This window comes from Pseudoblastomonas aquimaris, from assembly GCF_035481675.1.
Lineage (GTDB): Bacteria > Pseudomonadota > Alphaproteobacteria > Sphingomonadales > Sphingomonadaceae > Alteriqipengyuania_B.
The window spans coordinates 1680997-1738667 of the sequence record NZ_JAYJJW010000001.1; the positions used below are offsets into that span (position 1 = coordinate 1680997).

Sequence of the window (57671 nt, forward strand, 5' to 3'; positions counted from 1 at the left end):
ATCGTGCGCGCCCGGTCGCGCCGCGCATCCTCGTTGGCGAGCACGATCTCGCAGATCGGCCGGTCGTGGCTGTCGCACAGGGCGAGGAGGTCGGCGGCGGAGGTGAATTCGTACGGGGTGGGTTCGCTTTCCACCCGGTCGTCGGTCGGCTTGGTGCGCAGCTGCTTCTCGCTCGCCACGAAACCGCCGCCGGTGGAATAATAGGTCCGTTCCAGCAATACCGCGCCGCCCGCGCCATGCGCGGCCAGCTTCATGCCGTTGGGGTGGAGATCGGGGATGATGTGCCCGGCAAGGTCGATGTCGCGGCGCGGGTCGAAGCGAAGCGCACATTCGCCGCCCAGGACCAGCTCGCCGCCGGCCGCGAGGGCTTCCAGCGCCGCCTCCCCCTCGTCCGGGTCGAGCCGATCTGGCCGGTGGCCCATCAGGCCCAGCATAGCCGCCTTGAGCGTGCCGTGCCCTTCCCCCGTCAGCGCCAGCGAGCCCTGCAATTCAACCGTGACCCGGGCAATGTCCGCGCATCTCTTCGAACGCAGCGCGGCCGCGGCAAACATGCGCGCGATGCGCATCGGGCCGACCGTATGGCTGCTGGAAGGGCCGATCCCGATGCGGAAGATGTCGAGCACGGAAAGCATGGCCGCAGCGATGCGCGCAGGCCCCCATGCGGTCAAGTGGTTTCAAATGTAACCGATGGCCGCGCCGGCCCCTTCAAGCTGTGGGCAAAAGGCGCAGTTTGCTTTGGTAATCCGCCCCGCAGCGCCTATATAATCGGCATGGACGAGAACAGCGAAAAGACGGGCGAAAACGCCCGCAATTCCAACAGCTACGGCGCCGATTCCATCAAGGTCCTGAAGGGCCTCGATGCCGTGCGCAAGCGGCCCGGCATGTATATCGGCGATACGGACGACGGATCAGGCCTGCACCACATGGTCTTCGAAGTCTCCGACAACGCCATCGACGAGGCGCTGGCCGGGCACTGCGACCTGGTGCTGATCGAACTCAACGCCGACGGCAGCGTCAGCGTGGAGGACAACGGCCGCGGCATCCCGGTGGATATGCACAAGGAAGAAGGCGTCTCCGCGGCGGAGGTCATCATGACCCAGCTGCACGCCGGCGGAAAGTTCGAGAATACGAGCGACGACAACGCCTACAAGGTGTCCGGCGGCCTCCACGGGGTCGGCGTGTCGGTGGTAAACGCGCTGTCCGAATGGCTGGAGCTGGTCATCTGGCGTGACGGCAAGGTCCACGAAATGCGTTTCGAGCATGGCGAGGCGGTGAAATCGCTCGAAGTCACGGGCGATGCACCCCCGGTGGCGAGCAACGGCGACGATAACGGCCTGAAGAAGGGCACCCGCGTCACCTTCATGCCCAGCACGGAGACGTTCAAGAACGTCACCACTTTCGATTTCGACAAGCTGGAGCATCGCTACCGCGAGCTTGCCTTCCTCAATTCCGGCGTGCGCATCCTGCTGCGCGACAATCGCGGCGAGGACGTGGCCGAGCACGACCTGTTCTACGAAGGCGGCATCGCGGCGTTCGTGTCCTATCTCGATCGCAACAAGCAGCCCTTGGTGCCCGATCCCATTTCGGTGAGCGCGGAGAAGGACGGCATCGGCATCGACGTCGCGCTGGAATGGAACGACAGCTACTACGAAAACGTCCTGTGCTTCACCAACAACATCCCGCAGCGTGACGGCGGCACCCACCTGGCCGCATTCCGCGCCGCGCTGACCCGCACGCTGAACAACTACGCCAGCGCCAGCGGGTTGATGAAGAAGGAAAAGGTCAGCCTGTCGGGCGAGGATATGCGCGAAGGGCTGACCGCCATCGTCTCCGTCAAGCTGCCCGATCCCAAGTTCGGCAGCCAGACGAAGGACAAGCTGGTCTCCTCCGAAGTGCGCCAGCCGCTGGAAAGCCTGATGGGCGAGAAGATGACCGAGTGGCTGGAGGAAAACCCCGCCCACGCCAAGGCCATCATCCAGAAGATCATCGATGCCGCCGCCGCGCGCGAGGCTGCGCGCCGTGCGCGCGAGATGAGCCGCAAGGGCGCGATGAGCATCGCCAGCCTGCCCGGCAAGCTGGCCGATTGCCAGAACCGCGATCCGGCGCAGTGCGAACTGTTCCTGGTGGAGGGCGATTCCGCCGGCGGCAGCGCCAAGCAGGGCCGCGACCGCAAGATTCAGGCGATCCTGCCGCTGAAGGGCAAGATCCTGAACGTGGAACGCGCAAGGTTCGACCGGATCATCGGATCGAAGGAAGTCGGCACGCTGATCCAGGCGATGGGCACGGGGCTGCGCGACGAATTTGATCTCAACAAGCTGCGCTATCACAAGATCGTGATCATGACCGACGCCGACGTCGACGGTGCGCATATCCGCACGCTGCTGCTCACCTTCTTCCATCGCCAGATGCCGGAAATCGTGAAGAACGGGCACCTGTTCATCGCCCAGCCGCCGCTGTTCAAGGTCAGCAAGGGCCGCAGCGAGGTTTACCTGAAGGACCAGGCCGCGCTGGACCGCTACCTGGTCGATGGCGGCTTGCAGGACCGCATCCTGCTGTCCGACAGCGACGAGTACAACGAGGCCGAGCTGCGCCCGATGGTCGAGCAGGCGCTGCGGATCCGCAACCTGATCGCCTTCGTACCGCGCAAGTACGATCCGGCGATCATCGAGGCGATGGCGCTGGCCGGGGCGTTCGATCCCGCAGCTTCGCGCGATGCGCGCGAGGCCGCGATGACCCGCGCCGCCGAGCGGATGCAGATGAGCGACCCCGAAGCGACATGGAGCGGGACGCTGACCGATAATGGCGCGCGGCTCGACCGGGTGTGGCGCGGCGTGACCGACGTGCATCTCATCGAAGGCAAGTTCCTCGAAAGCGCGGAGGCCCGCCGCCTCCACGGCCTCGTCGCCGGGCTGGGCGATATTTACGCCAATCCCGCAAGGCTGGTGAAGCGCGGCAGCGCCGAAGCCGAAGCGCAAGCGGCGGCCGATGCGGCCGAGGACGAGACCGACGCGGAAGCGCCCGCCTTCAAGCTCGACGGCACCATCACCCGCCCGACCGAACTGCTCGACGCGGTCCTTGCCGCCGGGCGCAAGGGCATGTCGGTGCAGCGTTATAAGGGACTGGGCGAAATGAACGCGGAACAGCTGTGGGAGACCACGCTCGATCCCGACAACCGCGCCCTGCTGCAAGTGAAGGTCGAGGATGCCGACGTGACGGACGAGATCTTCACCCGCCTGATGGGCGACGTGGTCGAACCGCGCCGCGAATTCATCCAGGATAACGCGCTGAACGTCGCCAACCTCGACGTCTGAGCGACGTACACGAACGGCGCGGCATCGCTGCCGCGCCGTTTGCAATTGACGCTGCTATTTAGCCCAGAAGCGACTTGGTCGTGTGGGGACGCTCGCTGGCAGGCGCTGCCTCCACGCGGTCGTCTACCCCGTCGCCGTCACGATCGACGCGGCGCGTCTCGGCGCGGTCATCGATACCGTCGCCGTCTCGGTCGATCTTTCCGCCGCTCACCATTTCGGCGAACAGCTTCTCGTAGTGGTTGAGCGCCTGGCGCAGGTCCTCGGTCGAGGCGTCGTGCTGGCGATCGGCAATCTCGTGGCCGGCGCGGTAATGGCGCGCCACATCGCCGTAATCGACGGTCAGGTCTTCGTATCGACGGTCGAAATCGGTCATCGGAAAGCCGCGGGTCTGCATGACATTGGTCAGCAGGCGGTCTGCGCGCAGCACCGCTTCGTTCGGGGCATCCACGAAAAGCGCCTTCGTTTCGGTCCACTCGCCGGTGAAACGCTCGCGCTCCTCCGCATCGAGCGGGCGGATGTCGAACTGGTGGACCCGCTTTTCCCGTTCGATCAGGTCGCGTTCGGCCTTGTCCGTGCTTCCGCGGTCTTCGACGGTGCGGTCGTATTCGTCGCCATACTGGTCGCGCAGGGCGTCCGTACGCTTCTTGCGCATCGCCATCCACAGGATCAGCAGCAGAACGACAACCGCCACGGCGGCGATCACGATGATTGTAGTATTGTCCATGGGTTCATCTCCCTGGTGAACCCTCCCGATTGCCTTCTAAACCCCTGACGACGCGCCCTGTTCCGCGTCCTGCACTGCATCGGACCGGTTTCGCGCGCGCCCGACTACGCAAAAGTCCGGATGGTGCGGTTTGCCATGGGCCAAAGCCCCCTCGCCTAACGCTGGTTGCGTCAGGAAACGGAGAGAAGAAACGTGGGCGAATTCATCCTGCGGTGGGACGGTGTGGTGTTGGCAGTGGCGCTGTGCGGCATGCTGGTGGCGTGGCTGCAGGGCAGCGTGCGCTTCGAGCGGCTGACGGCGGAGCAGCGCAAGGAAATGGACCGTATCGCCGCACGCGAGCGGTCGGCCAGCCTTACTCTGGCGGAGCGCAACCGCCTGCTCGAACTGACGGAGGAGATCGCCGAAATCGGCCACTGGCGGCTGGACCTGGAAAGCAACGAACTGTTCTGGTCCGACGGGATCGCCCGCATCCATGGGCTGGAGCCCGGCAAGACGCCTCCGCTGGCCGAAGCGATCGATTTCTACCACCCGGAAGACCGAGAGACCGTGGCAGCCCATGTCGAGGAAGGCCGCGCGAACGGCACGCCGTGGATTTTCCGCGCCCGCCTGATCGCCGCCGACGGCACGCACAAATATGTCGAGGCACGCGGCCAGCCGGAACTCGATCCGCAAGGCAACCCGGTCGCCCTGTTCGGCATGCTGGCCGACCGCAGCGGCGAATACCGGATGCGAAGCGAAGTGGAGGCCGAGCGCGACCGCGCCAATGAGATGAGCCGCGCCAAGGCCGCCTTCCTCTCGCGCCTCAGCCACCAGTTGCGCGAACCCGCGGCCACGGTGGTAGGCTACAGCGACATGCTGTCGCGCGAAGTGGAGGAGCCGAATCTGCTGCGCTCGCTCGCACAGGTTTCGCATAGCGCGGGCCGGATTACCGAAATCCTCGACGACGTGCTCGATCTTGCCAAGGTGGAGGCCGGCGCGATGTCGGTCGATGTCGCGCCGACCGATCTCGCTGCGCTGCTGAAGGACATCGTGGACCGGGGCTGCCAGCGCGCCCGCGAAAAGCACTTGTCGCTGTCCCTCAGGCTCGACGAGAGCGTGCCTGCCGCCATCCTGACCGACGAGCGCCGCCTGCGGCAGATCGTCGAAAACCTCATCGCCAACGCCATCACCTATACCGACAGCGGCTTCATCGTGGTGGCGGCCAAGGCCGTGGACGGGATGCTGAAGATCACCGTGCGCGATACGGGCATCGGGATCGACCCGGCCGCGCACAAGGTCATTTTCGAGGAATTCCGCCAGCTTCCGGTCAATATCGCGCGGCCAGAGGGCGGCATAGGACTGGGGCTGCCGATCGGGCGCCAGCTCGCCCGGATGCTCGGCGGGCAGCTGATGGTCGATAGCACGCCAGGCAACGGCAGCACGTTCACCCTGTCGATCCCCTGCCGGCGGAGCGAGGCCGCGCCGCGGCGGCACCGGGTGGAGCCCCCGCAAGCGCCCGCCCATCCCCCGGCCCGTTCCGCCGCCCGCCAGCCGGCGCCCTCGCCGCGGCCGGCAAGCCGGAAGGGAGCGCAGCCCGGCCGCGTCCTGCTTGCCGAGGATCACGAAATCAACCAGCTGCTGATCGGCAAGATGGGGTACGCGCTGGGCCTGGCGGTGGATGTTGCGGAAAACGGGCAAGTGGCTGTCGACATGGTGCGCGCGGCCGATGCGGCCGGCACGCCCTACGCCCTCGTCCTGATGGACTTGCAGATGCCGGTGATGACCGGTCTGGAAGCGTGCCTCGCCCTGCGCGAGGCGGGGTGGGATACCGAACGCCTGCCGATCCTGGCGATCAGCGCCAATGCCTTTCCCGACGACGTGAAGGCCTGCGCTGATGCCGGGATGCAGGGCCACATCGCCAAGCCCGTCACGCTGGAGCGGCTGGCCGCCAAGGTCAGGCCCTATGTCGAGGTTACGCCGGCTGCCGGAAAGGCGGCCTGACCTCGCGCGCAGGCGAAGTCAGCCGGCCCCGTCGATCAGCGCCTGGGCCTGCGCTTCCAGTACCTTGTAGCGATCGTAATCGGGGCGGGCATCGCGCAGGAAGCGGGCGATCTTCATCAGGTCCGCGCCGTAATCGCCGCTCGGCTCGATCGGCTCGCCGAAGCCCAGCACATGCTCCTGCGGGTTCACCCAGGTCGGCACGATCGGCACCCCGGCGGCAACCGCGATGTTGTAGAAGCCGGACCGCCATTCGCCGTTCGAATTGCGCGTCCCTTCCGGCGCGATCACCAGCGCAAGGTCGCTGCGCCGGTTGTATTCCTCGACCACCTGCTCGACCACGTTGGCGCGGCGGCTGCGGTCGATCGGCACGCCGCCCATGTCGAACATGAAATTGCGCATGATGCCCTTGAACAGCGTGTGCTTGCCCATGAAGGCGGGCTTCACCCCTTCCGCCGCTGTGGCGCCGACGAAGAACACGAAATCCCAGTTCGACGAATGCGGCGCACCGGCGATGACATATTTGTCGAGATGCGCGGGCAGGTTGCCTACGATCCGCCAGCCCTTCGCCTTGAAGATGCGCACGATGATCCAGCGCACGATGCGCGACAGCCACGACGGGCTGCGGACAGGCTTTTCGGACACGCTTCTCTCCCTACGAGGGGTGCCTAGCAGTGGAGAGCGAAGTTGCGAAGCGTCGAGGCGCGGCAATCCGCCAAGACGCTACATTGCGATCCATTGCGCGAAGAGACGATTGAACATGAAGGTGAAAAAGCCCGCCACCAGCAAGGCGCCGATAACGATGCCTCGCACGTGTCCGCGGTGGGCCAGGTGGTTGCCCGCCCGTGCGCTTGCGACAATCCGCCAGCACACGAACAACGTCAGGATGCTGAGCAAATGGATCAGGCTGAACCCGCCGTCGTTGAGGTCCCGGATGAAGAACGTGTCGATCGCAGTGGTCACCATGGCGGCGATCCAGACATAGCCCATGATCCTGTGGGCCCTGTCTCCCTTGGCGCGCAGCAACAGGACCGGCGTCAGCGCAAGGGCAATCGCCAATGTGCCGAAATGCACCGGGTAGGTGACAGGTACCAGCGCCAGCTCCGCGCGGCCCCGCCAAAGGGCGAGCGACATCGCGCCGAGCATGGCGACACAGCCAGCCGCAAGGATGTAATCCATTGCCTGCGGCACGTAGCCCCATAATTTCACGGATTTTTCGTCGGTCGCCCGCTGCGCTTTCGTCGCCATGCCGTCCCCCTCTCGATCCCGGAGAATGGCGTCACAGAACCGCGGCGTGTCGGCAAGGCCGCCACTACATCCGGAACACGCCGAATTGCGGCCGTTCGGGGATCGGCGCTTCGAGCGTGGCGGCGAAGGCGAGGCCGAGGACGTCGCGCGTCTGGACCGGATCGATCACGCCGTCGTCCCACAGGCGCGCGGTGGCGTAGTAGGGGTTGCCCTCGTCCTCGTATTTCTGGCGGATGGGCGCCTTGAATTCCTCGGCCTGTTCGTCGGTCCAGCTGTCGGCGTCGCGGTGGACGGTGGCGAGCACGCTGGCAGCCTGCTCCCCGCCCATCACCGAAATGCGCGCATTGGGCCAGGTGAACAGGAAGCGCGGGGAATAGGCGCGGCCGCACATGCCGTAATTGCCCGCCCCGAAGCTGCCGCCGATGACCACGGTGACCTTCGGTACCGTGGCGGTGGCGACCGCAGTCACCAGCTTGGCGCCATGCTTGGCGATGCCTTCCGCTTCGTATTTCCCGCCGACCATGAAGCCGGAAATGTTCTGGAGGAACAGCAGCGGGATGCGGCGCTGGCAGGCAAGCTCGATGAAATGCGCACCCTTCTGCGCGCTTTCGGAGAACAGCACGCCGTTGTTGGCGAGGATCGCCACCGGCATGCCCCAGATATGCGCGAAACCGCAGACTAGCGTGCTGCCGTAATTGGCCTTGAATTCGTGGAATTCGCTGCCGTCGACCAACCGCGCGATCACCTCGTGCACGTCGTAAGGCGCGCGGACATCGTCGGGGATCAGGGCGTAGAGATCGTCCGCGTCGAATTTGGGCGGGCGCGGATCGCGCAGGCCCACGTCCCTGGCCGCCGCATGGTTGTCGCCAAGGTGGCTGACGATATCGCGCACGATGGTGAGCGCGTGCTCGTCGTTCTCCGCCAGATGGTCGACCACGCCGGACTTTTTGGCGTGGAGGTCGCCGCCGCCGAGGTCCTCGGCGCTGATTTCCTCGCCCGTCGCTGCCTTCACAAGTGGCGGTCCGGCGAGGAAGATCGTGCCCTGGTTGCGCACGATCACCGTCTCGTCGGACATGGCAGGCACGTATGCGCCGCCCGCAGTGCAGCTGCCCATGACGCAGGCGATCTGCGGGATGCCCAGCGCGCTCATGTTCGCCTGATTGAAGAAGATGCGCCCGAAATGGTCGCGGTCCGGGAAGACCTCTGCCTGGTAGGGCAGGTTCGCCCCGCCGCTGTCGACGAGGTAGATGCACGGCAAGCGGTTGTCCTGCGCGATCTCCTGCGCGCGCAGGTGCTTCTTGACCGTCATCGGGTAATAGCTGCCGCCCTTCACCGTGGGGTCGTTGCAGGCGATCATCACCTGCCGCCCGCTGACCCGCCCGATGCCTGCAATCATGCTCGCGCCCGACACGTCGCCTTCGTACATGCCGTTCGCGGCCAGCTGCCCGATTTCGAGAAAGGGCGAGCCGGGATCGAGCAGCCGCTCCACCCGCTCGCGCGGCAGCAGCTTGCCGCGGCTGACATGGCGCTCGCGATGCTTCTCGCTGCCGCCCAGCGCAGCCTCGGCGACACGCTCGCGCAGCTCTGCGGCCAGCGCCTTGTTGTGCGCGAACCGCGCCTTGGCGTCAGGCGCTTCGCGGTCGAGGGTGGAGGTGAGGACCGGCGCGGTCATCCCGCCGCCCCGATCAATTCGCGGCCGATCAGCATGCGGCGGATCTCGTTCGTGCCCGCGCCGATGTCGAGCAGCTTCGCATCGCGCATGTACCGCTCCACCGGCCAGTCGAGCGTGTAGCCTGCGCCGCCCAGCGCCTGCACGCTTTCGGCGGCCACGCGGAACGCGTTCTCGCTCGCCAGCAAAATCGCGCCCGCCGCGTCGAAGCGGGTGGTCTTGTTCGCATCGCAGCTCTTGGACACGGCATAGGTGTAGGCGCGGGCAGATTGCAGGGCGACATACATGTCCGCCACCTTGGCCTGCATCAGCTGGAAACTGCCGAGCGGCTTGCCGAACTGGGTGCGTTCGCGAAGGTAGGGGATGACGGTGTCGAGGCATGCCTGCATCACGCCCAGTTGCAGGCCTGCAAGCACCACGCGTTCGTAATCCAGCCCGCTCATCAGCACGCCGACGCCGCCGTTTTCGGGGCCCATCACATTCTCGTCCGGCACGAAGCAATCGTCGAACACCAGCTCTGCCGTGGGGCTGCCGCGCATGCCGACCTTTTCGATCTTCTGGCCGATCGAGAAGCCTTCGAAGTCCTTTTCGATCAGGAATGTGGTGATCCCGCGGCTGCCCGCCTCCGGCGCGGTCTTGGCATAGACCACCAGCGTGTCGGCATAGGGCGCGTTGGTGATCCAGAACTTGGTGCCGTTGAGGACATAGCCGCCTTCGACCTTGTCCGCCTTCGCCTTCATCGACACGACGTCGCTGCCAGCGCTCGCTTCGCTCATGGCGAGCGAGCCGACGTGTTCGCCGCTGATGAGTTTCGGCAGGTATTTCGCCTTCTGCTCCTCGTTGCCCCAGCGCGCGATCTGGTTGACGCAGAGGTTGGAATGCGCGCCATAGGAAAGGCCGACGCTGGCACTCGCCCGGCTGACTTCTTCCACCGCGATGACGTGTTCGAGGTAGCCGAGGCCGAGGCCGCCGTCCTCCTCGCTCACGGTGATGCCGTGGAGGCCGAGCTCGCCCATCGCCGGCCACAGTTCCGCCTTGGGAAACCAGTCTTCCCGGTCGACCTTTTCCGCCAGCGGGGCGATCTGTTCGTCGGCGAAGCGGCCCACGCTGTCGCGAATCGTCTCGGCCGCTTCGCCGAGCTGGAAGTCGAAATCGGGGGTTGCGCGCATGGCTCTTTGTCTCCTCGCCAGCGCGCATAGCAACGCGCGCCCGCAACGCAAACCACGGTAAAGCGAGACTTCTTGCGCAGACACGCAAAGCTTTTGGAATTCAGGAAGAAATTCGCCTATACGGCTGCGCCGAAGGACATGAAGAAGCCTGATTTCATACCCTGGCCCATCGGTGCCGCACCGGACGCTGCCATGTGCGGCGAGGATAGCCGTGCCCAGGTGCTAGCCCAGTACGGCCTCGACCAGCTGCAGGACGATGGCGAGCTGGAGCGGGTCGCCCGCTTCGCCGCCAAGTTGTGCGATGCGCCCATCGCGCTGGTCACCGTGGTGGAAAAGGAACGCCAGCGCTTCCTCGCGACCGAGGGCATCGACGAGCGCGAGACCCCGCGGCCGACCAGCTTTTGCGCGCATGCCATGCTCGGCGCCGAACCGCTCGAAATCCCCGACGCGGCGGAGGATGAGCGCTTCAGCGACAATCCGCTCGTCACCGGCCAGCCAGGCATCCGCTTCTACGCCGGCCATCCGCTGGTTTCGACCGAGGGCGCACCCATCGGAGCGCTGTGCATCATCGACACGAAACCCCGCCCCGGCGGGCTGACGGATTTCCAGCGCGAAGGGCTGGCGGTGCTGGGCGGTTCGGTCATGCGCCGCCTGCTCGCCAACCGGCTGGAGCGATTGTCGCAGGCATCCTACCAACGCCGTGAAAAGCGGCTGCGGCAAATCCTCGATTCGGTGCCCGGTATCGCCTGGTCGGCCGATGCCGACCTCGATTTCGATTACTTCAACGCGCGCTACAGCGAATTCGTGGGGCGGGAGAGCCCGCGCGGTATCGACGACTGGGCGGAGGTCATCCACAAGGATGACTGGCCGGCCGCGCGCCAGAATTTCCTCGATGCGATCGAACGCGGGGAACAGAACGACGACCAGTTCCGCCTGCGGATGGCCGACGGCAGCTGGCGCTGGATGGTTTCCCGCGCGGTTCCGCTGCCGATCGAGGATGGCAGCGTCCGCTGGGTCGGCACGATTTTCGACATCGACGATGCGCACAAGGTGCACGAAGCGCGCGAGTTGCTGGCGAACGAGCTTTCGCACCGCATCAAGAACATCTTCGCCGTCATCTCCGGCCTGATCGCCCTGTCGGCGCGCAAGCTGCCGGACCATTCGGAATTCGCCAGCGAACTGACGGGCAAGATCCGCGCGCTGGGCAAGGCGCACGACATCGTGCGGCCCGAAGGCATCGTGAACGGGGCCAGCCTGAAGAGCCTGCTGGAAGGCATCTTCGCCCCCTACACCGACGACGGGCAGCCGCGGGTGGTCATATCGGGCGACGATGTGCCCGTGGGTTCGCGCGCGGCGACGCCGCTGGCGCTGGTCTTTCACGAACTGGCGACGAACAGCGCGAAATACGGTGTCCTGTCGCGCCAGCAAGGAGACGTGTCGCTCTCCATCGCCGAGCAGGACGGGGCGCTGCTCCTCCGCTGGCGGGAAAGCGATGTGCCCCAGCCGGAGGACGCGGAAGCCGGCTTCGGGTCGCGCCTGCTGACCATGAGCGTGGAAGGGCAATTGCGCGGGTTGATCGAACGGCGCTGGGCCGATGGCGGCATGACTGTGGAACTGACGGTTCCGGTGGACGCCATCACGGGCTAGCATGGCCCCATGGCGGGCCGGGCAATCCTGAAATTCGACTCAGTTTCGAAGTCGTATGGCGACATCGCGGCGCTCGGCGGCATCGACCTGTCGGTCGAGCGCGGCAGTTTCACCGCGCTGGTGGGCGCGTCGGGTTCGGGCAAGTCGACCTTGCTGAAGACCGTCAACCGGCTGGTCGAACCGACTGCCGGGACAGTGCGTTTCGCCGGTGAGGATGTCGCCGCGGTCCCCCTGGCCGCGCTGCGCCGCCGGATCGGCTACGTGTTCCAGAAGATCGGCCTGTTCCCGCACATGAGCGTGGCGGAGAACATCGGCATCGGTCCCCGGCTGGCGGGCGAACCTGCCGATGCGGGCCGCATCGCCGAACTGCTGGAGCTGGTCGACCTCGACTCCGCGATGGCGGATCGCCTGCCGTCCGAATTGTCCGGCGGGCAGCAGCAGCGCGTCGGCGTGGCACGCGCGCTGGCGGGCGGGCCGGAGCTGCTGCTGATGGACGAACCCTTCGGCGCGCTCGATCCCGTCACGCGCGACGCGCTGGGAGACCGGGTGCGCGCCCTGCACGAACGGCTGGGCCTCACCACCGTGATGGTCACTCACGACATGGCCGAAGCGCTGCTGCTGGCGGACCGCGTGCTGGTGATGGACGCTGGGGAAATCGTGGCCGACGAAACGCCGCGGTCGCTGCTGGCAGGGGGCGGCGGAGCAGTGGCGCAAGGCCTGGTCGCAGTGCCGCGACACCAGGCAGAGCGGCTGGCGGAGCTGGAGCGGTGAGCGGCCTCGGCCCCGCCCTTTTCGGGCTCGGCGACAAGCTGGCTGCCCATGTCGTGCTGTCGGCGGCTGCCATCGCGCTCGGCATCGCGGTGGCCCTGCCGCTGGCGGTATGGGCCAGCCGTTCGGAAACGGTCAGCCGCCTTGCGCTGGGTTTCGCCAGCCTCGTCCAGACAATACCCGCGCTGGCCCTGCTGGCGCTGTTCTTTCCGATCCTGCTGTCGCTGCGCGCCGTGTTCGGCGAAGGGCTGCCGACCTTGGGCTTCCTGCCCGCGCTGCTCGCCCTTTCGCTCTATGCGTTGCTGCCGATCCTGCGCAACGCGGTGACAGCGCAGGCCAATCTCGACCCCGGCGTGCTGCAGGCGGCGGACGGCGTCGGAATGACCCGCTGGCAGCGGCTGCGGCTGGTCGAAGCGCCGCTCGCCGCGCCGTTCGTAATGGCAGGCATCCGCACGGCGGCGGTGTGGACCATCGGCGCGGCGACGCTGGCCACCACCATCGGGCAGCCGAGCTTGGGCGACCCCATCTTCGCCGGGTTGCAGACGCAGAACTGGGTGCTGGTGCTGGCGGGCTGCATCGCCAGCGCGGCGCTGGCGCTGGTGGCCGACGCGCTGCTCGGCCTCGTCGAGCGGGGCTTCGCTGCCCGCAACCGCACGCTGTGGCTGGGCGGGATGATCGCCGTGCTGCTGGGCGTTGCCGCCGCCTTCGCCAGCCAGGTCGACTGGGCGGGCGAGGACGAGGACACGATCGTGATCGGCGCCAAGCAGTTCAGCGAGCAATATATCCTCGCCCGGCTGATCGGCGCGCAGCTGGAAGAGGCGGGATACGCCGTGGAATACCGCGACGGGCTCGGTTCCGCTGTGGTCCACAACGCGCTCACCAGCGGGCAGATCGACATCGCCATCGATTACACCGGCACGCTGTGGACCAACCAGCTGGGGCGCGAGGACAATCCGGGCCGCGATGCGATGTACGAGGCGATCACCGAGTGGGAGCGCGAGACGAGCGGCACGCTGGTACTGGGCCGGCTGGGGTTCGAAAACGCCTATGCGTTCGCGATGCGCGCCGACCGTGCGGCGGCGCTGGACATCGCCACGCTGGACGATCTCGCCCGGGCATCGCCGCAGCTTGTCGTCGGCGGCGATCCCGAATTCTTCGAGCGGCCCGAATGGATCGCGGTGCGCGATGCCTATGGCTTCGATTTCGCCGGGCTGCGCAATTTCTCGCCCACCTTCATGTACAACGCGCTGCGCTCGGGAGAGGCGGACGCGATCAGCGCATACACATCCGACGGGCGGATCGCGGCGGACCGGCTGGTCGTGTTGGAGGACCCGCGCGAGGCGCTGCCCAATTACGATGCGCTGCTGATGGTCGCCCCAACCCGTGCACAGGATGCGCGCCTGCTCAACGCATTGCGCCCGCTCATCGGCGCAATCGACGTCGAAGCGATGCGCGAGGCCAATTTCGCGGTCGACCGGGAGGAGGACAAGCGCACCCCGGCCGAAGCGGCGGCGATGCTGGCGCAGCAGATCGGGCTCCAGGACCCGCCTAGAACCCGGCACCGTCCGGCCAGGCCGGATCGGTCAGCGCCATCACCTTGAACAGGTCGCCCATCTGGTCGGGCCCGACCAGCCGCTCCTTCGCCGCTTGCAGCGCCTCGGCATGTTGCGGCGCATAGTCGCCGAGCGCCTTGGCCCGCGCGTCTATCCCGAGCGCAGAAAGGAAGCGGCCCTGCGTCGTCGTGCCAAGCCACTTCGCATCGCGGCTTTGGGCGATCTGGGCGAGCTGGTGGAAATCGACATGTGCGGTCAGGTCCGCCTCCCCCGGCATGGCGAAGGGATCGACCTTTTCGTGCGCGCGGATCGCCTGCAGGGTGGAGCCGGTGCGTGGCTCGCTGTGGCCGTAATCGATGAACAGCGCCGCGCCGCCCTGCTCGGTCAGGCGGCCGGCGGTTTCGAATACCGTCGCCGCCGCACCGGGGCTGGTTTCCAGCACCGTGCCTTCCTCCGCCTGCCGCCGCGCTTCGGGCACCGCGCCTTCCATCGGCTGCTCGCCCGCGACGAGGGAGAAGGTTTCGCCGTCGCTCGCCACCATGACCTCGCGCCAGCCGTGTGCGGTTTTCACCAGCTGGCGGACGGGCAGCGCATCGAGGAATTCGTTGGCGACCAGCAGGAGCGGCCCGTCGAACGGCACGCTCGACAGGTCGTTGTGCCAGCGCGCCCGCGGCACATTGGCCTGCTGGATGTCCCGCAATTCCTGCGACCCTTCGACGAGGTGGACGGCAGGCTCCAGCCCGTAGCGCGCCATGGCTTTCAGCGCATCTTTCGCCAGCGTGCCGCGTCCGGGGCCAAGTTCCACATAGTGGACCGGCTCGGTCCGCCCGGCGCGGATCCAGATGTCGGCCAGCCACAGGCCGATGAGTTCGCCGAACATCTGGCTGATTTCGGGCGCGGTGATGAAATCGCCCGCGCTGCCGAAGGGATCGCGGCTGTCGTAATAGCGGGCGTTCGATTCGCCCATGAAATGCGCGATCGAGATCGGGCCGCTGTGGGCGATGATGCGGTGGAACCGCTCCGCCGTGGTCAGCCCGTCGTCGAACGACACCGCCTCAGGCCTTTTCCGCTTTCGCTTTCATCGCCTCCCCGCTGGCAAGCTCCGGTCTGCGGATGGCGTAGAGCACCAGCGCGAGACCGGCGATCATCAGCGGGATGGTGAGCCACTGGCCCATCGACAGGCCGGTGCGCATGGCGAATTCGGTCAATTGTTCGTCCGGCTGGCGGAAGAATTCGACCGTGAAGCGCCCTGCCGCGATGCCGAGGGTGAACAGGCCGACGAGCAGGCCGGGCTTGAACCGTGCGCGGGTGCGCCAGAACAAATAGATCAGCACGATGGCGAGGATCAGGCCTTCCAGCAAGGCCTCGTAAAGCTGGCTGGGATGGCGCGGCATCGGGCCCGCGCCGGGGAAAACCATGGCCCACGGCACGTCGGTGGTGCGGCCCCACAGCTCGCCGTTGATGAAGTTCGCCATCCGGCCGAGGAACATGCCGACCGGCACCGACACGGCGATGTAATCGCACACGCGGATGAAGTTGAGGCCGGCGCGCCAGCACACCCAGCCGATCGCCAGCAGAACGCCCATCAGCCCGCCGTGGAAGCTCATCCCCCCATCCCACAATCGCAGCAGGCGATATTTGATCAAGCCCTCTTCTTCGAATGTCGTGAACAGGCTCTGGTCGTAGAACATCGCGTAGCCGAGCCGACCGCCGAAGATCACGCCCAGCGTGCAATAGAAGAACAGGTCGTCGACATGGGTCTGCCCCATCGGCGCGCCAGGCGCCTTGATCTGCTTCGACACGTGCCAGTAGGCGAACAGAATACCGAGCAGGTAGGCCAGCGAGTAATAGCGCAGGACGAATGGTCCGAACTGGTATTCGCCAAGCATGAATGACCCGAGATTTATCCCGGGCTTGAGGCCAAGCTCCGACCAATAGATCGGTTCGTTGGCTGCGGCGGCCATCAATTCCAGCACCAGGGCAATCCTCCCGCGCGCACGGAATGGCCCGCCGCGCCTGTATTTCGCGGCCTTTGCCATAGGGAGGGGATTGGTAAAACCCCGCGCGCCGCCCTAGATGGTAAAAAACGAATCAAACTGGAGAGAATGCGGATGAAGACCGAGCTCGATGTCGCCCTCAATACCGTCATGGACCACCTGCTCGACCAGGGGGGTCCTTTCGAAGTCGGCACCATCGAACGGTTCGGGCGCGAATTGCCGATCTTCGTGAACGCTCCGCCCAGCCTGCCGCATTACTTCGGCTATTTCTGCATGGGCGAACACAAGGACAAGACGTTCCTTGTCGATGGCGACATCCGCCTGACCTTCGGTGAAACCTACATGGCCGCCCGCGCGGTCGCCGCCGGCCTGATCGCGACGCACGGGGTGAAGAAGGGCGACCGCATCGGCATCGCCGCGCGCAATTCCGCCAACTGGATCGTCGCCTACATGGCATCGCTGATGGCGGGCGGCTGCGCCACTCTGCTCAACGGCTGGTGGTCGGGCGAGGAACTGCGCGACGGTATCGCGCTGGCCGATTGCTCGCTGTTGCTGGCAGACGAGCAGCGGGCGAAACGGCTCGAAGGGTTCGACCACGGCGCGAAGATCGTGCTGATGGACCACGACTGCAGCTGGCAGGACGGATTGTCGAACCTGGTGACCAATGCGGGCGAGCCCGAAGCACTGCCCGAAATGGGGCCGGACGACCTCGCCACCATCCTCTACACCTCGGGTTCCACCGGCCAGTCCAAGGGCGCATATTCCGACCACCGCGGCGTGGTGCAGGGCACGATGAGCTATGTCGCGCAAAGCGCCATGGCATTGGGCTACCTCACTGCCAAGGGCGAGGCGCCGACGCGCCAGCCCTGCGCGCTGGTGGCCGTGCCGCTGTTCCACGTCACCGGCGAAGTGCCGCTGTTCCTGCAGAGCTTCGCCCTGGGCCGCAAGCTGGTGCTGATCCCGAAGTGGGATCCCGTCGCCGCGATGAAGGCGATGGAGGACGAAGAGGTGACTTATTTCGTCGGCGTCCCGCTGATGAGCTATGAAATCGCCACCCATCCCGACCGCGCGAATTACGACCTGTCCGCCTGCCAGAGCTTCGCCGCCGGCGGCGCGCCGCGCCCGGTCGAACATGTCACCCGCATCAAGGAAGCATTCCCGGAAGGCTTCCCGCTGCTCGGCTACGGCCTCACCGAAACCAACGGCGTTGGCTGCGGCAATTTCAACGAGAACTACCTCGCCAAGCCTGGCTCCACCGGCACGCCCAGCCGCCCGCTGGTCGACATCGGCATCCTGGACGACGATGGCCAGTGCCTGCCGCAGGGCGAAATCGGAGAAGTGTCGATCCGCACCATCGCCAACTTCCTCGGCTACTGGGACAACGACGAGGCGACGAAGGCCGCGATCATGGAAGACGGGTACTTCCGCACCGGCGACCTCGGCTATCTGGACGAAGAGAACTATCTCTACATCGTCGACCGCAAGAAGGACATCATCATCCGCGGCGGCGAGAACATCTCCTGCCTCGAAGTCGAACAGGCGATCTACGCGCACGAGGAAATTTCCGAATGCTCCGTCTTCGGCGTGCCGGACGAACGGCTGGGGGAAGTGCCCGCCGCGGTATGGCTGCCGGTCGAAGGCAGCAGCCTGACAGAGGACGAATTGCGCGCCTTCGTGGCCGAGCATATCGCCCGCTTCAAGGTGCCCGAATTGCTGTGGAAGGCCGACGGCCCGCTGCCGCGCCTCGGCACCGCGAAGATCGACCGCAAGCTGCTACGCGAGCAATACACCGCCGAACTCGCGGCCGGGTGACGGCTTGACGGCGATCCGAATTCCCGACCAGCGGGCGATCATCGATCGCCGCCAGCTTGCCAGCCGGATCGCCGCCCTCGCCGCCGAGGGAGCGCCGCGGCAGGAGGTGGTGAAGCTTGCCCGCTCGGCGCTCGACGAGGGGCGCGAGGAACTCGCGCGCCGCCTTGCCGACAGCCCCAACGCGGGGCACGAGATCGCGGCAGGCCAGACCTTCCTGGTCGACCAGATCATCCGCGTTCTGCACGATCACATCGTCACCGACGTCTATCCCAACGCCAACCGTTCCAGCGGGGAGCGGATCGCCCTGATCGCCGTCGGAGGCTACGGGCGCGAGGAGATGGCGCCGCAATCCGATGTCGACATCGCCTTCGTCACCCCCGGCAAGCAGACCGCGTGGTGCGAACAGGTGATCGAGGCGCTGCTTTATTTCCTGTGGGACCTTGGCCTGAAGGTCGGCCATTCCAGCCGCTCGCTCGATGATGTCATCCGCATGGCGAAGGAAGACCTCACCATCCGTACCGCGCTGCTCGAAGGGCGCTACCTGTGGGGCGACCGCGACCTCTACGATGCGGCCTCTGCCCGGTTCTGGGCGGAAGTGGTCTCCGGCAGCGAGAAGCAGTTCGTCGCGGAGAAACTGGAAGAGCGCAACGCCCGGCACAAGCGCATGGGCGACAGCCGCTACGTCGTCGAACCCAATGTGAAGGAAGGCAAAGGCGGGCTTCGCGACCTGCAGGCCCTCTACTGGATCGGCAAATATATCCACCGCGTGGAAAACGCCGCCGAGCTGGTCGAGAAGGGGCTTTTTACCCAGACCGAATACCGCGCCTTCCGCCGGGCGGAACGGTTCCTGCTGGCGGTGCGCGCGCATCTCCACACCATCACCGGCCGCGCCGAAGACCGCCTGACCTTCGACCTCCAGCGCGAGGTGGCGAAGCGGATGCGCTATGCCGACCGGCCGGGCAAGAGCGCGGTCGAACGCTTCATGCAGTTCTATTTCCTGCAGGCGAAGCGGGTCGGCAGCCTGACGGGCGTGTTCCTCAGCCAGTTGGACGAACAGTTCGCGAAGAAAACCGCGCGGCGGGGCCTGCTCGCCACGTTCCGCCCGCGCCCGCGCGAGCTCAAGGGCTACGAGGTGTTCGGCGGCAAGATTTCCGCGCCCACCGACGGCTGGTTCAGGGACGATCCGGTGCGGCTGGTCGAGATCTTCCAGCTGGCCGAGGAGCACGCGCTGGAAGTCCATCCCGACACGATGCGGCAGGCCCGGCGTGACATGAAGCTGATCACCCGCGACGTACGCGAAGATGCACGAGCGAACGCGCTGTTCCTCAAGCTGTTGGCCGGCCGCAACGATCCCGAAGCGGTGCTGCGCTGGATGAACGAGGCGGGCGTGTTCGGCCGTTTCGTGCCCGATTTCGGCAAGGTCGAGGCGCAGATGCAATTCGACATGTACCACCACTACACGGTGGACGAGCACACGATCCGCGCCATCGGCCTGCTCAGCCGGATCGAGCGCGGCGAGCTGGTGGAGGACCACCCGCGCTCCACCGCCCTGATGCCGCAGCTCGCCCATCGCCGCGTGCTCTATGTCGCGGTGCTGCTGCACGATATCGCCAAGGGCCGAGGCGGGGACCACTCGGTGCTCGGCGGCGAGGTGGCAGAGGAATTGTGCCCCCGCTTCGGCCTAGACGAGGGCGAGACGGAGCTGGTCGCATGGCTGGTGCGCGAGCATTTGCTGATGAGCCGCACGGCGCAGAAGCGCGACTTGTCAGATTCCAAGACCGTCAGCGATTTCGTGGCCGAAGTGCGCACCCTGGAACGCCTGCGGCTGCTGATGATCCTGACCGTGGTGGACATCCGCGCCGTCGGCCCCGGCACGTGGAACGACTGGAAGCGCCAGCTGATCGGCCAGCTGTACGAACTGGCCGAGGAACAGCTGCGGCTGGGCCACAAGAGCCGCGGGCGCGCGGAAACCGTGGCGATGAAGCGCCGTACCGTGCGCGAACTCATTGCCGATGACGCGGTCGATTACGATGCCATCGCCGACCTCTTCACCGACAGCTACTGGATCGCCGAGCCCGAGGACATCGCCGCGCGCAACCTGGTGCAATACCGCGCGGCGGAAGAAATGGACCACATGCTGTCGGTCCACACCGAGTTCGTGGAAGATCGCGGCGCGACGCTGGTCACCATCATCGCCGACGACCACCCCGGCCTGTTCTTTCGGATCGCGGGCGGCATCCACCTCGCCGGTGGCAACATCATCGACGCACGCATCCACACCACTACGAACGGCAAGGCGGTCGACAACTTCCTGGTGCAGGACCCGGTCGGACGGCCGTTTGCGGAAGCCGCGCAGCCGGAACGGCTGGAGCAATCGATCCGCGATGCCATCGCCAATCGCGGCGAGCTGGTACAGGGCCTCGCCAAGCGCCCGCTACCCCGCACCCGCGCCGGCCATTTCGACGTGCGCCCCGCGGTCGCCTTTGACAACCGCGCATCGAGCCGCTTCACCGTGATCGAGGTATCCGCCCGCGACCGGCCCGCCCTGCTAAACCGGCTGGCCCGCTCGCTGTTCGAAAGCCAGCTGGTGGTCCATTCCGCCCACATCACCCACTACGGCGAACGCGCGGTCGACATCTTTTACGTCACCGACCTGACGGGCGGAAAGGTGGTCGCGCCCGACCGGATGAAAGCCGTCGAGGCGCGCCTGCTGGAAGCCGCCAGCGACGAATTGCAGCGCGAGATCGAAGCGGCTTGAGGCTGGGTTTCGGGGCGGGAGGTTTTGCTCCGGACTCACTTCCTCCGCTCAGCCTGAGCAAGCTAATCGGGCATCGGCTTGGTTGAGGTAAAATCGTCACCGTACCACCGGGGCAAGAGTTCGAGCCTCACTCCGTTCGCCGTTATCCAGCCCTCCAGGCATTCCTTGGCTGCATCCGACGGCGTCGAGGCGAAAAACACTCGCGCTTCGCCAATCGCGTGGGAGCCATGTAATTCCAAGCGAAGCGCTCGAATACCGCAGGCACTGGCGGCGTCGATAACCGCATGAATACTTTCCAGCGGGCCAGCAGCGACGGGAGCCTGAGGCACCTGCACCATGAATGCGATTGCAGTGGCAATCATGGTTTTCACCCCCGCTCCCCGAACAACGCGCTGCCGACGCGGACGTGGGTAGCGCCAAGCATTACGGCGGTTTCGTAGTCGCCGCTCATGCCCATGCTGAGGCCTTCCACGCCATTGTCTTTCGCCAGCTTGTGCAGCAGCGCGAAAAAGGGGGCGGGTTCGATGTCGGCTGGGGGCAGACACATGAGGCCGGCGACCGGCACGTCCATCTCGCGCGCCTTGGCGAGGAAGCCTGGGAGCGCCTGCACCGCGCAGCCGCCCTTCTGCGGCTCTTGGCCCACGTCGACCTGCACGAAACACGGCACTTGGCGGGCGGCCTTGTCCATCGCCTTGGCCAGTGCTTTCAGCAGGCTTGGCCGGTCGAGCGAATGGATCACATCGAAAGTCGCCACCGCGTCCTCCGCCTTGTTGGACTGCAGCTGGCCGACCATGTGCAGCACCGCATCGGGATAGGCCTCGCGCAACGCGGGCCATTTGCCTTGCGCCTCCTGTACGCGGTTCTCGCCGAAATGGCGCTGGCCCTGCTGGAGGAGCGGCTCGATCGCGCCTGCCGGATGGGTCTTGCTGATCGCGACGAGCGTAACGTCTTCGGGCGCGCGCCGGGCGATCCGGCACTTGGCGGCGATGTTCGCGCGAACGGTTTCGAGCGGGGAATTCTCTCGTGTGTCGGCCATGGCAAAGGCGCTATAGCGTCCGCGTGACGATGCGGAACCCCTCCCCTGCACCAGCGCCTGCACCGGAACCCCTGCCGCTGCTCTGGCTGCTCTCGGACGAGCGCAACGATGCCGGGATCGAACAAGCCTTCGCAAACCTGCCCGAAGCGTCCGGATTCGTCTTCCGCCACTATCACCTCGATGGTGAAAAACGGCGAGATCGCTTTACCCATTTGGCTAGTTTGGCGCGGTCGCATCGCCATCGCGTCGTCCTGTCCGGAGACGTCGAGACAGCGCGCGAGTGGGGCGCGGACGGCGTTTACGGCTCCGCAGCGCTCCAGCCTGCCGCCGGCCACCTGCGCCTCGCCGCCGCGCATGACGGCGCCGAATTGCAGGCAGCCAACGCTGCCGGGGTCGACGGCGTCTTCCTCTCCCCCGTCTTTCCCACCCGCTCCCACCCCGGCGCCGGTGCGCTTGGCCCGATGGGGTTCGCGGTGCTGGCGCAGCAGTCGCTCGTCCCGGTCATCGCGCTTGGCGGCATGACGGCGGAGCGCGCGCAAGTGCTCGGCTGGCCGCGCTGGGGCGCGATCGACGGGCTGGCAGACGGCCTGCGAGCCCAACGGCGCACTTGACGGCGAGTCCCGCAAGGACTCAAATGGCGCCCGCTTAGGACGAGGACGAAATTATCATGGCGACCCGCGTAATGACCCGCAGTGCCCAGGCGGACTGGCGCGCCGCATTCCGCGCGTCGCTGCGCCGCGCCGGGCAGATGGCAGGGGCCGGCGCCTTGGTGCTGGCGATGCTGTTCCTCGGCCTCGCGCTCGCCAGCTATACGCAGACGGATCCCAGCGGATCGACCGCGGCATCGGGCGACGATGTACGCAACTGGATGGGCATCGCAGGCGCGTGGGCATCCGAGCGCGCCCTCTTGCTGTTCGGCGTGCCGGCCGTCCTGCTGCTGCCGCTGCTTTATGCCTTTGCCCGCAAGCTGTGGCTCGATTCCGGTAACGAGGACACCGGCCCGGTCGCGGGCAAGTGGTGGCGCACGGTGGGCAAGCTGGTGGGCGGCATGGCGCTGCTCTCCACCGCGCTTTCCCTGATGTTTACCGGCCCCGGCGGCACGCTGCCGGCCTCGATGGGCGGGCTGACCGGCCTGCTCGGCGCGGGCGCGGTGCGCGGGCTGGCAGGGCTTGCGGGGGATACCGCTTCGGGCTGGATCATCGGCCTTGCCGCATTGCTGACGCTGGCCGGCGGAGCGTTCGTTGCGGGCCGCGTTTTCGCGCTCGACTGGGCAAAGCTCCTCACGCTGCCGCTGCTGCTGCGCCGCCCGCGCGCGATCCCCGGCGCCGCGCGCGACATCATCCCCGCCACCCGCGCCAAATTCGCCGAGCCCGGGCCGAGCGAGGACCCGCCTGTGGTCGCCGACGCGCCGCCGCGCCGACCGCCCGAGATCACCGATCCCACCGCCCCGCCCCAACGCGCCAAGGTACGGAAAACACAGCAGAAAGACCTGTTCGCCGACGTCCAGCTGCCGAGCCTGGACCTGCTCGCCGACGCGGCCGAGGATTCCGCGCCGAAGATCGACAAGCTGGCGCTGGAACGCAACGCCCGCCTGCTCGAAAACGTGCTCGACGATTTCAACGTGAAAGGCGAAATCACCGCCGTGCGCACCGGCCCGGTGGTGACGATGTACGAGCTGGAGCCCGCCCCCGGCATCAAGGCCAGCCGCGTGATCGGCCTGGCCGAAGACATCGCCCGCAACATGAGCGCGGTGTCAGCTCGCGTCTCACCCATTCCCGGCAAGACGGTGATGGGTATCGAACTGCCCAATGCGAAGCGCCAGATGGTCAGCTTCAAGGAACTGATCGCGTCGGAAGCCTTCGCCGGGCACAAGGGCGGCCTGCCGATCATCCTGGGCAAGGATATCGCCGGCGAGCCGATCGTCGCCGACCTTGCCGCCATGCCCCACCTGCTGGTGGCCGGTACCACCGGTTCGGGCAAGTCGGTCGGCCTCAACGCCATCCTGCTGAGCCTGCTGTACCGCTTCACCCCCGCCGAATTGCGCCTGATCCTGATCGATCCCAAGGTGCTGGAACTGAAGAGTTACGACGATATCCCCCACCTCCTCAGTCAGGTGGTGACGGAGCCGCAGAAGTCGGTCCGCGCGCTCAAATGGGCGGTCGAGGAAATGGAGCGGCGCTATCGCATGATGTCGAGCATCGGCGCGCGCAATCTCAACGGTTTCAACGAGCGGGTGAAGGCCGCGATCGCCAAGGGCAAACCGCTCGGCCGGCGGGTCCAGACCGGCTTCGATCCGGAGACCGGTGAGGAGATTTTCGAGGAGGAACAGCTCGATTACGAAGTCCTGCCGCAGATCGTGCTGATCGTGGACGAACTGGCCGATTTGATGGTCACCGTCGGCAAGGATATCGAGGTTCTGATTCAACGGCTTAGCCAGAAATCGCGCGCCGCCGGCATCCACCTGATCATGGCCACGCAGCGCCCCTCGGTGGACGTCATCACCGGCGTCATCAAGGCCAACCTGCCGACCCGGATCAGCTTCCACGTCACCAGCCGCATCGACAGCCGCACGATCCTGGGCGAACAGGGCGCCGAACAGCTGCTCGGCAAGGGCGACATGCTGTTCAAGCCGAACACCGATCCGATCAAGCGCGTGCACGGCCCGTTCGTGTCCGACGAGGAGGTCGAGGACGTTGCCAACCACTGGCGCGGCCAGGGCAGCCCCGAATACATCGACAGCGTGACCGAGGAGCCGGAAGACGGCGGATTCGGTTTCGAGGACGATTTGACCGCAAGCGACGACCCGGCGGAAAGAAAATATCGCGCCGCCTGCCAGATCGTTTTCGAGAGCCAGAAAGCGTCCGCCAGCTGGATCCAGCGGCAGATGAAAGTGGGATACAACACCGCCGCGAAATGGGTCGAGCGGATGGAGGAGGAGGGGCTGGTCGGCCCCGCCAACCACGTCGGCAAGCGCGAAGTCTATCGCGACCGTGACGGTAATGTCTTGTAATATAGACTAAGTTTTCCCGGCAGCTCCCCGCGCGCGACGCGCCCCCGCGTAGGTGCGCCTCACGCGCGACGCGGGCGCACGGGCCCCGGCCAACCGTTAACGATTCCCCCTAACGCGACCACTGAGCCCGGACTTGCCTTGGTCCCCTAACCGCTTGGTCCAGCTGGAAAGCGCTGGTTAGCGCTCGTGGTTGCCGGGCGTGGTTAGCAAATTCTTTACGCGGCGCTCCGTAGAATTCCCTGCATGGAACGCAGAATACACACCCGCGCCCGCGTGAAAGGGATTTTCGCGCTTTGTTCCCTCATTTTCGGCCTGGTGCTTCCACCGTCAGCCGCGGCCCAGGATGACGCGCGATGGCGCTTCGATCCCTACGGCCGGGTCGAACTCGGCTTCGTCAGCGCCGAGAGCGGCGACCGCGAGGAGCAGATCGTGGTCGATGGCGATGCGGTGACGCTGCGCCTGCAGGCAGGCGCCGAGCTCGCCAGCGACACCACCACCTTCCAGCTCGAGGCCGACCGGATCTACGTCGACCGGCTGGGCGAGGGTCGCAGCAGCTACCAGCGCGACCGCTTCACCGCCACGCTGGACCAGGAACTGGACAGCGACTGGGAAATCCGGCTGCAGGCCCGCCGCTACGACGATTTCATCACCGCCGAAGCGAACGACACGGACGAAACGTCCGGCCTCGTGCGGTTCACCTACGAACCCGAACGCGCCCACCGCTTCCGCCTGTCGGCAAGCTGGCGCGAGCGGGAATACGATCCTTCCCCGGAAGACGGACCTGACGCTTTCGCCACCACCGGCCGTGGCCCCCGTGTCGATGCGGAATACCGCCACCGGCTGGGTCGTTATCACTACTTCGCGGCAGACCTGCGCGCAGAGAGCATCGCGTCGGACGATGCGTTCCGCCGCTATTCGCGCCAGTCCGGCGCGGTCAGCTACACTCGCCCGCTCAACCACGACCTGCGGGTGCGGCCGGGGGTGGAAGCGATCCACACCCGCTTCGGCGGCCGTACGGGCGACGATGGCGAGGTGCGCAGCGATTTCCGCATCGCCCCAGAAGTCGAGCTGCTGTGGTGGCCCGGCCAGTGGCGCATCGAGGCCGAGGCCAAGGCCATCTTCATCGATTCCAACGACGAACGCCGTGACCGCGCAGGCTACCGCCTGACCATTGCCGCGGGATATGTTTTCTAAGAAAGCCCAACTCCTTAAGCGCATTATTGCGCGGGCGACGCCCCAAGTCCGCCGGCCGTTCTACATCGGCTGTGCGGTCGGCGGGGCGTTGCTCGCGCTCGTCGTACTCGGTTTCTGGAATACCTCGCGCTGGACGGACATGCCGTCCGCGCTCGGCGGGATCGCCGTTTCGCAGGCCGTCTGGGGCCTGAAGCCTTCCAACCTGCTGATGGTCCTGCCGGTCGGCGCCTTCCTGGTGGTGCTGGCCCGCAGCTTCGTGGGCGTGAAGGCGTTCGGCCTGTTCACGCCGATGCTGATTGCCCTCGCCTTCCTGCAGATCGGCCCCGTGTTCGGCCCCGTGGTGCTCGGCACCTCGGTGCTTGCCGGGATGCTGATGGCCCCCGCCCTGCTCAAATTGCGGATGACCCGCGTCGGTTTCCTCGGCGTGCTGATCTCGCTCGTGGTTCTCATTCTCGTCGCGCTGCAGACCATCCTCGACCGGAACCTGCAGGTCGACGCATTCCCCGTCGTCGTGTGCGCGCTGGTGGTCGAACGCTGGCGCAAGACGTGGGAGAAGGACGGCTGGTGGCCTTCCGTCTGGCACGCCGGCAGCACGTTCCTCGTCTCGCTGATCATCACCTATGTGATGGTTTCGCCCGTGGCCCTCGCGGTCATCAATTTCTCACCGCTGCTCATGCCCGCCTTCATGGCGGTCGCGATCGCAGTCCTCGGCCGATACCGCGGCCTGAGGCTGTCCGAACTCATCCGCTTCGCACCTATCTGGCTGGAAGGAAGACGCAATGCCAATGCCAACGCCAATCCGCTCGCTTCGGGACAGGATCCTGGGACGGAAAACACCGGGCTCGACCCGGGCGGAGGAGAGCCGCCCGGCAACATCGCAGACCTCCTCGTCAATAACGGCGTCGGCGCTCCTGAAGCGGCCGGCGCCGAAAGTGCGTCAACCGGACCAGATTCTGGGGATCAACTTGCGGAACGCGATAATCGCGAAATACAACGGCCGCCAAGCGATCGAGCGGGCCCGCGACAAGGTCGCCGCGAAAGTGGCCCTGGTCGAACGCGGCATCGCCACCACCGGTACGATAGCCGTTATCTCCAGCTATGGGGAACTCGGTAATTTCGACCCCGAAAAGGTCCTGCCGCCGGCGTGGGCGATCAAGCCCGCACGTGGATCGCAGGGCGACGGTATCCTGCTGGCCGTGGGCAAGAAAGGGCGCAACTGGCTGAAGGGATCGGGCAAGGAAATGACCCCGGCGGACGTCTACAACCACGTCCAGAAAGTGGTCGACGGGCAGTTTTCCGGCGACAGCGAGCCGCAGGATGCGGCGCTGATCGAGCCGCTGATCATCGCCGACCCGACCATCGCCGCACTGGTCGACGACGGGCTGCCGGACATGCGCGTGATCTGCCTGAAGGACGAACCGATCATGGCGATGATGCGGTTTCCCACCAACGAGTCAGACGGCAAGGCCAACCTGCACCAGGGCGGGATCGGCGCGGGCGTGGCGCTGGACACGGGCATCCTCTTTCGCGCCAAGCAAGGGACGAAAGTGCTGACCCACCATCCCGATACCGGCGCCAATCTGATCGGTTTCCAGGTGCCGCACTGGGACAAGGTGCTCGACATCGCCGGCCGTTCCGGCCCCGCCATCGGGCTGGGGTACTGCGGTGTCGACATCGTCCACGACAAGAACCACGGGCCGATGGTTATCGAGGTAAACGCCCACCCCGGCATCGAAATCCAGAACACCACGCTGCAGGGCCTGCGCGGGGCGATGGCGCTGCTGGGCGAATTCGATTGAGGTTGCGGGCAACTGGTTTCAACCGTAACGGCCTCTCCAATCGAAATCGCCGTTGGAGAGCGCCATGCGGATCGGCTGCCCGAAAGAAATCAAGAACCACGAATACCGCGTCGGCCTGACGCCGGAAAGCGCGCGCGAGCTCGCCAGCCGCGGCAACGAGGTGTGGATCGAAAGCGGCGCGGGCCTCGGCATCGGGGCGACCGACGCGGAATATCGCGATGCGGGTGCCTCCATCGTCGACGGGCCGGATCCGATCTTCGCCGAATGCGAAATGGTGGTGAAGGTCAAGGAACCGCAGGCGGTCGAACGGGCCAAGCTGCGCGAAGGGCAGATCCTCTACACCTACCTCCACCTCGCTCCCGATCCGGAGCAGACGAAGGACCTGGTCGAAAGCGGCGTGACCGCGATCGCCTATGAAACCGTGACCGGCCCGCGTGGGCGGCTGCCGCTGCTCACCCCGATGAGCCAGGTGGCCGGCCGCATGAGCATCCAGGCGGGCGCGAGCGCGCTCGAAAAGGCGCATGGCGGGCGCGGCGTGTTGATCGGCGGCGTGCCGGGCGTGCTGCCGGCCAAGGTCGTCGTGATCGGCGGCGGCGTCGTCGGCTTCAACGCGGCGCAGATGGCCGTGGGCCTCGGCGGCGATGTCGAAATCCTCGACCGCGACCCAGAAGTTCTGGAAAAGGTCGGCACTTTCTTCGAAGCGCGCGCGTCCACCCGCTTCAGCAACAAGACCAACCTCGAAGACGCGATCCGGCAGGCCGACCTCGTCATCGGTGCGGTGCTGATCCCCGGCGCGGCGGCACCCAAGCTAGTCACGCGCGAAATGCTCGGCCTGATGAAGCCGGGCGCCGTGCTGGTCGACGTTGCGATCGACCAGGGCGGCTGTTTCGAGACTTCCAAGCCGACGACCCATGCCGACCCGACCTACGTCGTGGACGACATCGTGCATTATTGCGTCGCCAACATGCCGGGCGCGGTGGCGCGCACCAGCACCTATGCGCTCAACAACGTGACCCTGCCGCACGCCATGCGCATCGCGCGCGACGGCTGGAAGGCAGCGCTGCTGGCGGACCCGCACCTCGCTGCGGGCCTCAATGTCCACAAGGGCGAAGTGACCTACGAAGCCGTGGCGAGCGAGCTCGGCTACGACTATCGCCCGGTCGAGGATATCCTAGCCTAGTCTTCGGGCCCAGCTGTCGGGCCTGGTCTTCGGGCCTTGTCTTCTGGGAAGAACGGCGCGGCGACTTCGGGCCTGATCCGGACCAGCCGCCCGCTTTCCTTTTCGATCATCGCCCAGGTACTGCGCACGTCGACCAGCACCTTGCCCGCCGCATCGCGAAAGGTCACGGCGCGGTCGAACCGTGCGCCGCGCGGCGGGTCGGGGATCCAGGTCGTCGCCTCCACCGTCTCGCCCAGGCCCACATTGCCGCGATAGTCGATTTCGTGCCGCGTCACGAACCAGACGTAATCGTCGCGGAATTCGGGCGCGGCTGCGGCGAACCAGTGTTCGGTCGCGATGTCCTGCACCCATTGCAGCCAGACCGCGTTGTTGACGTGGCCGTTGACGTCGATGTGCCCTGCCTGCGCGGTGAAGCTGCGCGTGTGGCTGTTGCTCACGGAACGTCGATGCCGGACAGCTTCCAGCCCAGACCTTCGCGGTGGAAGATCAGCGTTGCGAGCGCCGCGCCCTCCCCGTTAATGCGCGAGACGGTGAAGGTGTTGAAGCCCCGGTCGATATCGAAATTCTCGACGTTTTGCTGCTGCGTGGCCACCGCGCCCAGCGCGCCGGCGATGTTGCGCAACAGCGGGTCGCGCGGCTCGTCCGCCATGGCGGCGGCGATCCCGTCGGCCGTGATCAGCTGGTCAACCGCCCGGTCCACCGCGACGCGCCCGGCGACGCCCGCGATCGGGTTGCCGGCGGCTTCCTTGTCTACCATCTCGCCCAGCTCGTTCTTCAGCGAGGCGCGGAAGGCGGGCAGGTCGATGGAGCGCGACAGTTCGGCCGCATCGCGATCCTGCGCCGCATCGCGCAGGTTCTTCAGCGCCATGACGGGGCTTTCCCACCACCAGGCGCCGACGACCACCACCAGGATGAACAGCACGAGCAGCAATTTGCGCATGTCAGAGGCCCCCAATTCGTCGCAGCGTCATGCCGGGCAAACCTTTCAATCTTCCAAACCGAGCTGCCACAGGATGAAGGCGAATTCCTCCGCCGTTTCGTAAAGGCTCTGGAAGCGGCCCGACTTGCCGCCGTGGCCGGCGCCCATGTTGGTCTTCAGCAGCAGTTCGTTGTCGTCCGTCTTCGTCGCACGAAGGCGGGCGACCCACTTCGCCGGCTCCCAGTAGGTGACGCGCGGATCGTTCAGCCCGGCGGTGACCAGCATTGGGGCATAATCCTGCGCGGTCACGTTGTCGTAGGGGCTGTAGCTGCGGATGTAGTCGAACGCCGCCTTGTCGGTGATGGGGTTGCCCCACTCGGGCCATTCGCCCGGCGTCAGCGGCAGTTCCTCGTTCAGCATGGTGTTGAGCACGTCGACGAAAGGCACATGCGCCACCACCGCGCCCCACAGTTCGGGATCGGTGTTGGCAACCACGCCCATCAGCTCGCCCCCGGCGCTGCCGCCGGAAATGCTGATCTTGCCCGCTTCGGTATAGCCGCGGTCCGCAAGGCCGCGGGCCACATCGACGAAGTCGGTAAACGTGTTCACCCGCTCCATCAGCTTGCCCTGCAGGTACCAGTTACGACCGAGGTCGTCCCCGCCGCGGATGTGGGCGATGGCATAAACGAAGCCGCGATCGACCAGGCTGAGGCGCGATGTCGAAAAGCCCGGCGGCACGGCATACCCGTATGCGCCGTACGCATAGAGGTGGAGCGGTCCCGGCCCCTCGGGCCGGTCCTTGCGGTAGACCAAGCTCACCGGAACCATCATGCCGTCGCGCGCCTCGATCTCCAATCGTTCCGTCACGTAGAGCTCACGGTCGTAGCCGCTCGGGATTTCCTGCACCTTCAGCGTTTCGAGCCGCCCGTCGGTGAGGTGGTAATCGAACACTGTGCCGGGCGTGACCATGCTTTGGTACGACAGGCGCAGCACGTCCTGGTCCCATTCGGGATTGTTCGACAGGCCGGCGGTGTAGCTCGCTTCGGGAAAGGCGATGGGCATCGCTTCGCCGGGGTTCTCGTATCGGCGGATCTGCACCTGGTCGAGCCCGCCGAGACGGCCTTCGGTGACCATGAAGCCCTGGAACAGGTCGACGTCTGTGAGGTAGAATTCATCCGATCCCGCCAGCACTTCGGTCCATTCGCCCGGGGCACCGATGCTCGCACTGGCGAGGCGGAAGTTCACATGCGTATCGTTGGTGTGGATGTAGAGCGTGTCGCCCTTCATATCGACCGAGTATTCGGTGCCCTTCTGACGCGGGCGGACCAGCACCTGCTCGCCCGTGGGATCGGCGGCCGAAACGAAGCGGACCTCGCTCGTCTCGTTGTCGCCGGTGCCGATCACCAGCCATTCGCGGTTGCTGGACAGCCCCGCCCCGACGCGGAAGCCTTCGTCTTCCTCGCGGTAAAGCTCGACATCCTGTTCCACCGGCGTACCTATGCGGTGGAGCCGCGCGTTGTCGACGCGCCAGTTGGCGTTGGCCTTGCCGTAAACGAGCGCCGTGTCGTTCGCGACCCAGGTCAGCCCGGACAGGGTTTCGGGGATCACGTCGTCCAGCAATTCGCCGGTGCGCAGGTCCTTGATCCGCGCGGTGAAGCGTTCGGAGCCGTTGTCGTCGAAACTATAGGCGAGGAAATTGCCGTCCTCGCTGACGGAGGTAGACCCGAGGCGGAAATATCCCTTTCCTTCGGCAAGGGCGTTCTCGTCGAGGATCAGGACGTCGGCGCTGCCGTCATTCGCTGCGCCGACCGGGCGGCGCCAGTGCTTGCGGTATTCGGCGCCTTCCTCGAACGTCGACCAGTAAAGCCAGTCTCCGTCCTTCTGGGGCACGGAGCTGTCGTCTTCCTTGATGCGCGCCCGCATCTCCTCGAACAGTTCCTCGACCAGCGCCTCGCGCGGGGCCATGCGGGCTTCGAACCAGGCGTTTTCCGCCTTCACGTATTCGAGCACGTCGGCATCGTCGATCTCGGGATAGGATTTGTCGTACAGCCAGTCGTACGGGTCCTCGATCGTCACGCCGTGGCGGGTGAAGCTGTGCGCGCGCTGCTCCGCAACGGGGGGCGCGGTGGGGGCGGTGGTCTGTTCGTCCATGGATGTCTCTTGCGCCAGGGCCGGCATGGCGGCGCAGGCGAGTGTTGCGAAAAGGGCGGGAAAGGCGATGCGCATGGTGCGGCTCCGCAAGTGAGGATTGCGCGGCAGGCTCTATGGCAGGCGAGGGGTTGCTGCAACCGTTGACGGCGCAATCCCTTTGGGAGCAAATGCGCGTTCAGGGTCGGAGATGGCAAGCAATGGTTAGATATCTTGTGGCGCTGGCAGCAGTGCTTGCGTTTACCCCGGGTGGACTGGCGAACGCGCAGGAAGCGCCGCGCATGGACGGTGCGGGCGGACAGCAGGATTTGCAGATCTTCGTGTCCTCCTATGGATACACCCCTCGCGGGGAGGAACCGCCCTACCGCCAGCCGGTCGCTATCCGCGATATCATGGACACGGCATCCGGACTGACCGAATTGATCGCTGCGCACTCGGCTTCCCCCGACGACTGGCGGTCAGGGACAGTCTATCTCGAGATAGATGAGAAAGGAGCGGTCGCCCGATGCCGCCTCTCCGACAGCGCGCGGCTCCCCGTATCCGAAGAAGCGATGTGCGCCGCATTGGCCGGTGAAGCCTTCCGGCCCGCTATCGAGGCGGACGGCGACAAGGTCACCGGTAGCTACGCCTATTATTTCCAGCGCCACCCTCTCCGGGTCGATGAGGGGCAGGCGCGGCGGCCCTTGTTTACCCGCGATCCCGGACTGGCGCTGGCCGTTCCTGCGCCGCCTCCGCCGCTGTTGCCGGCCGCATTTCCGCCGCACGGTGGGTGGATGAACTACCATTACGCACAGCCGCAATGGCGCGTCGAGCCCCGCCATGGCACCGACAGTGCACAGCCTGCGGACGATGCCGTCGGGGTGGTCGCCTACGAAGCCCGGGGAGAAACCCGATGCGATCCGTCGGCCGAGGACATCCGCAATCCCCTGGCCCGGCGCGCCTGCGCTTTCGTGCTGGAAACGCTGGCCCCCACATGGCCCGAACCGACCGGGCGACGCACGCCTGCGGTCCCGCTGCTCGTCTTCGCCGACGGTGATGACCTGCGCGCGGTCGGCCCGGCAGCTGAGGGATACCGCAATGCGCGCTTCGCCGAAGGTCAGGAAGAACTGTTCCGTGCCCGCCTGCGCTCTGCCGGCTCGATTGCGCCGGACAAGGCGCCTTCCACTCTCCGCCTTATCCTCAGGTTCGATAATACGGGTGCGGTGACGCATTGCCGGGTCGGACGAACGGGCGGCAGCGATTCCGGCGACTTGGCCGCGTGCCCCATCGCCGCGGCAGGTGGATATTTCGAACCTGTGCGCGACATCTTCGGGCGCGCAGAAGGGGGCGGCCTCATGTACTGGAATGCATCCGACGACGCCGACTGAAAACGCCAGTCGGATCTGTGCTATGATCCGGGCCCAGACTCCGCTTGCACCTGCGGCGGGGAGCGCCCACCTGCTGTGGTGAGAACCACAGACACGAGACCCACGGACCGATAGCCATGCTGATGAAGACCCCCGACGAACAGACCCTCGCCGCCCGCCTCGAGGCCCTGCGCGAAGAGCTGGCGAAACGCGGTCTCGACGGCTTCATCGTCCCCATTTCGGACGAGCACATGAGCGAGTATGTCGGCGATTACGCCCAGCGGCTGGAATGGATTTCCGGCTTTGCGGGCAGTGCCGGCAGCGCGCTGGTGATGCAGGACCGCGCGGTTATGTTCACCGACGGCCGCTACACCATCCAGGTGCGCGAGCAGGTCGATCCCGCGCATTGGGAATACGAAAGCGTGCCGCAGACCAATATCGCGAAGTGGCTGAAGGACAATGCGAAGGACGGCGCGCGCATCGGCTACGACGCGTGGCTGCACGACCGCGGCTTTGCGAAGGCGGTGCACGCCGTGCTGCAGGCCAAGGGCGGCGAGATCGTGGAAGTGGACGGCAATCCCATCGACGCCGTGTGGGATGATTGCCCCGCGCCCTCCCCCGCCAAGGCCATGCCCTATGAGACGGAGCTGGCCGGCCGCTCCAGCGCCGAAAAGCGCGCCGAGATCGCCGAGTGGCTGAAGGCCGAGAAGCTGGACGCGACCGTCATCTCCGCGCTCGACAGCGTCGCGTGGCTGCTGAACCTGCGCGGAGAGGACGTGACGCACACGCCAGTCACCCTGTCCTACGTCATCGCCCATGCGGACGGGACGGCGGACTTCTTCATCGCCGGCGAGAAGGTCTCGCCCGAACTGACCCAGCACCTCGGCAACGCGGTGCGCATTCGCGAGCGGATGGATTTCGAAGGCGCGCTGAAGGACATGAAGGGCAAGCGCGTCGCCGTTGATCCCGCCCTCTCGGTCGCCGCGATCCCGCAGGCGCTGGAAGAAGGCGGCGCGGTCGTGGTGGCGGAACGCGACCCCACCATCGTGCCCAAGGCGCGCAAGAATGCGGTCGAGCAGCAGGGCCAGCGCGACGCGCAGATCCGCGACGGTGCGGCGATTGCCAAGTACCTCCATTTCCTTTCCGTCGAGGGTCCGAAAGGCGAGCTCGACGAACTGAAGGCCGCCGCGCAGCTGCTCGCCTTCCGCAAGGAATATCCGGACCTGAAAGACATCAGCTTCGACACGATCTCCGCCGCCGGACCGCACGCCGCCCTGCCGCATTACCGGGTGGACGAGAATTCAAACCTGCCCATCGAACCGAACAGCGTCTTCCTGTGCGATTCGGGCGGCCAGTATCCTGACGGCACGACCGACATCACCCGCACCGTGTGGATCGGCCCCGACGCGCCGCCCGCCGAAGTGGTCGACCGCTTCACCCGCGTGCTCAAGGGGCACATCGCGCTTGCCCGGCAGGTCTTCCCCGACGGCACGACCGGCGGCCAGCTCGACGCGCTGGCCCGGATGCACCTGTGGCAGGCCGGCCTCGACTATGCCCACGGCACCGGCCACGGCGTCGGCGCCTATCTCGCTGTCCACGAAGGGCCACAGCGTATCGCCAAGCCCGCGGGCGGGCAGGCCGGAACCGGTGAACCGCTGCGCAGCGGGATGATCTGTTCGAACGAGCCCGGCTTCTACAAGGCGGGCGAATACGGCATCCGGATCGAAAACCTCGTCATCATCCAGCCCAGCGACAAGAGCGGCGATTTCGGCGATTTCCTCGAATTCGAGACCACCACTTTCGCCCCGATCGACCGCACGCTGGTCGATGTGGAAATGCTCACCCCGGAAGAGCGCGACTGGTGGAACGCGTATCACGCGCGGACCCGCGAACTGCTCGCGCCGCAGCTCGATGGCGATGTGCTGGCGTGGCTGGAGGAAGCCTGCCAGCCGATCTGACCGCAGACGTGCTCTCCCGGGCAGGGCTGTCTTGCCGCGCGCCTGATGTTCGCGTAATGTTCCCGTCAGTCGCAAGGGTTCGCGAGTCGGCAGGAGCAAGCACATGATCGGTTACGTCACACTGGGCACCAACGATTTGCAGGGCAACGCGCCCTTCTACGATGCCATCGCGAAAGAGCTCGGCGTCGGGCGGATGATGGATTTCGACACGTTCATCGCCTGGGGCGACATGGACGGCAAGCCGGGCGTGGCGCTGACCCAGCCGTTCGACGGAAACGAGGCGAGCGTCGGCAACGGCACGATGGTGGCGCTTGAGTGCAGCGGGCCGGAACAGGTGCGCAAGCTACACGCCATCGCGCTGGGCAACGGCGGCACGGACGAAGGCGCCCCGGGCCCGCGCGGCGATGCGGACGAAGGCGGTAATGTCTTCTACGCCGCCTATTTCCGCGACCGCGACGGCAACAAGCTCAACGCGTTCTGCATGACGAAGGAAAAGGACTGACCGATGGCCAAGGCGCACAAGCTCGGGGACGAATTCATCCACCTCGGCCTTGGCGCCACCGCCGTGCCACAGCCAACCTTCGCGGGAATGGAATGGTACGAGGCCTATGGCGAGCGGCATGGCGCGGACGGGGCCGAAGGCAGACTCGTGTCGATGCACCACTTCACCGAGGACTGGGACAGCTGGGAAGTCCATCCTGCGGGTAGCGAAGTGGTGATCTGCATCGAAGGTGCAATGGTGCTGACCCAGGAATGGCCCGATGGGCGAACCGGTCAGGTCATGCTGGCCGCCGGAGAATACGCAATCAACGAGCCCGGCGTGTGGCACACGGCCGACGTGGCCGAAAGCGCGACGGCGATCTTCATCACTTCCGGCCTCGGTACGGAGCATCGGCCCCGCTAGCTCGCTGCCGAAATATCTCCCGGATGAACGGCGCGCCCGCGCCGCGACACTTTGCGACACTTTCGCCGCAGCCCGGCAAATTCGTGCGACACCTCGCCCCTAGAACGGTAAATGTGAGTTGCGAAGTCGCCGGGCCGGTCCCCTCTCCCTCTCCCCCGAAGGCCCGGCGCTTCGCAGCTCCTACGATTTGTTCTAAGGAGCCAAGACCATGAAGAAACTGACTATAGCAATCTCCACCGCCGCCCTTCTGGCCGGCGGCGCCGCCTACGCCCAGAGCGCAGACCGCAACGCCGACACGACCCGCGCCGAAGCGATCGAGCGCACTGCAGAACGGTTCGCGAAGATGGACGCCAACGATGACGGCGTGCTCGACGCCGAAGACCGCGAAGCGCGCGCCGGACAGATGTTTGACCGCCTCGACGCGAACGGCGACGGCATGATCAGCCGTACCGAGTTCGAAACGCACCATGCTGAACGCCGCGGACAGCGCGCCGAACGTCGCGGTGAGGGCGGCGAGCGGATGGGCCGGCGCGGAGGCCGCGGCCATCGCGGCGGCATGGCAATGATGCGCCGCGCCGACACCGACGGCAACGGCGCGATCTCGCAGGCCGAATTCCAGGCCGCCGCCCTCGCCCGCTTCGACCGCGCGGATGCCGACAGCAACGGCGTCGTCACCGCGGCCGAGAAGCAGTCCGCCCGCGCCGCGATGCGCGAAACGCGCCAGCAGCGCCGCGGCAATTGAGCGAAGACGCACCCGTCCGGGTCCTGCTCGTCGATGACGAGCGGACCCTGCGCGAACCCCTGGCCGAGTATCTCACCGGCCAGGGGTTTGTCGTGACCGAGGCGGACAGCGCCGCCGCCGCCCGCTCGCGCCTGCTGGAAGGGCGCGCCGACATCGCGCTGGTCGATATCATGATGCCGGGCGAGGACGGGCTGTCGCTGACGCGTCACCTGATCGAAGCGCAGGACCTGCCGACCATATTGCTGACCGCCAAGGGCGAGGCGACCGACCGCATCGTCGGGCTGGAGATCGGCGCGGACGATTATGTCACCAAGCCGTTCGAGCCGCGCGAACTGGTCGCCCGCATCCGCTCCGTCCTCCGCCGCGCGGGGCGCAGCGCCGAGGATGCCGATGCCGGCGAGACGGCGCGTTACGAATTTGAAGGCTGGCAGCTCGACCCGCTGAAGCAGCGCCTGACCGATCCGGACGGCGCGACCGTGCCGATCAGCACGACCGAATTCCGCCTCCTTACCGTCCTTCTCGAGCATCCGCGCCAAGTCATGCACCGCGACCGGCTTCTCGAAATGGTCAAGGGGCGCGAAGCCCATGCCTTCGACCGCGCGGTCGACAACCAGGTCAGCCGCCTGCGCCGGAAGATGGAGGTAGACCCGAAGGATCCGAAACTGATCCAGACGGTGTGGGGCGGTGGCTATCGCCTGGCCGCCGAAGTCCGCCGCGTGGCCGGACCGAAGGACTGAACGCCGTGCGCCTGTGGCCCCGCAGCCTGCTCGGCCAGATGCTGCTCGCCGTCGCGCTGGCGCTGCTGGTGGCGCAGTCGATCTCGGTCGTCCTGCAATATCGCGCGGCGCAAGGGCGCGCCGCCGAGCTTGTCGCCACCACCGTGGCCGTGCGTCTTGCCGAACGGATCGGCGACGAGCGCCCCCAGCGTTTCGAACGCCGCCGCGGGCGCGGATCGGATCGCGGGTTGCGCCGGTTCGCGATTATCGAAACGGCAACGCCGGAATTCCCCGCCGCGCCGCGCCTGCCGCGCCTAGAAAATGCCGTCCGCGACAGCCTCGACGCGCAGGCCATCGCCGTCACCGACCTGCGCGCGCAGATCGTCGAAACCACCGCCGACCCGCTCGCGCGCCGGTTCATCCAGGACCGCCCGCGCCTTGCCGCCCGGCGCCCGCTGCCCGAGCGGCTCGCCGTCATTTCCATCCTGCCGCAGGGCAGCGACACATGGCTGCAGGCCCGCGTCCCCGTGCCTGAACGGCCGGGCGGCGCGCTGGGGGCGATCCTGCTGCAAACCCTTGTCCTCTACCTCGTCCTCATCGGCATCCTCTGGCTGGTCCTGCGCCGCATCGTCGGGCCCCTGCGCGGCCTGACAGCCCGGGTGGAGGATTTCGCCCGCAGCCAGTCCGCCGCCGCGCCGCTCGAACCCGCCGGCCCGGACGAGAGCCGCCGCCTGATCGCCGCGCACAATGCGCTGGAAAGCCGGATCGTCGCCCTGCTCGACGAGAAGGACGTGATGCTCGGCGCGATCGGGCACGATCTCAAGACCCCGCTCGCCGCGCTGCGCGTCCGCATCGAAAGCGTCGAGAACGAGGCTGCGCGCGCCAAAATGGCCGCCAGTATCGAGGATATCGCCCGGTCGCTCGACGACATACTGACGCTGGCCCGCGTGGGCCGGCCGACCGACGCGGCGGAGCGGATCGAGCTGTCCGCCCTCGCCGCCGCGCTGGTCGAGGAATACGAGGATATGGGCGAGCCCGTGACACTGGGCGAAACCGCGCGCATGGCCGCCCCGGCGCGCGCCACGTGGCTCAGGCGCGCGCTGCGCAACCTCGTCGGTAATGGCTTACGCTACGCCGACAATGTGCGGCTGTCGCTCGTCCGCGAAGGCGGCGAGGCGCTGTTCACCGTGTCCGACGACGGGCCCGGCATCCCCGATGAGGACATGGCCGCGATGCTGGAGCCCTTCCGCCGCGGCGAAGCTTCGCGCAACCGCGACACGGGCGGCGCGGGCCTGGGCCTCACCCTGGCGCGTGCCATCGCGCAGCAGCACGGCGGAGCGCTGACGCTCGCGAACCGCCCCGCGACCGACGAAATGCCGTCCGGTCTCGACGCACGGCTTCGCATCCCGCTGTAATCGCTCGCTCGCGCGCCCGGCGGGTGATATTGCGCGCCATACATATCCGGGGGAGCCCACACATGCGTATATCCTTGATCGCCCTTTCAAGCGCGCTGGCTTTGTCGGCCTGCGCCACCGTTCCCGCCTATACTCCCTACCCCGCGACGCCTGAAGCGGTCGGCCCGCAGCCGCTCGCCGCCAGCATCCCCAGCGACCTGCCGCGCGGCGCGGCCCCTAGCCACTATCGCATCCACATCGTGCCCGACATCGCCAACCTGACCTTTGCCGGGCGCGGTTCGATCGAACTGGAAGTGTTCGAGCCGATCGACGCGCTGGTCCTCCACGCCAACGACCTCGAGATTTCCGAAGCCTGGCTTTACAATCACGCGGGCGGCACGCGGTCGGACTTCAAACAGGCGTTCGATGCCGAAAAGCAGACCGTCAGCTTCTCCGACGGCACGACCATCCAGCCGGGGCGCTATCGCTTCGACACGGTTTACACCGGCACGATCAACCAGCAGGCAAACGGCCTGTTCGCGCTCGATTACCCGGACAAGCGCACGGGCGAGCCGACGCGCAGCCTGTTCACCCAGTTCGAAGCGCCCGACGCGCGCCGCTTCGCCCCGATGTTCGACGAGCCTAGCTACAAGGCGACGTTCGACCTTTCCGCCGATGTGCCCGCGAACATGATGGCGGTCGGCAACATGCCGGTGAAATCGGAAGAGCCGATGGGCGCGCTGAAGCGCGTCACGTTCGACACCAGCCCGAAGATGTCGAGCTACCTGCTGTTCTTCGCGCTGGGCGATTTCGAACGGATCACCGACACCGCCGCCGACGGGACGGTCACCGGCATCGTTTCGCCTGCGGGCAGCGGCGAACAGGCGCGCTATGCCCTGGAATCGCTGACCCCGCTCAACGGCTGGTTCAACGACTATTTCGGCGTCGACTACCCGCTGCCCAAGCTGGACAACGTCGCCGCGCCCGGCAGCAGCCAGTTCTTCGGCGCAATGGAGAACTGGGGCAGCATCCTGACCTTCGAAAGCATCCTGCTTTTCGATCCGGCCAATTCCACCGCCTCCACCAAGCAGTCGATCTACGCCGTCCAGGCGCACGAGGTCGCTCACCAGTGGTTCGGCAACATCGTCACCATGGCGTGGTGGGACGATTTGTGGCTGAACGAAGGGTTCGCCAGCTGGATGGAAACCAAGACCACGGCGCGGTTCAATCCGGACTGGTACCCGCTGCTGGGCCGGGTCGGTGCCCGCGAAAGCGCCATGCGGCTCGACGCCTTCCCCACCACCCACCCGGTGATCCAGGAAATCCGCACGGTCGAACAGACCAACCAGGCCTTCGACCAGATCACCTATTCGAAAGGCGAGGCGGTGATTTCCATGTTCGAAGCCTTTGCCGGCGAGGACGTGTGGCGCGACGGCATCCGCCGCTACATGGCACGCCACCAGTACGGCAATACGGTGAGCGAGGACCTGTGGCGCGCGGTGGAAGAAGCGGGCGCGACCGGCCTCGTCGATGTCGCGCGCGATTTCACCACCAAGGCCGGCATTCCGCTGGTCACGCTGAACAGCGCCACCTGCAGCGGCGGCAAGACCACGCTGGCGGTCAGCCAAGGCGAATACCGCCGTGGCGACTGGTCGGGCGTGACCGAGGCTGCACCGGACTGGCGCATCCCCCTGCTGATTTCCATCGACGGCGCCGCGCCTCAGCGCCGCGTGTTCGGCGAACAGAGCGCGACCTACACGCTCGACGGGTGCGGCACGGTGGAACTCAACGCCGGCCAGCTCGGCTATTTCCGCACGCTCTACCCTGCTGCCGAGCAAGCGAAGCTGGCGGCTTCGATGCGGCGGCAGGAACCCATCGACCAGCTCGGCATGATCGCCGATGCGCAGGCGCTGGGAATTGGCGGTTACCAGGGCTATGCGCCTGCGCTCGACCTGCTGGCCGCCATGCCGGTCGATGCCAATCCGGTCGTGCTCCAGACCACGGCGGGCGACTGGGGCGGCTATCACGGCTTGCTCAAGAGTGGCGGGCAGGACGCTGCGGCTGCCAAGCTGGCCGGCCTCATCCGCGCCCGTTTCCGCCCGGTGCTCAATTCGCTCGGTTACGAACCGTCGCCGGATGAAACGATCCCGGAATCGAACCTGCGCTCCACCCTGCTCGGCATCATGGCCGCGGCCGGCGACGAAAGCGTACAGGCGGAAGCCAGCCGGCGCTTCGCCCTGCTCGCCTCGAACCCTGCCGCGCTCGACGGCCCGCTCAAGTCGCGCTGGCTGGGCATTGTCGCCAGCAAGGCGACGCCGGAGCAGTGGGAATTGCTGCTGAAGCTGGCGAGCGAAAGCACCAACACCGCGGAGCAGCGCACCTACTATAACCTGCTCGGCGCGGCGGAAGACGAGGCGCTGGCGCGTCGCACGCTGCAACTGGCGCTCAGCGGTGAAGTGCCGCTGACGGTGGCTGCGCAGCTCGCCGGGTCGGTGGCCCAGAGCAACGGCGACCTCGCCGCGAACTTCGTGCTCGACAACCGGGCGACGATCGACGCGCTGGTCGACAACAGCGGGCGCTCGGGCTTCTACGCCCGCCTGTTCTACGGCGCGCGCGATCCGGCCACCATCGCCCGGATCGAGGCCTATCGCGACTCGCTGTCCCCCGACGCGCAGCGCCCGGTGAACCAGGCGCTCGATGCGATTGCGGAACGCCAGGCGGGCCAGCCGCGCGCGATTGCCGAAGTGGCCGCGTGGGTGATGGCGCAGTAGTCGATTCCGGGGGGGCGATGCCGCAGGGGAAACCCTAACGCATCAGCCCGCCGAGGATATTGCGCACGAAAGCGGTCGCCCCGGTCCGCAGCGGATCGGCGCTCGACTTGCGGCCCAGCACGGTGGCCACGGCAATGGAGGCCATCGAGCCGGCCGCCGCGCGGGCCGCGCTCTTGCCCGCCTTCTCCCACATCGTCGGCGACTTGCGCGCTTCCTTGGCGACTTCCGCCTTGCCGACCTTTTCCACTTGTTCGGCGGTCGCGGCGGCATCGGCGGCCTTCTGCTCCAGCACTTCGGCAGCGCTTTCGCGGTCGACCGCGCTGTCGTACTTGCCTTCCACCGGGCTGATCGACTTGATGATCGCGCGTTCCTTGGCCGTCACCGGGCCGAGGCGCGAGCGCGGCGGCTTCACCAGCGTCCGCTGCACCACCGACGGCGCGCCGTCTTCCTGCAAAGTGCTGACCAGCGCCTCGCCGACGCGCAGTTCGGTAATCGCCTGCTCCACGTCGAGGTCGGGATTGATCCGGAACGTGTCGGCGGCCGCCTTGATCGCCTTCTTGTCCTTGGGCGTGAAGGCCCGCAGCGCGTGCTGCACCCGGTTGCCGAGCTGGCCGGCCACTTCTTCCGGGATGTCGATCGGGTTCTGGGTGACGAAATAAACGCCCACCCCCTTCGAACGGATCAGGCGCACGACCTGTTCGATCTTCTCCTCCAGCGCCTTGGGCGCGTCGTCGAACAGCAGGTGCGCCTCGTCGAAGAAGAACACGAGCTTCGGCTTCTCGGGGTCGCCCACTTCGGGCAGCGTCTCGAACAATTCGGCCAGCAGCCACAGCAGGAAGGTGGCGTAAAGCTTGGGGCTGCGCATCAGCTTTTCCGCCGCGAGGACATTGATGTTGCCGCGCCCCTGCTCGTCCAGCTTGATGAAATCGTCGATTTCCAGAGCAGGCTCGCCGAAGAACATGTCCGCGCCCTGGCTTTCCAGGCTCAGCAGCGAGCGCTGGATCGCCCCGATGCTCTGCTTCGACACATTGCCGTATTTGGTCGTCAACTCCTTCGCATGTTCCGCCGTGTAGACCAGCATGGAGCGCAAATCTTCGAGGTCGAGCAGCAACAGCCCCTCGTCGTCGGCGAAGCGGAAGACGATGTTGAGCACGCCTTCCTGCGTCTCGTTCAAATCCATCAGACGGGCGAGCAGAAGCGGACCCATTTCCGAAACCGTGGTGCGGATCGGGTGGCCGTTCTCGCCGTAGAGGTCCCAGAACACCGCGGGATTATCGGAATAGGCATAGTCGTCCATGCCCAGTTCCTTCGCCCGGCTTTCCAGCTTGTCGGCGTGTTTGAACTGCGGGCTGCCGGGCATGGAGATGCCGGCGAGGTCGCCTTTCACGTCGGCGACGAAGACGGGTACGCCGGCGGCGGAAAAACTCTCGGCCAGGCCCTGCAGCGTCACTGTCTTGCCCGTGCCGGTCGCGCCGGCGATCAGGCCGTGGCGGTTCGCCTGTCCCATGCGCAGGACCTGTCGCTCCCCGTTGGCGCCAAGCCCGATGAAAATCTCGCCCATTCCAGCCGCCTTCCCGTGATTGATGACGGCGCTGTTTCGGGAAGCGCGCGCGGCGGGTCAAGATAGACTTGGGCAGCAAAGGCGCTAGGGCTGGCGCGCATGGAGCCTTTCGTCCTTCTCGACGATGCGCGCGCAGCAGGCGCGGCGGATGCGCAGCTGTACCGCGCGCCGTCGCGCATCTTCGTGGCGCGGCGTGCGGCCGACGTGGATGGCGTGCTGGCAGAGGCGGAAGCGGCGCGCCAGGCGGGCGCGCATCTGGCGGGCTATATCGCCTATGAAGCGGGTCTTGCGCTGGAGCCGCGGCTGGCCCCGCTGGCCGACCGCCTGACGGGCGCTGCAGGACCGCTGGTATGGCTCGGCGCGTTCGATGGACCGGAGAGTATCGCCGCGGACGCGGTGCCGGACTGGCTCGGTGCCGGCCCGGCGCGCATAGGTCCGATGGAGCCAGCCTTGTCGCAGGGCGCTTACGAACAGGCCTTTGCCGCGCTGCAGGAAGCGATCCGCGCGGGCGACATCTACCAGGCCAATCTGACCCTGCCGCTCGCGGGAAGCTACTCGGGCGAGCCGCTGGCGCTCTACGCCGCGCTGCGCGCCAATGCGCGGGCCGGTTACGGCGGGGTGATATACGACGGGTCGCACTGGCTGCTGAGCTTCTCGCCCGAGCTGTTCGTGTCGCTGAAAGGCGCACAGGCGCGGACCAAGCCGATGAAGGGCACCCGCCCGCGCGGCACGACACCCGAAGCCGATGCCGCGCTGCGCCGGGACTTGGCGGGAAGCGAGAAGGACCGGGCCGAGAACTTGATGATCGTCGACCTGCTCCGCAACGATTTGTCGCGCGTGGCACAGCCGGGCAGCGTGCAAGTGGACAAACCCTTTGCCATCGAAACCTATCCCAGCGTCCATCAGATGGTGAGCACGGTCACCGCCACGCTGGCGGACGGGCACACGCCCGCCGATCTCGTACGCGCATTGTTTCCCTGCGGTTCGATTACCGGCGCGCCGAAAATCCGCGCGATGGAGTTGCTCGCCGATAGGGAACGCGATGCGCGCGGGCCCTATTGCGGGGCGATCGGGCGGATTGCACCCCCCGATGGCAAAGGGCATGGCAACGCCGCGTTCAATGTGGCAATCCGCACGCTGCGCCTGACGCCGGAGGAAAATGGCAGCGGGCGCGCCGTCCTCGGCGTCGGCGGCGCGATCGTGGCCGACAGCGAGGCGCAGGGGGAATGGCGCGAGGCCATGGTGAAGGGGAATTTCGTGAGGCAGGTTTCGGCGGAAAGCGGCGCGAACGGCGCCGACCTGATCGAAACCATGCGGTTCGATCCCGAAAAGGGCATCCCGCTGCTCGAACTCCACCTCGAACGGATCAAGTCGAGCGCGGAGCAGCTCGGCTTCGGGTTCGACCGCCATGCCGCGCGCAACCAGATCCAGGCGCTGTGTTTCGAGCTGGAGGACCCGGCGAAGCTCCGCCTCGTCGCCTCGCGCCGCGGCTCCATCGCGCTGGAGGCCGGACCCCTGCCCGAAAGCCTGCCGGATCCTGCCCTGTGCGTGGTCCTGCCCATGCCGGTGGCGAGCGAGGACTGGCGGCTGAGGCACAAGACGTCGGACCGGGGCTTCTACGAAGATGCGCTGGAGGTGGCGCGCGAGGCAGGGGCGCACGAGGCGCTGTTCCTGCGCGACGACGGCCTCCTTACCGAAGGCAGCTGGACCAGCCTGTTCGTGCAGCGCGGCGACACCCTGACTACGCCGCGCGCGGAGCTCGGCCTGCTGCCGGGCGTCCTGCGCCGCTCCCTCCTCGACAGCGGGCGGGCGGACGAAGGCGAAGTGAAGCTGGACGACCTTGCCGAAGGGTTCTTCCTCGGCAACGCCTTGCGCGGCCTGATGCCTGCCCGGCTGATCGGCGCATGACCGCGCCTACCATCGTTTATGAAGACGGCGAGGCGCTGGTCATCGACAAGCCCGCCGGTCTTTCCATCGAGCGTCCGCGCAAGGGCGGCGCCTCGCTCGAGGATTATCTCGAGGATCTAAAGCTGGGATTCCAGCGGCCGCCGGTCGCGGTTCACCGGCTGGATACCGATACGTCGGGCTGCCTGCTGCTGGCCCGCAATCCCAAGGCGCTGAAGCGCTTCAACCGCGCTTTCGAAGAGCGGCAGGTCGCCAAGAGCTATATCGGCCTCGTCGCCGGGGAACTGACGGAGGACGACGGCACGATCGAGCTGGCGCTCGCCAAGGTAAGCTCGGCAGAGCGCGGCTGGCGCATGATCGCGGCGAAGAAAGGCAAGCCTTCGATCACCCATTGGGAGCGGATCGGACGCGGCGAGAGCGCCGCCGGTCCCTTCTCGATCGTCCGCTTTCGGCCAGTGACTGGGCGCACGCACCAGATCCGCATCCATGCGCTCGCAGGACTCGGTGCCGCGCTGCTCGGCGATCCGGTCTATGGTACAACCGGGGGCAGCGGCAAGGACGCGCCGCGCACGATGTTGCACGCCGAATCGCTGGAAGTGACGCACGAAGGCAAGACGCCCATCCTTGCCCGCGCGCCGCTCCCCGCCGATTTCACGGCGCTCGGCGTCGCCGTGTGACGCCGCCGTGACCGATGCGGAGAAAGAGGCCGTCATCGCCCGCGCCCATGCGCTGGCGGAGGAGGCCTTCCTCGCCGGCAGCGGTCCCGGCGGGCAGAACGCCAACAAGGTCGCCACCACGGTGCAGTTGCGGGTCAACGCCTATGCGCTACGCCTGCCGCAATTTGCCTTCCGCCGCCTGCAGAACATTGCCGGAAGCAAGCTGACCGATGCGGGCGAAATCCTCGTCACCGCACGGAGCCACCGGACGCAGGATGCCAACCGGGGCGAAGCGCGCGACAAGCTGGAAGACCTGCTGACCGAAGCGATGACCCCACCCAAGCGGCGCGCGCGCACCCGCCTCAACCGGGTCGGCAAGACCCAGCGCCTGAAGGCGAAGAAGGAACGCGGGGAGATCAAGGCGCGGCGGGGCAAGGTGGACTGGTAGGGCCATAGCTGCCTTTCCGGCCTCCCTTCGCGCTTGACTTTCGCGCCGGAATCACCCAATTGCGCGCCCGAACTGGCGGTGCCCTCGCGCGCCGCCTGTCGTTTTTTGGCCAATGCGATGGCCCACCAGGAAACTTAGGAACACGCCATGGCGAAGCCTGCAACCGTCAAGATCAAGCTGGTCTCCACCGCCGACACCGGCTTCTTCTACGTCACGCGCAAGAACCCGCGCAACACGACCGAGAAGATGACCTTCCGCAAGTACGACCCCGTCGTGCGCAAGCACGTCGAGTTCAAGGAAGCGAAGATCAAGTAAGCCACCCTTTCGTTGGCAGGATCGCGTGCCAAGATTAACGGTGGGAACTCGGGCAGTTCAGTGCGAGTTCAAGCCCGAATTCCTAAGGATACGGGCATGACCAGAAAACTCTTCAGCAATACCCGCCTGGCCGCGATTCTTGCGGCTTTCGGCGTTGCATCCGCTCCCGCAGCCTACCTGGCACTCCCCCAGGCTGCCCATGCACAGCAGGCCTCCCAGATCGACCAGGTGGTCGCCGCCCTGCGCGGCATCACCACGATGAAGGCCAATTTCACGCAGGCCGATCGCAACGGCCAGCGCGTGTCCGGCGTGCTCACGCTGAAGCGCCCGGGCCGCATCCGCTTCCAGTACGAAGAAGGCGTGCCGCTGCTGATCGTGTCCGACGGCAAGGCGATGACGCTGGTCGATTACGAAGTCCGCCAGGTCGAACGCTGGCCGATCAGCGACAGCCCGCTGGGCGCCCTGCTCGATCCCAGCCGCGACGTGAAGCGCTATGGTACCATGAAGTCGACCGGCAACCCGAACGTGCTTAGCGTCGAGGTCAAGGATTCGAGCAAGCCCGAATTCGGCACCATCACGCTGGTCTTCGTGAAGAAGGCAAGCGCGCCGGGCGGGCTGGAGCTCGTCAGCTGGGTCGCGCTCGATTCGCAGAACAAGCGCACCACCGTGCGGCTGACGAATCAGCGCTACGGGATGAGCGTGTCGGACCGTACGTTCACCTACACCGACCCGCGCCGCTCGGGTCGTCGCTAGGGGCACTCGCTTCGTCCGCCAGATGCACGAAATACGCGGTAATCCGCAGGCTTCGTTCATCCGTCTGTCAGCGTCGTGTCGTTAATTTACAAAACTCAAGACGGCATTCCTGGCGGGTTTCCCCCCTGTTGCCTGCCAATCTTCGGTACCGTCTTGCACAAGCGTGACGAACGCACAGTGGACCCCCATCCCAATGCCCCCGGGATGGGGGTTTATTGTTTTTGAAGGTGGTTGTGCCTTTCGCCGGCGTTGCCTAACCACGCGCGCATGGTCTCAGTCGCTACCTGGAACATCAATTCCGTCCGCCTTCGGATGCCCATCGTCGAGCGGTTCCTGCAAGAGGAAGCGCCTGACGTGCTGTGCCTGCAGGAAATCAAGTGCGAGGAGCACCTGTTCCCCTACGACGCCTTCCGCGCTGCGGGTTACGAACACATGGCGGTGCACGGGCAGAAGGGATACCACGGCGTCGCCACGGTCAGCAAAATCCCGCTCGCCGAATTCTCCCGCCACGACTGGCAGGACAACGGCGAAGCGCGCCACGTGGGGGTGGAACTGACCGAAGGCCCGGCGAAGGGCGTGGTGATCGAGAACGTCTATATCCCCGCAGGCGGGGACGAGCCGGACCGGGAGAAAAACCCCAAGTTCGGCCAGAAGCTCGACTTCCTCGGCCGCATGACGCGCTGGGCCGATGCCATCGACCGGCCCACGCTGATCGTCGGCGATTTCAACATCGCGCCGCTCGAAAGCGATGTGTGGAACCACAAGCAGCTGCTCAAGGTCGTCAGCCACACGCCGATCGAGGTGGAGACGCTGCAACGGTTCAAGGATGCGCACGGCTGGACCGATATCGGGCGCGAGCACATCCTGGATCCGGAGCGCTATTACACCTGGTGGAGCTATCGCAATCGCGACCACACGGCGAACGACCGTGGCCGCCGCCTCGATCACATGTGGGCGAGCCCGGATCTGGCGAAACAGGCGACCGGCCATCGCCTGCGCGAAGATGCGCGCGGGTGGGAAAAGCCGTCCGACCATATCCCGGTCATTACGGAGTTCACTCTCTGACCGGCAGCGGCCCCTCGGCCTCGCGCCGGGCGGCGCAGGCGGTCGACGCGCTGCGCCACGGGTGGCCGATCGCTTTCAATGGCGGGCCGGTGTTGCTGCCCGTGGAAACCGCCGTCGCCCCTGCCGCACGTTCCGCCCGGATGCTGGTGTCGCACGCGCGGGCGGTGACGCTGAAGCTTGCCAACCAGCGCGAGGCCGCCTCACCCGAAGCCCCCGCGCTGATAGAGGGCGCGGACGGCTTCGACCTGCGCAGCGCGCTCCCGATCGCCGATCCCTCGCTCGACCTAGCCGCCCCGCTGAAAGGCCCCTTTCGCGCGCTCCCGATGGAATGGGCACAGGATGCGCGCGCGGCGATGGAGCTTGCACGGATCGCAGGCATCCTGCCCGCCTTCATGGTCGATCCCGAAAAAGCGGGCGAGGCCCAGCCGGTGGCGGCCAGCGACCTCGATGCGCTGGCCGAAGCCGGCCGCCTGTTCATCGCGACCCGCGCCCGCCTGCCCGTGAGCGCGGCGGAGGATGCCGAGATCGTCGCCTTCCGCAAGGCCGACGACATGCGGGAACATGTGGCGCTGGTGATCGGCGAGCCGAGCGGACAGGCGCCGCTGGTCCGCCTGCATTCGGAGTGCCTAACAGGCGACGTCCTTGCCAGCCTGAAATGCGATTGCGGGCCGCAGCTTGATGCCGCCCTCCACGCGATGGCGGACACCGCGCGGGCGGGCGGCTGGGGCGTACTCCTTTACCTGCGCCAGGAGGGACGCGGCATCGGGCTGGTCAACAAGTTGCGCGCCTACCGCCTGCAGGACATGGGCTTCGACACGGTGGAAGCAAATCAGCGGCTGGGCCTGCCGGACGAAGCGCGCGATTTCGCCACCGCCGCACGCATGCTCGACCTGCTCGGCATCGGCGAGGTGCGGTTGATGACCAACAACCTGCGCAAGGTCGTGGCGCTGGAAGCCGCAGGGGTTCAGGTGACCGAGCGCGTGCCCCACCAGCTGCCCGACAATCCGCACAATGCCCGCTACCTCGCCACCAAGCGCGACAAGTCCGGTCATTTGCTGCGCTGACGGCGGAACCGCTTTCCATCGGGCGGCAGTCGGCATAGGCTTTCCGGCGGGAAGGAATTTGCCATGGTTCGCTGGATGTTAGTTTGCGCAGCCTCGCTGCTACTGGTTGCCAACACCGCTCAGGATAGCTGGGCCTTGCTCGAAGAAGGGCGCGATGCCGAAGCGCTCGAACAGGCAACCCAGGCTTCTGCGGAAGGTAACGCCGAAGCCTTTGCCGTGCTGGGCACAATCTACGAGGACGGGCGCGGCGTCGCTCCGGACGAGGACAAGGCGGCCGCATTCTACAAACAGGGCGCCGCGATGGGCGATCCCTATGCGCAGTGGCGCCTCGGCGTGATGATCGATCTCGGCCAGTCCAAGGGCACGCCGAAAGACGCGGTCGCCTTGTTCGAGAAAGCCGCCGCTGCGGGCAATACCAGCGCCATGGCCAGCCTTGCGGTGATGCATGCGTCGGGTCGCGGAGTGCCGCAGAATTTCGACAAGGCCTGGGAGCTTTACGAGCGAACGGCGCGCGCCGGCGAGCCGCATGGCCTGTTCGGCCTCGGCGTGATGCATATCAATGGCGAAGGGCGCCCGGCAGATAACCTCGCGGCATCAGCGTGCTGGCTGGTCGCAGGTCTCGAGGGAAGCGAAGCTGCTCGCGATGCGATAGTCCAGGTCGGCCCGCAGCTTTCCGAAGCCCAGCTCGAAAGGCTTGTTCCGGATGCGCGCAAGATCGCGCAGCAGTACGGTTTCGAACGGGCGCTGGCAGAACTGGCGGAAATGGACCGCTGAACCTCACGTCCGTACAGCCAGCGCCTCGCCCATGCGGGTGGGAGTCCCGGCCTCGAAGCGGTCTTCGAAGCGTAACCGGCCTTCCTCGAACAGCAGGATGACGGTGGAACCCAGCAGGAAGCGGCCCATTTCGTCGCCTGCCTTCAGCGTCGGGGCCTCGCTGCCCGTGTAGTCCTGGCTCACCACCCGCTTGCCGTGCGGTTCAACGAGCCCGCCCCACACGGTCTCGATGCTAGCGACGATCATCGCGCCCACCATCACGCTGGCCACGGTGCCAAGCGGCGTGTCGAAGATGCACACGAGCCGCTCGTTGCGGGCGAATAGCTGGTCGAGCCCGTCGGCGGTCGCGGTGTTCACGCTGAAAAGGTCGCCCGGCACGTAGATCGTGCGCCGCAAGGTTCCGTCCACCGGCATGTGGACCCGGTGGTAGTCGCGCGGCGAGAGGTAGATCGTGGCGAAGTCGCCTTGCGCGAACCGGCCCGCCAATTCCGCATCGCCGCCCAGCAGGGCCTGCGCGGTGTAGTCGCGCCGCTTGGCCTGCACGATGCGGCCGTCGGTGATCCGGCCGAGCTGGCTGATCGCGCCGTCGGCCGGGCACAGCACATGGCTTGCGGCATCGGCGAGCGGCCGGGCGCCGGGCTTCAGCGCGCGGGTGAAGAAGTCGTTGAAGCAGGTGTAATCGCCCGCCGGCCGTTCGGCTTCGCCCATGTCGACATCGTAGGTGTCGATGAAGCGCCGGATCAGCCGGTCCTTCAGCCACGGGCGGGTGGAGCGGGCGATGCGCCCGGCAAAGCGGGACAGGCCCTGGTGGGGGGCCAGGTGTTGGGCGAGAATGAAGGGGCCTGTCACCTGAGCTTCACCTGAGCTGGCTGTCCTTGCTGCCGCGCCGGTTTATCCCGGCGGCGCGGAACGCCTTATCGCGCAGCGACTGGCAGGTCACGCAGGTCTGCACACCGGGCAGGGCCTCGCGCCGCCGCTCGGGGATGTCCTCGCCGCATTCCTCGCAATATTCTGCGCTCTCGCGCGCGGAGGCGAGGCCTGCACGGGCGCGGGCCACCGCATCGCTGACCGTGTCGTCGATCTGTTCCTGAACCGCGCCGTCGCGCGACCATCCGCCTGCCATAATACGCTCCTCGCCCTTCGAACGGGCGAGCGGCAAGCGTCGTTCCCCTAGCGGATGCGTTCGTAGCGCTCGATCTGCGCGCCGAGCGTGTTCTCGCCCAGGCCGAGCGTGTCGCCCGACCAGTCGGCCACGAACAGCGTCTTGCGCGCACCGGGGGCCAGCCGCGCATCGTTGGCTGCGATGGTCAGCCCGGCGGAGCTGTTCTTGCGCCCTTCCGCGGCCACGGCGATCAGCGCGCCGTAGTTCTCCTTGTTCACGCCCTGCACGAACCAGTTGTTGGTGATCTGCCCGCGCGAACCGGCGGGAAGGTCGATCATGTAGTTGGTGCCCTGCCCGGCGCTGTCGTCGAAACTGTTGGAGGCAAGCTGGACGGTCGGCGTGCGGCTCTTGACGTAGTGCCCGCCGCGCCCTTCCTCGAAGCGGCTGCGGGTGACGCGCAGCGCGCCGTAATCGCCGATATAGATCGAATGCGCGCAGCCGCCCGCGCCGTCGCAGGTGCCGAGGCGGGTGAAGGTCGATTTGTCGATCACGATCGTGCCGCTGGCATCGCGGGCGGACAGGATGCCCTGGTCGCTGTCGCGGAACCAGCTCTGCACCACGGTCAGGTTGCCCTTCTCGATCCGGATGCCGGCGCCGTTGAATTCACGCACGTGCATCCCGGCAAAGGTCAGGCCGGACACGGTGGCGCTGCGCCCGCGCAGGACCAGCGCCGCCTTGCCTTCACAGGTTTCCCCGTCGAAAACGGCGCGGCCCGGCTGTTCGGCCAGGTAGGATACGTCGCCCTTCGTCTGCACCGCGCACTGGCGATAGGCGCCCGGCGCGATGGCGATGCTGCCGGTATTGTCGCCGATGGCATCGACGGCATCCTGCAAGCGCTGGAAGCCCTGCCCGGTCTCCACCACGGTGAACGGTCCGGACGCCTGCGCTGCGGGCTGCGCGAGGAGCGCGGCTACAGGGATGGCGGCGACGGCAAGCGCGGCGACCACTCCGATGAAGCGGAACTGCACGCGGGCGGGCGAATGCTGAGCGGACTTCTGCATGAGGCCCGGCTTAGGGAAAAAGGGTTAACGAGCCGCTAAGACTTGTCGGCCCCGTCTTTCGGGGGCCTACCGCGCCGCGCGGGCTGCGCAGCTTTCACCGGGATACCCCGCTTTTCCAGCGCCTCGCGCAGCAGCATCTCGATCTGCGCATTGGCGCTGCGTAGCTCGCCTGCCGCCAGCCTCTCGACCGCGGCGTGCACGGCCGGGTCGAGACGCAAGGCAAAGGCTTTTTTGGATGCGGCCACGGGGTCATCTCACACGGCTGGGCCGGCGATCAATAGATCGATCCGGCGTTGATGACCGGATGCGCCTCTCGGTCGCCGCACAGCACGACCATCAGGTTGCTGACCATCGCCGCGCGGCGCTCGTCGTCCATGTCGACGATATTGTCGCTCGAGAGCTTCAGCAGCGCATCCTCGACCATGCCGACCGCGCCCAGCACGATCTTGGCCCGCGCCGCGATGATCGCGTCGGCCTGCTGGCGCTTCAGCATCGCGCTGGCGATCTCGCTGGCATAGGCAAGATGGGTGAGGCCCGCCTCGTCCACCACGATGCCCGCGGCGGCGAGCCGCTCGTTCAGCTCCTCCAGCAGCTCGCGATTGACCACGTCGGCGCTGCCGCGCAGCGTGACTTCCTCGCCTTCGAAATCGTCATAGGGATGGCGCGAACCCACGGTGCGCAGGCCGGCCTCGATCTGGATGTTCACGAACTCCTTGTAATCGTCGACATCGAAGCTCGCCTGCGCGGTGTCGGCGACGCGCCACACGACGTTGCAGGCGATCTCGATCGGGTTACCGCGCAGGTCGTTGATCTTCACCCGCTCCGAATGGATGTTATGGGCGCGGGCGCTGATCTTCTTGCGCACGATCCACGGCCAGACCCAGCGCAGCCCCTCTGTCCGGTCGCTGCCCCGGTACTCGCCGAAGAGGGTGAGCACCGCGGCTTGGTTCGGCTGGATCATATAGAACCCGGCGGCGACGAACAGGAAGAGCACGAAGGGCAGCGCCAGTCCGAAGACGAAGCCGAGCGGGCCGGAGCCAGCGAGCATTCCCGACGGGCCGAGCACCGCCGGTATGGCGACGATGGCCAGCAGTACGAGCAACATTCCATAGCCGTTATGCCCCCGGCCCTCCGTCTCGCGGCTGATGTTGATTCCGCGCTTCTCACCCCTGTCTTCGGCCACCATGACGATTCTCCTTCGATATAATTATGATATCATATTTATATCGAGCGTCGTCGCTAGTCAAGATTTTCCGGGGTCTGTTGCTTCGCCACGACTTCGCGGACTTTCGTATCGAGTAATTTGACGCCGAGATTGAGCGACATGTTGGTAAATTCCGTGCAGCCGAATGCAAAATCCCAGAACCGGGTGCCGGCTGCATCGACGATCTTGATTTCTCCTTCCGGGGAGTGTTTCGAGGATATGTCACAAACGCGGGTATCGCTCGCGCCCACAATCAATCCTTCTGCAAGAGCCTGCATTTCGAGCACTTCCGGGCAGCTGATATTGGTTTGCCGCGACACCCATTGGTCGGTTTTAAGATCGAATTCCTCAAGATCGACCTGGCCGTTGCCCAAGATCGACCATCGCCTTGCTTCGGCAACATAACCCTCGAGCCGCAAATCCAGTTCGATACGCTCAAAGCGCACTTGGCTTCGACACTTGACCATCGCGCGGGCGAGAATTTCGTCCAGATCGACTGACAAACTCTTGGGGCTAGCCATTGCTTGCCCGGAGACGGGCGGCTGGACGATAGGCGTGCAAGCGGCCGACAGCGACAGCGCAGCTATCAAGACAACCCGGCCCTTCATTCAATTCTCGCTGATCGCGCGCAAGAAAGCCTCGCCATAAGCTTCCAGCTTCTTGGCGCCGACGCCGCCGATGCGCGACATTTCGTCGAGGTTTGCGGGGCGGAAGGCGGCCATGTCGCGCAGCACGGCATCGTGGAAGACCACGTAGGGCGGCACCTGCGCCTCTTCCGCCAGCGTGCGGCGCAAGTCGCGTAAGGCTTCGAACAGCGGGTCGCCGACCGGGTTGGGCGTGGCGTTCGCGCGGCGCCGACGCTGCTTCTTCGGCGGCTCGACGATGCCGATGGGCACCTCGCCCTTCAAGATGTCCGGCGCATCGCCGCCGAGGGCTAGGCCGCCGTGCTCGGTCGGCACCAGTGCGCCGCGTGCCTGCAATGCGCGCGACAGGGGCCGCAGCAGCGCGGCCTCCTCCGCATCGACGATACCGAACACGGACAGCCTGTCGTGCCCGCGCTGGCGAACCCGCTCGTCCTCCACCCCGGTCAGCACCTTCTGCACATGGCCGAGGCCGAAGCTTTGCCCCGTCCGGTAGACGCCCGAAAGCAGCTTGCGGGCAAGTTCCGTCGCCTCGATCACGGTCGGCGGCTCCAGGCAGTTGTCGCAATTGCCGCAACGGGCGGGCGGGTCTTCGCCGAAATGCCGCAGCAGCACCGCACGGCGACAGCCCGCCGTCTCGACCAGCCCGGCGAGCGCTTCCAGCCGCGCCTGCTCGCCGGCCCGCCGCTCCGGCTCGATTTGCGCCAGCCGCTGGCGCGCGCGGGCGAAATCGTCCGCCCCCCACAGCATCAGCGCGTGGGCCGGATCGCCGTCGCGCCCCGCGCGGCCCGTTTCTTGGTAATAGGCCTCGATCGACTTCGGCAGGCCGGCATGGGCGACGAAGCGCACGTCCGGCTTGTCGATCCCCATGCCGAAGGCGATGGTGGCGACCATCACCATGTCTTCGCTGGCGACGAAGGCCGCCTGGTTCGCGGCGCGCTCCTCCGCCGGCAGGCCCGCGTGATAGATCGAGACACTGCGCCCGCCCGCGCCCAGCTTCTGCGCCAGCCGCTCCACCTGCGCGCGGGTCTGCGCATATACGATGCCGGGCCCCGCCTGCGCGTCCAGTAGCCGGGCAAGCTGGTTAGCCACGTTGTCGCGCGGGCCGATGGCATAGCGGATATTGGGCCGGTCGAACCCCGCCAGCACCAGTCCGTCCGCCGGAATGCCGAGCTGGGCCAGGATGTCGGCGCGGGTGTGCGCGTCCGCCGTGGCAGTCAGCGCCAGCCGCCCCGCTTCAGGGAACGCGTCGAGCAGCGGGCGCAGCAGGCGGTAGTCGGGGCGGAAATCGTGCCCCCATTCGGACACGCAATGCGCCTCGTCGATGGCGAACAGGGCCACCCGGCCGCGTTCCAGCAGGCTGCGGAATCCGGGCTGGCTGGCACGTTCCGGCGCAACGTAGAGCAGGTCGAGCTCGCCCGCCTCGAACGCCGCCTGCGTTTCCCGCCAGTCGCCGTCCACGCTGGTCAGCGTCGCGGCGCGGATGCCGTTGGCGCGCGCGCTGCGCAGCTGGTCGTGCATCAGGGCGATGAGCGGGGAGACGACAATGCAGCAGCCGGGCAGCATCGTGGCGGGAAGCTGGTAGGTGAGCGACTTGCCCGCGCCCGTCGGCATCACCGCCAGCGTCCGCTCCCCCGCCAGCACGCGGGCGACGACGTCGGCCTGCTTGCCGCGAAACCCTTCGAACCCGAACACGGCGCGCAGGGCGGTGCGCGCATCCTCCAGCGCGTCGACAGGCGTATCGGCAACCATCTCGTCCATCGGGCCGCTGTGCCAGATCGCATCGCGCGCGCAAACCGGGCGGCGGGCCATGCTGGGGAGAATTGCCAGCACCGACGCGCCGCGCTAGATGCAGGGGCGAGAATTCAACGGAGACCCCGCCCATGAAGAAGCTGATTGCCACCGCCGCCACCGCGGCCCTCGCCCTGTCGCTCGCCGCCTGCGGATCGTCCGACGACGCGTCCGAAGACACGACCGCCGATACGGTCGAAGTCACCGCCGACGAAGCGGTCGAGGAAGTGGAGGAAACCCCCACCCCCGTCGAAATGAGCGAGGAAGATCCCGCGCCCGACACCGGCCCGGAAGAGACTGTCGACGCGGACACCGCTGCCGGCGTCGATGCCGAAGAAGCCAGCGTCAGCGCGCAGGATGTCGCCGCCCGTGCCCGCGCCGCCCGCGAAAGGGCGATGTCGGACGCGGAAGCCGCGACGCGCGACGCAGAAGCCGCAATGGAATAAGCGCTCGGTTTCAACTCACGCCGGAACACGGGCGGGATGCACGGCGCATCTCGCCCGTTTTCTTATGTGCTGCGAACGGATACGATAGCGCCATGCGCATGACCGCCGCCCTCCTTCCGCTCCTCGTGCTCGCCGCGTGCGGAGACAATGCGGCAGGGCCCGGCGGCCTGACCGAAGGCGAGGCGCGCGAACTGGACGAGGCAGCGGCCATCGTCGATGCCCAGCGGATAGACGAGGACGACCTGCCGGCCGACCTCAGGCAGGACACAGGCGAATAGGGGACCTTTGCCCGTCGCGCGCGCTGCCTTGATAATCGCCGGTCGCTCCGCCATAGGCAGGGTTTAACCGCGCGATTAAAAACAGCAGGAGTCGGCAGGCACATGGGCATACTGGAAGGCAAGGTCGTCGCAGTCACCGGCAGCGGGCGCGGCATCGGGCGCGAAATCGCGCTCCTCTGCGCGAAGGAAGGCGCGGCGGTCATCGTCAACGATCCCGGCGTGGGCGGCGGCGGCGAAGGCGGGGAGGCCGGCCCGGCCGAGCAGACCGCCGGCGACATTCGCGAAGCCGGCGGGAAGGCGCACGCCAACCTCGCCAGCGTAGCCGACCCTGCGGGCGCTGCGTCCATCATCGAGGATGCCGTGCAGCAGTTCGGCCGGATCGACGCCGTGGTGAACAACGCCGGCATCCTGCGCGACACGATTTGGCACAAGATGAGCCACGAGGACTGGAAGGCGGTCATCGACGTCCACCTCCACGGCTGTTTTAACACGTCCAAGGCAGCCACGCCCTATTTCAAGGACCAGGGCAGCGGGCGGCTGGTGCATTTTACCTCCACCAGCGGACTGATCGGCAATATCGGCCAGGCGAACTATTCCGCCGCGAAGCTCGGCATCGTCGGGCTGTCGCAGTCCATCGCGCTCGATGCGGCGCGTTATGGCGTAACCTCCAACTGCATCGCGCCCTTCGCCTGGAGCCGGATGACCGCGAGCATCCCGACCACCGGCGAAGGCGCCGAAGAGCGCGTAAAGCGCCTGCAATCGATGGGCGCGGAAAAGATCGCGCCGCTCGCCGCGTACCTTTGCAGCGATGCAAGCGCGGAGGTGACCAACCAGATCTTCGCCGTGCGCCGCAACGA

The 57671-nt window shown here is 66.6% G+C and carries 53 protein-coding genes (2 of these 53 only partly in view); 32 read left to right on the forward strand and 21 right to left on the reverse strand.

The annotated features are described in order from the left end of the window. Positions 1-632: the 5' end (the start) of an L-serine ammonia-lyase gene (locus VCJ71_RS08385; RefSeq protein ID WP_324640449.1), read on the reverse strand. Its footprint begins 751 nt before the window's first position; the window shows 632 of its 1383 coding nt (coding positions 1-632); its start codon is at positions 630-632; the stop codon falls past the left edge of the window. Positions 633-770: 138 nt separating this feature from the next. Here VCJ71_RS08385 and gyrB point away from each other — a divergent pair, with 138 nt between their 5' ends. Next, positions 771-3311, forward strand: coding sequence for a DNA topoisomerase (ATP-hydrolyzing) subunit B (gene gyrB, locus VCJ71_RS08390; protein WP_324640451.1), 2541 nt, complete (start codon positions 771-773; stop codon positions 3309-3311). A gap of 58 nt (positions 3312-3369) precedes the next feature. Here the strand turns inward: gyrB and VCJ71_RS08395 are convergent, their stop codons facing one another. Then, positions 3370-4035, reverse strand: coding sequence for a hypothetical protein (locus tag VCJ71_RS08395; protein ID WP_324640452.1), 666 nt, complete (start codon positions 4033-4035; stop codon positions 3370-3372). 192 nt (positions 4036-4227) lie between these two features. On the opposite strand from VCJ71_RS08395, the gene VCJ71_RS08400 reads away from it, so the two are divergent. Next, positions 4228-6015, forward strand: coding sequence for a PAS domain-containing hybrid sensor histidine kinase/response regulator (locus VCJ71_RS08400; protein ID WP_324640453.1), 1788 nt, complete (start codon positions 4228-4230; stop codon positions 6013-6015). Positions 6016-6033: 18 nt separating this feature from the next. Here VCJ71_RS08400 and VCJ71_RS08405 read toward each other — a convergent pair whose 3' ends face one another. The 4 genes from VCJ71_RS08405 to VCJ71_RS08420 all read right to left on the reverse strand — a co-directional run bounded on the left by VCJ71_RS08405 (position 6034) and on the right by VCJ71_RS08420 (position 10098). Further along, the gene (locus VCJ71_RS08405) at positions 6034-6657 is read right to left on the reverse strand and encodes a 1-acyl-sn-glycerol-3-phosphate acyltransferase (protein ID WP_324640455.1); all 624 of its coding nucleotides are present in this window, start codon (positions 6655-6657) and stop codon (positions 6034-6036) included. Positions 6658-6735: 78 nt separating this feature from the next. Further along, positions 6736-7260, reverse strand: coding sequence for a DUF2306 domain-containing protein (locus VCJ71_RS08410; RefSeq protein WP_324640457.1), 525 nt, complete (start codon positions 7258-7260; stop codon positions 6736-6738). A 64-nt stretch (positions 7261-7324) separates the two neighbouring features. Beyond that, the gene (locus VCJ71_RS08415; protein ID WP_324640459.1) at positions 7325-8932 is read right to left on the reverse strand and encodes a carboxyl transferase domain-containing protein; all 1608 of its coding nucleotides are present in this window, start codon (positions 8930-8932) and stop codon (positions 7325-7327) included. Continuing rightward, positions 8929-10098: an acyl-CoA dehydrogenase family protein gene (locus VCJ71_RS08420; RefSeq protein ID WP_324640461.1), complete on the reverse strand. Its 1170-nt coding sequence runs from the start codon at positions 10096-10098 to the stop codon at positions 8929-8931. Before VCJ71_RS08420 ends, VCJ71_RS08415 begins: the two co-directional genes overlap by 4 nt. A 93-nt stretch (positions 10099-10191) precedes the next feature. On the opposite strand from VCJ71_RS08420, the gene VCJ71_RS08425 reads away from it, so the two are divergent. Genes VCJ71_RS08425 through VCJ71_RS08435 form a run of 3 tightly spaced genes read left to right on the forward strand, consistent with a single transcriptional unit; the run spans position 10192 to position 14114 of the window. Beyond that, positions 10192-11745: a sensor histidine kinase gene (locus tag VCJ71_RS08425; protein ID WP_324640464.1), complete on the forward strand. Its 1554-nt coding sequence runs from the start codon at positions 10192-10194 to the stop codon at positions 11743-11745. Positions 11746-11754: 9 nt separating this feature from the next. Beyond that, complete coding sequence (locus VCJ71_RS08430; protein WP_324640465.1) at positions 11755-12516, forward strand: ATP-binding cassette domain-containing protein; 762 nt, start codon at positions 11755-11757, stop codon at positions 12514-12516. Continuing rightward, a complete protein-coding gene (locus tag VCJ71_RS08435; RefSeq protein WP_324640468.1) occupies positions 12513-14114 on the forward strand; it encodes a glycine betaine ABC transporter substrate-binding protein in 1602 nt (533 codons plus the stop codon). Before VCJ71_RS08430 ends, VCJ71_RS08435 begins: the two co-directional genes overlap by 4 nt. Here the strand turns inward: VCJ71_RS08435 and VCJ71_RS08440 are convergent. Next, the gene (locus VCJ71_RS08440) at positions 14062-15117 is read right to left on the reverse strand and encodes a class I SAM-dependent methyltransferase (RefSeq protein ID WP_324640469.1); all 1056 of its coding nucleotides are present in this window, start codon (positions 15115-15117) and stop codon (positions 14062-14064) included. The two genes, VCJ71_RS08435 and VCJ71_RS08440, sit on opposite strands and share 53 nt — an antisense overlap. A 4-nt stretch (positions 15118-15121) precedes the next feature. Continuing rightward, positions 15122-16042: a prolipoprotein diacylglyceryl transferase gene (gene lgt, locus VCJ71_RS08445; protein ID WP_324640471.1), complete on the reverse strand. Its 921-nt coding sequence runs from the start codon at positions 16040-16042 to the stop codon at positions 15122-15124. A 135-nt stretch (positions 16043-16177) separates the two neighbouring features. Between lgt and VCJ71_RS08450 the strand changes: the two genes are divergently transcribed. Together VCJ71_RS08450 and VCJ71_RS08455 are read left to right on the forward strand one after the other, a co-directional pair. Continuing rightward, positions 16178-17875 (forward strand): class I adenylate-forming enzyme family protein, encoded by a 1698-nt coding sequence (locus tag VCJ71_RS08450; protein ID WP_324640472.1) that lies wholly within the window; start codon positions 16178-16180, stop codon positions 17873-17875. Positions 17876-17879: 4 nt separating this feature from the next. After that, positions 17880-20633: a [protein-PII] uridylyltransferase gene (locus VCJ71_RS08455; protein ID WP_324640474.1), complete on the forward strand. Its 2754-nt coding sequence runs from the start codon at positions 17880-17882 to the stop codon at positions 20631-20633. A gap of 62 nt (positions 20634-20695) precedes the next feature. Here VCJ71_RS08455 and VCJ71_RS08460 read toward each other — a convergent pair whose 3' ends face one another. Together VCJ71_RS08460 and VCJ71_RS08465 are read right to left on the reverse strand one after the other, a co-directional pair. Then, a complete protein-coding gene (locus VCJ71_RS08460) occupies positions 20696-21004 on the reverse strand; it encodes a hypothetical protein (RefSeq protein ID WP_324640475.1) in 309 nt (102 codons plus the stop codon). Continuing rightward, positions 21001-21669, reverse strand: a complete 669-nt coding sequence (locus VCJ71_RS08465) for a YggS family pyridoxal phosphate-dependent enzyme (RefSeq protein ID WP_324640477.1) — start codon at positions 21667-21669, stop codon at positions 21001-21003. The genes VCJ71_RS08460 and VCJ71_RS08465 overlap by 4 nt, the downstream gene beginning before the upstream one ends. A gap of 29 nt (positions 21670-21698) precedes the next feature. Here VCJ71_RS08465 and VCJ71_RS08470 point away from each other — a divergent pair, with 29 nt between their 5' ends. The 6 genes from VCJ71_RS08470 (at position 21699) to ald (ending at position 28852) form a co-directional block, all read left to right on the forward strand. Further along, entirely contained in the window at positions 21699-22280 is a 582-nt protein-coding gene (locus VCJ71_RS08470; protein ID WP_324640907.1) for a thiamine phosphate synthase, read from the forward strand. 56 nt (positions 22281-22336) lie between these two features. Further along, positions 22337-24679 carry an FtsK/SpoIIIE family DNA translocase gene (locus tag VCJ71_RS08475; RefSeq protein ID WP_324640479.1) on the forward strand — a complete coding sequence of 781 codons (2343 nt, stop codon included), beginning with the start codon at positions 22337-22339 and terminating at the stop codon, positions 24677-24679. Positions 24680-24952: 273 nt separating this feature from the next. Continuing rightward, positions 24953-25873: a TonB-dependent receptor gene (locus VCJ71_RS08480; RefSeq protein WP_324640481.1), complete on the forward strand. Its 921-nt coding sequence runs from the start codon at positions 24953-24955 to the stop codon at positions 25871-25873. Then, complete coding sequence (locus tag VCJ71_RS08485; protein ID WP_324640483.1) at positions 25863-26987, forward strand: 7TM domain-containing protein; 1125 nt, start codon at positions 25863-25865, stop codon at positions 26985-26987. Before VCJ71_RS08480 ends, VCJ71_RS08485 begins: the two co-directional genes overlap by 11 nt. Then, on the forward strand, positions 26881-27672 hold the full coding sequence (locus VCJ71_RS08490) for a sugar-transfer associated ATP-grasp domain-containing protein (protein ID WP_324640908.1): 792 nt from the start codon (positions 26881-26883) through the stop codon (positions 27670-27672). Before VCJ71_RS08485 ends, VCJ71_RS08490 begins: the two co-directional genes overlap by 107 nt. Positions 27673-27736: 64 nt before the next feature. Beyond that, the gene (ald, locus tag VCJ71_RS08495) at positions 27737-28852 is read left to right on the forward strand and encodes an alanine dehydrogenase (RefSeq protein ID WP_324640485.1); all 1116 of its coding nucleotides are present in this window, start codon (positions 27737-27739) and stop codon (positions 28850-28852) included. On the opposite strand, the gene VCJ71_RS08500 is transcribed toward ald, so the two are convergent. Genes VCJ71_RS08500 through VCJ71_RS08510 form a run of 3 tightly spaced genes read right to left on the reverse strand, consistent with a single transcriptional unit; the run spans position 28849 to position 31922 of the window. Then, positions 28849-29289, reverse strand: a complete 441-nt coding sequence (locus tag VCJ71_RS08500) for an acyl-CoA thioesterase (protein ID WP_324640486.1) — start codon at positions 29287-29289, stop codon at positions 28849-28851. The two genes, ald and VCJ71_RS08500, sit on opposite strands and share 4 nt — an antisense overlap. Next, positions 29286-29792, reverse strand: coding sequence for a DUF2939 domain-containing protein (locus tag VCJ71_RS08505; protein ID WP_324640488.1), 507 nt, complete (start codon positions 29790-29792; stop codon positions 29286-29288). The genes VCJ71_RS08500 and VCJ71_RS08505 overlap by 4 nt, the downstream gene beginning before the upstream one ends. A gap of 45 nt (positions 29793-29837) precedes the next feature. Beyond that, entirely contained in the window at positions 29838-31922 is a 2085-nt protein-coding gene (locus VCJ71_RS08510) for a S9 family peptidase (protein WP_324640490.1), read from the reverse strand. Positions 31923-32119: 197 nt separating this feature from the next. Here VCJ71_RS08510 and VCJ71_RS08515 point away from each other — a divergent pair, with 197 nt between their 5' ends. The 8 genes from VCJ71_RS08515 to VCJ71_RS08550 all read left to right on the forward strand — a co-directional run bounded on the left by VCJ71_RS08515 (position 32120) and on the right by VCJ71_RS08550 (position 41750). Beyond that, positions 32120-33286 (forward strand): hypothetical protein, encoded by a 1167-nt coding sequence (locus tag VCJ71_RS08515; RefSeq protein WP_324640492.1) that lies wholly within the window; start codon positions 32120-32122, stop codon positions 33284-33286. Positions 33287-33402: 116 nt separating this feature from the next. Next, entirely contained in the window at positions 33403-35223 is a 1821-nt protein-coding gene (locus VCJ71_RS08520) for an aminopeptidase P family protein (protein WP_324640493.1), read from the forward strand. 103 nt (positions 35224-35326) lie between these two features. After that, positions 35327-35725, forward strand: a complete 399-nt coding sequence (locus tag VCJ71_RS08525; RefSeq protein WP_324640495.1) for a VOC family protein — start codon at positions 35327-35329, stop codon at positions 35723-35725. A gap of 3 nt (positions 35726-35728) precedes the next feature. Then, a complete protein-coding gene (locus tag VCJ71_RS08530) occupies positions 35729-36127 on the forward strand; it encodes a cupin (protein ID WP_324640497.1) in 399 nt (132 codons plus the stop codon). A 208-nt stretch (positions 36128-36335) separates the two neighbouring features. Next, on the forward strand, positions 36336-36869 hold the full coding sequence (locus VCJ71_RS08535; RefSeq protein ID WP_324640498.1) for an EF-hand domain-containing protein: 534 nt from the start codon (positions 36336-36338) through the stop codon (positions 36867-36869). Then, a complete protein-coding gene (locus VCJ71_RS08540) occupies positions 36866-37606 on the forward strand; it encodes a response regulator (RefSeq protein WP_324640500.1) in 741 nt (246 codons plus the stop codon). Before VCJ71_RS08535 ends, VCJ71_RS08540 begins: the two co-directional genes overlap by 4 nt. A gap of 5 nt (positions 37607-37611) precedes the next feature. Beyond that, positions 37612-39000, forward strand: coding sequence for a sensor histidine kinase (locus VCJ71_RS08545; RefSeq protein WP_324640501.1), 1389 nt, complete (start codon positions 37612-37614; stop codon positions 38998-39000). A gap of 62 nt (positions 39001-39062) precedes the next feature. After that, a complete protein-coding gene (locus VCJ71_RS08550; protein ID WP_324640503.1) occupies positions 39063-41750 on the forward strand; it encodes a M1 family metallopeptidase in 2688 nt (895 codons plus the stop codon). A gap of 34 nt (positions 41751-41784) precedes the next feature. Here the strand turns inward: VCJ71_RS08550 and VCJ71_RS08555 are convergent, their stop codons facing one another. Further along, complete coding sequence (locus tag VCJ71_RS08555; protein ID WP_324640505.1) at positions 41785-43311, reverse strand: helicase HerA-like domain-containing protein; 1527 nt, start codon at positions 43309-43311, stop codon at positions 41785-41787. A gap of 99 nt (positions 43312-43410) precedes the next feature. Between VCJ71_RS08555 and pabB the strand changes: the two genes are divergently transcribed. From pabB to VCJ71_RS08595, 8 genes are all read left to right on the forward strand, one after another. Continuing rightward, positions 43411-45219: an aminodeoxychorismate synthase component I gene (gene pabB / locus VCJ71_RS08560; RefSeq protein WP_324640506.1), complete on the forward strand. Its 1809-nt coding sequence runs from the start codon at positions 43411-43413 to the stop codon at positions 45217-45219. Continuing rightward, positions 45216-45893, forward strand: a complete 678-nt coding sequence (locus VCJ71_RS08565; protein ID WP_324640507.1) for an RluA family pseudouridine synthase — start codon at positions 45216-45218, stop codon at positions 45891-45893. Before pabB ends, VCJ71_RS08565 begins: the two co-directional genes overlap by 4 nt. A 7-nt stretch (positions 45894-45900) precedes the next feature. Beyond that, positions 45901-46320 carry an alternative ribosome rescue aminoacyl-tRNA hydrolase ArfB gene (arfB, locus tag VCJ71_RS08570; RefSeq protein ID WP_324640509.1) on the forward strand — a complete coding sequence of 140 codons (420 nt, stop codon included), beginning with the start codon at positions 45901-45903 and terminating at the stop codon, positions 46318-46320. A 147-nt stretch (positions 46321-46467) separates the two neighbouring features. After that, positions 46468-46635, forward strand: coding sequence for a 50S ribosomal protein L33 (gene rpmG / locus VCJ71_RS08575; protein WP_290136235.1), 168 nt, complete (start codon positions 46468-46470; stop codon positions 46633-46635). A gap of 96 nt (positions 46636-46731) precedes the next feature. Beyond that, positions 46732-47388 (forward strand): LolA family protein, encoded by a 657-nt coding sequence (locus tag VCJ71_RS08580; protein WP_324640511.1) that lies wholly within the window; start codon positions 46732-46734, stop codon positions 47386-47388. 267 nt (positions 47389-47655) lie between these two features. After that, a complete protein-coding gene (locus tag VCJ71_RS08585; RefSeq protein ID WP_324640512.1) occupies positions 47656-48453 on the forward strand; it encodes an exodeoxyribonuclease III in 798 nt (265 codons plus the stop codon). After that, the gene (gene ribA, locus VCJ71_RS08590; protein ID WP_324640909.1) at positions 48450-49517 is read left to right on the forward strand and encodes a GTP cyclohydrolase II; all 1068 of its coding nucleotides are present in this window, start codon (positions 48450-48452) and stop codon (positions 49515-49517) included. The genes VCJ71_RS08585 and ribA overlap by 4 nt, the downstream gene beginning before the upstream one ends. A 63-nt stretch (positions 49518-49580) precedes the next feature. Then, the gene (locus tag VCJ71_RS08595) at positions 49581-50291 is read left to right on the forward strand and encodes a tetratricopeptide repeat protein (RefSeq protein WP_324640514.1); all 711 of its coding nucleotides are present in this window, start codon (positions 49581-49583) and stop codon (positions 50289-50291) included. A gap of 3 nt (positions 50292-50294) precedes the next feature. Here VCJ71_RS08595 and asd read toward each other — a convergent pair whose 3' ends face one another. From asd to recQ, 7 genes are read right to left on the reverse strand one after another with little or no spacing between them, the layout of a single operon-like run. Then, the gene (asd, locus tag VCJ71_RS08600) at positions 50295-51140 is read right to left on the reverse strand and encodes an archaetidylserine decarboxylase (protein ID WP_324640516.1); all 846 of its coding nucleotides are present in this window, start codon (positions 51138-51140) and stop codon (positions 50295-50297) included. A 7-nt stretch (positions 51141-51147) separates the two neighbouring features. Continuing rightward, positions 51148-51414 carry a DksA/TraR family C4-type zinc finger protein gene (locus VCJ71_RS08605; protein WP_324640517.1) on the reverse strand — a complete coding sequence of 89 codons (267 nt, stop codon included), beginning with the start codon at positions 51412-51414 and terminating at the stop codon, positions 51148-51150. Positions 51415-51461: 47 nt separating this feature from the next. Beyond that, positions 51462-52454 (reverse strand): right-handed parallel beta-helix repeat-containing protein, encoded by a 993-nt coding sequence (locus VCJ71_RS08610; protein WP_324640518.1) that lies wholly within the window; start codon positions 52452-52454, stop codon positions 51462-51464. A 35-nt stretch (positions 52455-52489) separates the two neighbouring features. Beyond that, entirely contained in the window at positions 52490-52699 is a 210-nt protein-coding gene (locus VCJ71_RS08615; protein WP_290136241.1) for a type II toxin-antitoxin system antitoxin, read from the reverse strand. 29 nt (positions 52700-52728) lie between these two features. Beyond that, entirely contained in the window at positions 52729-53640 is a 912-nt protein-coding gene (locus VCJ71_RS08620; protein WP_324640522.1) for an SPFH domain-containing protein, read from the reverse strand. Between the two features lie 53 nt (positions 53641-53693). Beyond that, the gene (locus VCJ71_RS08625) at positions 53694-54266 is read right to left on the reverse strand and encodes a hypothetical protein (protein WP_324640524.1); all 573 of its coding nucleotides are present in this window, start codon (positions 54264-54266) and stop codon (positions 53694-53696) included. Further along, entirely contained in the window at positions 54267-56051 is a 1785-nt protein-coding gene (gene recQ / locus VCJ71_RS08630; protein ID WP_324640910.1) for a DNA helicase RecQ, read from the reverse strand. It abuts the gene before it with no gap. 131 nt (positions 56052-56182) lie between these two features. On the opposite strand from recQ, the gene VCJ71_RS08635 reads away from it, so the two are divergent. The 3 genes from VCJ71_RS08635 to VCJ71_RS08645 form a co-directional block, all read left to right on the forward strand. Next, positions 56183-56536 carry a hypothetical protein gene (locus VCJ71_RS08635; RefSeq protein ID WP_324640525.1) on the forward strand — a complete coding sequence of 118 codons (354 nt, stop codon included), beginning with the start codon at positions 56183-56185 and terminating at the stop codon, positions 56534-56536. Positions 56537-56634: 98 nt separating this feature from the next. Beyond that, positions 56635-56814, forward strand: a complete 180-nt coding sequence (locus tag VCJ71_RS08640) for a hypothetical protein (protein WP_324640526.1) — start codon at positions 56635-56637, stop codon at positions 56812-56814. A gap of 102 nt (positions 56815-56916) precedes the next feature. Then, positions 56917-57671 carry the 5' portion of an SDR family NAD(P)-dependent oxidoreductase gene (locus VCJ71_RS08645; RefSeq protein ID WP_324640527.1) on the forward strand. 160 nt of this gene lie beyond the right edge of the window, so 755 of the gene's 915 nt are visible here — the first part of the coding sequence; the start codon lies at positions 56917-56919; its stop codon lies beyond the right edge, outside the window.

Bases quoted from the DNA above. Each gene is read 5' to 3' on its own strand.
- VCJ71_RS08475 (WP_324640479.1), top strand. From the start codon at position 22,337: ATGGCGACCCGCGTAATGACCCGCAGTGCCCAGGCGGACTGGCGCGCC.
- VCJ71_RS08605 (WP_324640517.1), bottom strand. From the start codon at position 51,414: ATGGCAGGCGGATGGTCGCGCGACGGCGCGGTTCAGGAACAGATCGAC.
- VCJ71_RS08530 (WP_324640497.1), top strand. From the start codon at position 35,729: ATGGCCAAGGCGCACAAGCTCGGGGACGAATTCATCCACCTCGGCCTT.
- VCJ71_RS08520 (WP_324640493.1), top strand. From the start codon at position 33,403: ATGCTGATGAAGACCCCCGACGAACAGACCCTCGCCGCCCGCCTCGAG.
- VCJ71_RS08430 (WP_324640465.1), top strand. From the start codon at position 11,755: ATGGCGGGCCGGGCAATCCTGAAATTCGACTCAGTTTCGAAGTCGTAT.
- VCJ71_RS08535 (WP_324640498.1), top strand. From the start codon at position 36,336: ATGAAGAAACTGACTATAGCAATCTCCACCGCCGCCCTTCTGGCCGGC.
- VCJ71_RS08625 (WP_324640524.1), bottom strand. From the start codon at position 54,266: ATGAAGGGCCGGGTTGTCTTGATAGCTGCGCTGTCGCTGTCGGCCGCT.
- VCJ71_RS08565 (WP_324640507.1), top strand. From the start codon at position 45,216: ATGACCGCGCCTACCATCGTTTATGAAGACGGCGAGGCGCTGGTCATC.
- VCJ71_RS08410 (WP_324640457.1), bottom strand. From the start codon at position 7,260: ATGGCGACGAAAGCGCAGCGGGCGACCGACGAAAAATCCGTGAAATTA.
- VCJ71_RS08580 (WP_324640511.1), top strand. From the start codon at position 46,732: ATGACCAGAAAACTCTTCAGCAATACCCGCCTGGCCGCGATTCTTGCG.
- VCJ71_RS08555 (WP_324640505.1), bottom strand. From the start codon at position 43,311: ATGGGCGAGATTTTCATCGGGCTTGGCGCCAACGGGGAGCGACAGGTC.
- VCJ71_RS08420 (WP_324640461.1), bottom strand. From the start codon at position 10,098: ATGCGCGCAACCCCCGATTTCGACTTCCAGCTCGGCGAAGCGGCCGAG.
- rpmG (WP_290136235.1), top strand. From the start codon at position 46,468: ATGGCGAAGCCTGCAACCGTCAAGATCAAGCTGGTCTCCACCGCCGAC.
- VCJ71_RS08610 (WP_324640518.1), bottom strand. From the start codon at position 52,454: ATGCAGAAGTCCGCTCAGCATTCGCCCGCCCGCGTGCAGTTCCGCTTC.
- VCJ71_RS08395 (WP_324640452.1), bottom strand. From the start codon at position 4,035: ATGGACAATACTACAATCATCGTGATCGCCGCCGTGGCGGTTGTCGTT.
- VCJ71_RS08550 (WP_324640503.1), top strand. From the start codon at position 39,063: ATGCGTATATCCTTGATCGCCCTTTCAAGCGCGCTGGCTTTGTCGGCC.
- VCJ71_RS08505 (WP_324640488.1), bottom strand. From the start codon at position 29,792: ATGCGCAAATTGCTGCTCGTGCTGTTCATCCTGGTGGTGGTCGTCGGC.
- VCJ71_RS08640 (WP_324640526.1), top strand. From the start codon at position 56,635: ATGACCGCCGCCCTCCTTCCGCTCCTCGTGCTCGCCGCGTGCGGAGAC.
- VCJ71_RS08635 (WP_324640525.1), top strand. From the start codon at position 56,183: ATGAAGAAGCTGATTGCCACCGCCGCCACCGCGGCCCTCGCCCTGTCG.
- VCJ71_RS08450 (WP_324640472.1), top strand. From the start codon at position 16,178: ATGAAGACCGAGCTCGATGTCGCCCTCAATACCGTCATGGACCACCTG.
- VCJ71_RS08465 (WP_324640477.1), bottom strand. From the start codon at position 21,669: ATGGCCGACACACGAGAGAATTCCCCGCTCGAAACCGTTCGCGCGAAC.
- VCJ71_RS08595 (WP_324640514.1), top strand. From the start codon at position 49,581: ATGGTTCGCTGGATGTTAGTTTGCGCAGCCTCGCTGCTACTGGTTGCC.
- VCJ71_RS08525 (WP_324640495.1), top strand. From the start codon at position 35,327: ATGATCGGTTACGTCACACTGGGCACCAACGATTTGCAGGGCAACGCG.
- VCJ71_RS08620 (WP_324640522.1), bottom strand. From the start codon at position 53,640: ATGGTGGCCGAAGACAGGGGTGAGAAGCGCGGAATCAACATCAGCCGC.
- VCJ71_RS08510 (WP_324640490.1), bottom strand. From the start codon at position 31,922: ATGGACGAACAGACCACCGCCCCCACCGCGCCCCCCGTTGCGGAGCAG.
- gyrB (WP_324640451.1), top strand. From the start codon at position 771: ATGGACGAGAACAGCGAAAAGACGGGCGAAAACGCCCGCAATTCCAAC.
- VCJ71_RS08485 (WP_324640483.1), top strand. From the start codon at position 25,863: ATGTTTTCTAAGAAAGCCCAACTCCTTAAGCGCATTATTGCGCGGGCG.
- VCJ71_RS08415 (WP_324640459.1), bottom strand. From the start codon at position 8,932: ATGACCGCGCCGGTCCTCACCTCCACCCTCGACCGCGAAGCGCCTGAC.
- VCJ71_RS08470 (WP_324640907.1), top strand. From the start codon at position 21,699: ATGCGGAACCCCTCCCCTGCACCAGCGCCTGCACCGGAACCCCTGCCG.
- ald (WP_324640485.1), top strand. From the start codon at position 27,737: ATGCGGATCGGCTGCCCGAAAGAAATCAAGAACCACGAATACCGCGTC.
- VCJ71_RS08515 (WP_324640492.1), top strand. From the start codon at position 32,120: ATGGTTAGATATCTTGTGGCGCTGGCAGCAGTGCTTGCGTTTACCCCG.
- pabB (WP_324640506.1), top strand. From the start codon at position 43,411: ATGGAGCCTTTCGTCCTTCTCGACGATGCGCGCGCAGCAGGCGCGGCG.
- VCJ71_RS08585 (WP_324640512.1), top strand. From the start codon at position 47,656: ATGGTCTCAGTCGCTACCTGGAACATCAATTCCGTCCGCCTTCGGATG.
- recQ (WP_324640910.1), bottom strand. From the start codon at position 56,051: ATGGTTGCCGATACGCCTGTCGACGCGCTGGAGGATGCGCGCACCGCC.